A 53,928-nucleotide genomic window follows, 5' to 3' on the forward strand; every position below is an offset into this window, starting at 1 on the left:
GATCAGCGGCCCCACCAGATTGCCGGCCATGATGCCCGAAGATACCATGCCGAGCGCCCAGGCGACGCGATGCTTTGGCGTCTGCGTGGCCACAAGCACCATCGACCCCGAGGCATAGCCGCCGGCAAGCCCGGTGAACAGCCGCAACGCCACCAGCTGCCAGACGCTGTCGACCATGCCCATCAGGCCGATGGCGAGGGTCATGCCGAGGCTGGCGCGCACGAGCATCAGCTTGCGGCCGTAGATATCGCCGAGCCTGCCCCAGATCGGCGCGACGAAGGCTGCGGCAAAGAAGGTGGCGCCATAGGCGATGCCCGACCACTGGACGATTCCGGCCTTGTCGCTGACGCCGAGTTCTTCGACATAGAGCGGCAGAAACGGCAGCAGCAGCGTCATCGCGACGATGGTGGTGAAGGAGCCGACGAGGCAGACGATCATGTTGCGCATCCAGTGCGCCGTGACATCCTCGCTCGCGGTCTTGCTCATGCCCGTCCCGGTCATTCCCTGGCCCTGGCGTTCAATGTATAGCGCAGTTCGGCGGTGCCGCTCGACAGGATATGGCCATCGGCGGCCAGCAGCAGGTCCGCCCGGGTGAACGCGTCCGGCAGGCCGAGGTGCTCCACATCCAGCGCGTAGACGGTGACGCGATAGTGGTGGATGCGCTGATCGTTCCAGGGTGGGCAGGCGCCGTGATAGCCGCCCTGCGGGCCGTTCTTCAGCGACCCCTCGCCAAAGCCGTTCTGTCCTCGCCGGCCGTGGTCGGTGCGTTTCAGCGGCAGTCCCGCCTTGGTCAGGCCGTTGCCGTCGATTGCCTCGGGCAAGTGGCTGAAGTCGGAGGGAATGTCGGCCAGCACCCAATGGACGAATTCCTCGCGCGGCGCGGTCTCGGCAATCACCGTGTCATCCCTGTTGAAGCCGCTGCGATCGACGGGCACGTCGGGATCGACCATGGTGACGGCATAGGATTTCGTGCCCGTCGGGCCCTTCGACCAGGACAGCGACGGGCTCTCGTTTCGTCCCGGCCTGAGCTTGCCCTGATGCACGACGCAGGCAGCATTTGCCGGCGGCAGCATACGTCCGGGCTCGGCCTTGCCGAAGCTGACCGCAAGATCGGCGGCAAAGGCCGGCACTGCCGAGGCGGGGAGAATGAGGCCAGCCACGGCGGCAAGCACAATGGCACTCGGAAATCTGTCACTCGTTCGCATGGAAGCCCCTTTGGTGGATCGCTGGACACTGGCTAACAGATCGCCGGCCGGACCATGAGCACGGAAACGCTCGATTGGAAGTCTGAAACGCTTAAATCGGCTCGGTCGTGCCGTGCTGGATGAGCGCCCGCCGGCGTTCTGCAAAGCGCCTGGGCGAGCGGTAGCCTGTCGCCAGCGCCGCTTCCCGCAGGCTAAGCCCATCCTCCGCCAGCATCGTTTCGGCCAGTGCCATGCGCTCGCCGGCAATCACGGCACGGAGCGAGGTGCCCTCCATCCCCAGCCGCCGGCGCAGCGTCGCATTGCTGGTGCCGAGCTCGGCGGCGATCAGGTCGGCAGTCCAGGCCCGGTCGGGCTGCCAGCGCACCAGCGCCCGGATGGCATCGGTCGTGGTCTCCGCCCGCGCGGGCAGGGCGCCACGCATTGCCAGAACCATCAGGATTTCCAGCACCCGGTGTTCGGCGATCATCGTCGGCAGATTGCCGTCCATGATCCCGTCGCCGGCATGGCGGATCGCCTCGGCAAGCGCCGCATCGAGCCCGATGTGGGCAAGCGCAGGCCGCCGCAGCGGAGAGAGGCCGGACTCTGCCCGGCGCACCAGCGCATCCGGGAAGTCGATGAAGATGGCGCGGTATGCGCCGCTTGCCGGATCCGGATCGTTGACGACCTCGCCGCGCCAACCGGACGGCAGCACCAGAACCGTGCCGGCATCGAGACGCTGATGGCGGCCCATGCTGAGCACTTCCTTGCTGCCCTCGACGATGACAACGATCGACAGGCGCGCAAAGGCGGCACCGGCAATGCGCTCGCGCCTGTGGGTGACGAAGGAGAACAGCGACGGTGCGGCATTCCGGTCGGCGAGCGGCGCCATCGGCCTGCGATCTTCAGCCACCAGACGGCGCAGGCGCTCGAGAATGAGACGGGATTCAGACATGTCATGCTCCAGGCGGGAGCCGATATCTACGCCGACGTTTCGCCGGATGCCAAGGCCGGATACGGCGTAAAACGGCGTCTTTTCCGCATGTAGACGGGAACTAGCGACAGGCTGGCGTCGCCAAAAGATGGAACCGACCGCCGCTGGCAAATGTTATGGTTGTGCCCATCATAAGAGAAGAGGATATCCCCATGACAGACGAAGCCAGGATCTCGCCCGCTGCCCAGTCGCTGAAGCAGGAACAGGCAGACCAGCGCAACACCGCCGCAAAAGGCGACCTCGACACCGGACTCGAGGATAGCTTTCCGGCATCCGACCCGGTCTCCATGACGACAAGCAGCATTTCCGGCGGTCGCACCGACGTCGAGGAAGCTGAAAAGGTCAAGACCCAGGCGGAATAGCCGCCGGTGCCGAACCCGTCAGGCTCCGGGGCCTGAGAGCCCAGACGGCAGGACTGCATCGCGCAATTCGTCCTGTCCGGGCTGTCGGTCGGCAGCCTTGTGCAGCAGTGTCGACGTGTAGCCGCGCGTCCCGTTGCCTTCGATCAGCGTCACGTCGGCATTCCCGGGATTGTCGGATTCTTCGAGCCAGGTGACGGGATGCTGCAGGAAATTCATCTCGAAGGCACGGTTGGTAACGCCGTGGCCGACGATCAATACGCTATCGTGGCCGTGCAGTGCCTCATGCATGACGGTCTGCAGGAACAGCCGCATGCGCTGCGCCACGTCGGCGCGGCTTTCGCCATCCGGTGGCCGGGCGTAAAACTTGGCGCCATTGCTGCGCAGCCGCGCCCACCGCTCGAACTCGTCCGGAAACTTCTGCCTTTGCTCGACATGGTCGTAGATCTCGGTGAAGACTCCGAAATCCTGCTCGCGCAACAGATAGTCTTCCCGCACCTTGCCGACGGTTGCTGCTGGCAACACCGTCAAAAGCGCATCCTTGCTCTGGCGCGTCCTGAGGAACGGCGAGAACCAGACGCGCAGCTTCGGACGCTCGAACTCGGGAAGGCTGTCCAGGTATTTGGCAATCACGCCGCCAGCCTGCGCCACCTGACGATAGCCCCATTGGCTCAAGGGCACGTTGTGGTCGCCGAATTCACGGTAGGCATGGCCATCGAGGTTGCCGAGGGATTCGCCGTGGCGAACGAGAAAGATGCGCATCAGCCGTTCCGCATTGTCAGCATGCCACCGCTGGCGGCGTGTTTCGGGGCAAGGCTCAGAGCCGCCGGGACCAGAGCATTGCCACGACACCGCAGATCGCCGTGATCGCGCCGCGGTAGACCCAGGGGCGCTGGTCGATCATGAAGCTGCTGGCGGGGTAGGGGAAGTAACCGCTGCCCTGTGCGGCCCAGATCACTCCGGCGATGAACAGCAACAGACCCAAAACAAACAACGCTTTTCTTGCCATCGTCCCATCCTCGCTTGAAAGGACGACATAGCAGTTCCTGCGCCCGATGCCTACCGTCACGATGGTGGTGAAGAGGCTACTGACAGAATCTGACAGTGGGAGCGTCTACTCCTGCGACATCGAGCAAGTCTCGCAAACGGCAAGGAGCACCACATGATAACCTGGTTACGCAGCGCGGCCATTGCGCCCGGCAAGGTCCCCGACGCATTCGCCTTCGTCAAAAAGGCAGCAGGGCTGATTGAAGAAAACCACGGCATCCGGATCGCCATCAGCCGGCCGCTCGCCGGAAATCCGACGCGGATATTCTGGTCTGCGCAGCACGAGGATCTTCAGGCCTTCGAGCGTGACCACAAGGCGATCAACACCGATGCCGCGTTTCTGCGATTGCTCGGCGAGGCCAGCAGCTGCTTCATTGCCGGCTCGACTCACGATGAAATTCTGCAGACGATTTAAGGATGCGACGATGACAGATGCCGGCAGCGCCAGCGCTGCTCAAATCAGGCTCCCGACCTCGATCGTCGGGTGGTCGGACGGGATCGCGATGGCTATGTCGGCATCTTCGAGCCCAGCCATGGCTACCGCCTTCGCGTCGGAAATGCCGACGAGCGCAAGGTTGGGGTAGGCGCGGGCTCGAAGCGGTGTCTCGACAATGACCGAACGGCCCTTGAAAAAGAACAACATGGCACTCTCCTGTGGGCGTTGGCGATGCTTGACGAGGGGCTTCTGGCGCATGTCGTAGAGGCCGGCGGCAGTTGGATCAGGATGCCTTCAGGCGATCCGTCCGGAAATGCTGCCGGTCAAGGCCGCCGTTACTCGGCGGCGATATCCGGAGCGATGTCATAGGCTTCGATATCGCGCTCCTGGCTTACACGCTCCTGGGAGACTTCGTCGTTGCGCATCCGGTATTGCGGCGAATTATCCCGCACCGGCAGCAGGGCGATGATGCGGTAGGTATCGGCTGCACGCGGCGACAGGCCTTGGCGGCTCTTGAGGCGTACGGACTGGCCGATCGGGAAACGATGAACTGACATGGGCGCTTTTGCTCTCCGCCACGTCGCCGGTCGCCATCAGGGCGCCGTAGCGTGGTCTTTATCTCAAAGTCGAGTACTGAGGCGAATGCCATCCGCGGCATCCGTCGATCGCAAGGCGCCGGTCAAGGCCAACTCGGGACAACGTGTGATTGCCGCCCGTCCCTGGCTCTCCAGTCCCCAGCGATCGACAAGAGCATAGCATGAAGCGCGCGACAGGCTAGACCTCTTGGCGGTTGCAGTCCTGCCGAAGGCTTTGACACTCGGAACGTGCCCATGAAGGGCTAATCCAGCGTTTCATGACGACCGCGTCGATGCGGCGACAACTGCAGGCTGAATGCGGCCCGTGCTGCCAATACAGGCGGCGGACCCCTCCAGCGGCGAGCGACATGGTAGGCCCTCCGGGCCTCCGCTACCTAGCCTGTTTGTCATGCGCCTGAAATACGGCGGATTTTTTCGGTAGGCGCTCCGATTTTTGGCCCCTGCGCGGTTGCCTCGTGCGGGTTCCGCTCCTATGTTCCGCCTCACCTGCCAACAGGAGAACAAGACCATGGCTTTCGAATTGCCTGAACTTCCCTATGACTACGATGCGCTTTCCCCCTTCATGTCGAAGGAAACCCTCGAGTTTCACCACGACAAGCATCACAAGGCCTATGTCGACAACGGCAACAAGCTCGCCGCCGAAGCCGGCATGAGCGATCTGTCGGTCGAAGAGGTCGTCAAGAAGTCGTTCGGCACCAATGCCGGTCTCTTCAACAACGCTGCCCAGCACTACAACCACATCCATTTCTGGAAGTGGATGAAGAAGGGCGGCGGCGGCAACAAGCTGCCCGGCAAGCTGGAAACAGCCTTCGCCTCCGATCTCGGCGGCTATGACAAGTTCAAGGCCGATTTCGCAGCCGCAGGCACCACGCAGTTCGGCTCCGGCTGGGCCTGGCTCTCCGTCAAGAACGGCAAGCTCGAAATCTCCAAGACACCGAACGGCGAAAACCCGCTAGTCCACGGCGCAAGCCCGATCCTCGGCGTCGACGTCTGGGAACACTCCTATTACATCGACTACCGCAACGCCCGCCCGAAATATCTCGAGGCATTCATCGACAGCCTGATCAACTGGGATCACGTGCTGGAAATGTACGAAACGGCAACCAAGTAAGTCTAGCGCACCACCCAGAAAGCCCGGCCCCGCGCCGGGCTTTTTTCTATTTTGGCCGGCCTCCGCCAATCTCCCCTTGCGGGAGAGATGTCGGCATCGTCGACAGAGGGGCGCGCCGCCCCACGCGCAAGATGGCCTCTTGCCCCATCCAACTCAGCCGCCAATCCACAAAAATCCCCCTCGCGTGGACCGCCATAAATCAGGCGCAGTTCAATTTAACCTTGCAGGCCGGCGGACCGGTTGTGCCAACCGTCTGCCTGGGCGCGAAACGTCGCGGCCAATACACGCACGGGGGATCGCCACCGCATGTCCAGCAAGCCGAGAATCGCAGTCCTTTTTGGGGGACGTTCCTCCGAGCACGAGGTTTCGCTCATGTCCGCCGCCAATGTGGTCGGCGCCATGGATCGCTCCCGCTACGAGATCGTCCCCATCGCCGTCACCCGCAGCGGCGAATGGCTGTTGATCGACTGGGACGGCGCGACGATGCCTTCGGCCGTGCCGGCGACCGGCACCGGCGTCTGCCTGCTGCCGGGCGGCCGCGGACGGATGATGGCGATGCCGCCGGCGGGCGCGGCCTATGAGTTGCCCCCGGTCTCTGTGGTGTTTCCGGTGCTGCATGGCCTGTTCGGCGAGGACGGCTCGGTGCAGGGGCACTGCGAGGTCGCCGATGTCGCCTATGTCGGCTGCGGTATTCTCGGCTCGGTCGCGGCGCTGGACAAGGACATCGCCAAGCGGCTGCTTGCGGATGCCGGGCTTGCGGTTGCCCCCTCGGTGACGCTGCGGCGCGGCGACCCGGCGTCGTTCGAGACGATCTCGACGACGCTCGGGCTACCCGTCTTCGTTAAACCGGCCCGGCAGGGATCGTCGGTCGGCGTCGGCAGGGCACGGACGTCCGACGAGTTCACCGGGGTCCTCAGCGACGCCTTCCGTCATGACGACAAGGTGCTGGTGGAAACCTTCGTCGACGGCCGCGAGATCGAATGCGCGGTGCTGGAGGATGCCGACGGTTCGCTGGTCGTCTCGCTTCCCGGCGAGATCGTGCCGGCCGAAAAGCACGGCTTCTACAGCTACGACGCCAAGTACATCGATGCCGACGGCGCCGTCGTCAAAGTACCCGCCGATCTGCCGGACCAGGTGGCCGCAAGCATCCGCGAAATCGCCCGCCGCGCCTTTCTGGCGCTCGGCTGCGAGGGCATGGCCCGTGTCGACGTCTTCCTGAAGGTCGATGGGACGGTCACCATCAACGAAGTCAACACCATCCCCGGCTTCACCAACATCAGCATGTATCCAAAAGCCTTCGCCGCCAGCGGTATCGACAACACCGAACTCATCGATCGCCTGATCGCCCACGCGCTGCGCCGCGATAGCGCGCGGCGGTCTGACAAAGCAGCCTCGGCCAAAAGCGAGGTGGCTGCGGCCTGAGGCGGCACAGATAGACGTCGGCACTGGAAATCCGTCGCCGACGTCCGGCAGTGTCAGGCGGCGGACCTTTCGCCGGCTACCCGGCGGCGCAGTCTTGCGTCTGTGATCGCAGGCGGATTGTATGCTGCATCGAGGGTTCCGACCTCGGTTCCCGGTGAGACGATCTCGTCGATCCTGTCGAGGACCTCGTCACTGAGCCTGACCTCGGCGCCGGCAAGCAGTCCGTCCAGTTGATCCATTGTCCGTGGTCCGAGGATGGCGGACGTAACGCCGGGATGGGCAATAGCGAAGGCCATTGCCATGTGCATCAGCGACAGGCCTGCGACGTCTGCAACGGTGATGAGTTGCTCGATGACATCGAGCTTGCGCTGGTCGGACATCTGCTTTGGGAAATGGGTGACGCGTAAACTCTCGGGCAGCGGCTGGCCCTTGCGGTAACGGCCGGCCAGCATGCCCATTGCCAGCGGGCTCCAGACCACAGCGCCCATCCCGTATTTTTCACAGGTCGGCAGCACTTCGCGTTCTATGCTGCGGTGGAGAATGGAGTAGGGAGGCTGCTCGGCGCGGAAGCGTGCAGAGCAGCGTCGGTCGGCAACCCATTGCGCTTCGACGATCTCGGAGACGGGGAAGGTCGATGAACCGATGGCGCGCAGCTTGCCGGCTCGCATCAGGTCGGTAAGGACCGCGAGCGTTTCCTCGATGTCGGTATCGGGTGACGGCCGGTGGATGTAGAGCAGGTCTATGTAATCGGTTTGCAGTCGGCGCAATGAGTCGTCCACGGCGCGGGTGATCCACCGCCTGGAGTTGCCTTGGCTGTTCGGGTCCGCCCCCATTGGCAGGTGCGCCTTGGTAGCGAGCACCACAGTGTCGCGGCGTCCCTTCAGGGCTTGGCCGACAATCTCCTCGGATTCGCCATGGCTGTAGTAATCTGCGGTGTCGATGAAATTTATACCGACATCCAGCGCTTTGTGGATCATGCGAACGCCGTCCTCATGGTCCGGGTTGCCCATGGCGCCGAACATCATCGCGCCCAGGCAGTAGGGGCTGACCTTGATGCCGGTTTTTCCGAGATTTCTATATTGCATGATCTTATCCTTTTGTGGTTTTGGAGCGGGACTGCTTGCTCTCGACCCGACCCAGCGGTTCCGCGCTATCGGCCAATGCAGCGCAGGCGGTCGGCCAGGCATCGTCCCCAGGGTAAAGCGCGGTGCGCAGATACGCCCAGCTCATCCGTTGCACCAATGCGACGCGGGCCGGATCTTCGTCGGTCGTTTCGGCCGCATCGTAGCCGGCAATGCCGCCGAGCCCATGTTCGCCGCCAAACAGCGTCAGCAGGCTCTTGGGGCCGGGGCTGAGAGTGTAGGGATCGGCATGCCAGTCGGCGCCCCGCACCGTGAGATGCGGTGAAACGTCCCGGTCACCGGCGATGACCAGTGCCGGTGTTGTCATATGGTCGAAGCGGAATGTCGTGAAGAAGGAGTACCTCTCGGCCGCAGCAGCGCTGAGGTCGGCCCCGCCATTGCCGGGTGCCGCCAGCAGCACGCCGGCGCTGATGCGCGGATCCGCAAGATTGACCGCCGTGCCGTCATGCTCATCCGTCAGCTGCGCGCCCAGCAGCATCGATGCCGTATGCCCGCCCATCGAGTGGCCGGCAACGGCGACCCGGCTGCGATCCAGGCGACCGCGGAGTTCCGGAACGCAGGCTTCGATCAACTCCAGCTGGTCGAGGATAAATATCATGTCCTCGACGCGCGATCTCCAGAACAGCGGGGCGTCGGGATCGCTGCCGACGATATGGCTCAGCGTCTTCGAACTGAGATGGGTGGGTTGGATGACGACGAAGCCGTGCGCCGCCCAGAAATGGACCAGCGGACCATAGCCGTTCATCGAGGAAAGATGGTTCGACCTTCCGTGCCCGTGCGACAGAAGGATGATCGGAAGGGAGGTTCCGGTAACGGGAGCAGAGATACGCATCTGCAGATCAACGGCCCGACCCGGCGCGGGCAGGACAACCGGGCAGATGGAGACAACCGCGCTGGCCTCGTTGATGGGGATCGTCCCTGCTGGATCGTTCATTGGCATGTGCTTCAGTATCCTTTGGTGGCCAATTCTGCCGGTCCGTGCTAACTTAATTAAACGGATCAGTGTTCCGTTTTATACGGAACAACGTTCCGTTTTGCAAGTGGGTATGACTGTGCGCGATGAAACGAATGACAAACCGGCGGGGGCGGACGAAACGGAACGTCCGGATCGCCGTGTGCGCGCCGATGCCCAGCGCAATCTCGACGGCCTGTTGAAGGCAGCAATGGCGGTATTTTCCAGTTCCGGCGTCGATGCTCCGGTCCGCGAAATCGCGACCAGGGCGGGCGTCGGCGTCGGCACGTTGTATCGACACTTTCCACAGCGCGCCGATCTGGTGGCGGCTGTCTTCCGGCATGAGGTGGATGCCTGTGCCGAGGCTGCCGCAACACTTGCCGCAGAACACGCGCCTGGCGAGGCCCTGGCACATTGGATGCAGCGCTATGCGGGCTTCATTGCCACCAAGCGCGGTCTCGCCTCGGCGCTGCACTCCGGCGATCCGACGTTCGAGACCCTCCCGGGCTATTTCCAGCAGAGACTGCAGCCCGCGTTGCGAAACCTTCTGGAGGCCGCGGCAGCTGCCGGTGAAGCGCGCACGGATGTCGACGCAGAGGAATTGCTGGGCGCTGTCGCGCGTCTGTGCATGTCCTCACAGGATAATGATCCGGACCATGCACGCCGGATGGTGGCCCTGCTGTCCGACGGACTGCGCTATGGCGCGCGCCGAAACACGCCCGGATAGTCGCCGACGATGCCGTCGCCATCGACCTCGATTTCGACGCTGAAGCCGGTGGACAGGCCATCGTAGCGGAAACGCTTCTCGCCAAGCCTCGTATAGCGCTGCTCGACCGCTTTCACAGCGAGGTCGGGCACGGAGACATAGGCGACTTTGATCGTTCCGGTCTCACCGACAGCGAGGTCGAGCCTGCGGATGGGCAGGGTGTTGGTAAACGGCGTGGCCGCGATGTCGACGTCGATGCAGCCTGAAAGCCCGGCAAGCTCCATGCCATCGGCACCGCTCCAGCGCCCGTGTCCGTCCGACACCAGGTGCAGCGCCGGACCGTCGACTATCTGCATGCTGACTTCGCGTACGCGCCACCGGGGATCGAGGGTCAGTTGGTAGGAAAGACCGAAGCGGTGACCGTCGCGCTCGCCGATCACCAGGCTCCGGGCCGCAATCCGCGTTTCGTCATCGGCAACGAAGAGATGCTCGAGCCCCTTGCCGTCCCAGTCCGTCCACCGCACCACCCGCAACATCGCCCTATCTCCCATGTAGATTCGCACTATGGCCGACGGGTTCACCGCTTCAAGCCTGCGTCTTGCAGGCGGTCGCACCGCCGGTGGGATGCCTCCCGGACGAGATCGCGAGGATTCCCCAGGCCCATCGCTGATCCCTCAGCCGAGCGCCTGCAGGTAGCGCATGCCGGTGACCGGGCGGGGAGTGAAGTCCAGCTGTTCGTAGAAGCGGTGGGCAGCGACGTTGCCGGTGGCGGCGCTGACCGAGAGGTAGCGGCAACCGGCCTTGCGGGCGGTCTCGCGGGCGCGGTCGACGAGATGCTGGCCGATGCCGTGGCCGCGATGGCCGTCGCGCACGAAGAGATGATGCAGGTCCATGCCGCGCTGGCCTTCCTGCGCCCTGTAGAGCGGCACGAGGATGGCATAGCCGAGGAGGCCTTCGGCTGAATCGGCAACCAGCGCCGTGATCCACGGCAGGGGGCCGAAGAGATCGCGTTCCAGCTGCTCCGGCGTCGTCGCGGCCGCATCGCCGTGATGGGCTGCCAGCAGGGTGATCATCGCGTTGAGGTCTGGCAAGTCCTCGCGCCTGGCGGCACGGATAGTCAGCACCGGAGGTCTCAGCAGAGATATTTCACTGTCTTCGAGCATGGTCTGCGTCCTGTGTGGAGTGCCGTCAGGACGCTGTCGCATACAACAAAGCCGCCTGACGGCGGCTTGTTGACAAAAATGATCTGCCGGCCGCCCTTCTAGAGGTACAGCCAAAAGTACGAGCGGGTGATGAGCGCGTGCGTGATCATGGGAAAAGAGATGATCTGAAATGGGGGGGATGTCAAGGGAGGTGGTGATTAGTGAGCAGTGATTGGTGAGTAGAGGCAGTAGGCGTTAGGCAGTAGGCAGTAGGATTTGATCATTAGGTAGGCGCTTTGAATATAAGTAGCAGAAATTGTGAGATCAGCGGTCATAGGCAATAGCGCATTCAAGTTGCCGTTAGATATTGATGGGGACTTGATTCAACACTCTGTTAGAAATAGCGACTGCCTACTGCCTACTGACTACTGCCTACTGCCTACTGCCTACTCACTACTCACTACTCACTAAACACATGCCCTCCACCAACATGATCCGTCTCGCAAAGACCGTGGTCGGAGAGGGCTCGGATGACGTAGCAGTCTTCTATGCTGTGGCCGTTGCAGTGGGAGACGATGCGTTCCAGTTCGTTTTCCAGCTTCTTCAGGCGGGCGATCTTTTCGCGGACGTCGGCAAGGTGCTCGCGGGCGATCTGGTCGGCATCGCGGCAGGGCCTTTCCGGATGCTGGCTGAGGGTGATCAGCCCGCGGATCGCCTCGACTGTCAGGCCGAGATCGCGGCCGTGGCGGATAAAAGCCAGCCGCTCCACATCGGTCTCGCCGTAGCGCCGCTGGTTGCTGTCGCTGCGCTCGGGCGCGTCGAGCAGCCCGACCTGCTCGTAGTAGCGGATGGTCGGCACCTTGACGCCGGCGCGCTTCGACAATGTCCCGATCGACAGCATGGCGAAATTTCCTCTTGTTCCTCTAGTCGCTAGAGGGATTAGATAGGATGTCACACAGGTTCTGGCAACAAAATCAGCCCGATAAGAAAGGTGACATCATGAGCGCTTCCTGCGGCCACACCCACGGTCCCTTCGACGGCATGTCGGATACCTACAAGACGCGCCTGTGGATCGTCATCGCGCTCAACGGCATCATGTTCTTCGTCGAGATGGTCGCCGGCCAATTGGCCCGGTCCCAGGCGCTGCAGGCGGACGCACTGGATTTCTTTGCCGATTCCGTCACCTACGGCATCTCGCTGGCCGTCATCGGCGCGTCTCCCCGGATCCGCACCATGGCGGCGGCGGGCAAGGGCATCAGCCTGTTCCTGATGGGCCTGTTCGTCTGCGCGGCCACCATCTACCGGGTCTTCGTGGTCGGCGTGCCGGAAGCGCCGGTCATGGGCATCATCGGCTTCCTGGCGCTGCTTGCCAACCTTGCAACCGTCGTGCTGCTGGTCAACTACAAGGATGGCGATGCCAACGTGCGCTCCGTCTGGCTCTGCTCGCGCAACGATGCCATCGGCAATGTCGTGGTCATGGCAGCAGCTCTCGGCGTCTGGGGCACCAACACAGCCTGGCCGGATCTCGCGGTCGCGGCCGTCATGGCAGGCCTGTTCCTGACCTCTTCGGTGCAGATCCTCAGCCACTCCTGGCGCGAATGGAAAGCAGCCGGAACCGGCGGTGTCGCTGACACCCATGATCACGAAGGTCACGACCATGCCGGCCACAATCATGGGGGCTGCTGCTCTCACGACCACGCCGCCGGCGATAGCCACGACCACAAGCCGGCAGCCGCACACAGCCATTGAGGCTGCGGATGTCCCGGATTTAGCCAATTCCCCAAACGAAATCAGCCCATTGCATTTGCGTGCAATGGGCTGATCCGTGTGTGCAGCTTTCGAATAACGTCGACTATTCCTGGCGCAGCTTTGCGTCGACGCTGACAGGGCCTGGGCCCGATGTCACGAAGTAGAGGAACAGGAAGCAGAAGACGACGGCAGCATAGCCGCCGTTTTCGGTCGGGAAGAAGCTCTTCGGGAAATGGGCGATGAAGTAGGCAGCCGCCATTTCGCCGCTGAGCACGAAGGCTACGATCCGTGTCTGGAAGCCGATCAGGAACAGGAAGCCGAGGATAAGCTCGATCAGCCCCGCGACCCATGGCAGCGAGCCCTCCGGCGGCATGAAGACGCCGGCGTGGAAATGGAAGATCTTGGCAGTGCCGAACGAAAAGATGACCAGGCCAAAGACGATGCGCAGGAGGCTGAGCACGTAGGGCTGGGCGGAGGATAGTTGCTGTTTCATAATCTTCTCCGGTGGTTGGGCTTTGTCGGTTGATGAGCAGCGTCCGCCGATACTCTTGAAAAAAACCCCATAGCGCGACACTCTGCCGCCGCCAAGCCGACCGGCGGCGACAGACTGTTCACAGGTTCGGCCCCCAGGATCGTCATCCTCGGGCCCGACCCGAGGACTAGGCCACGGCCTGCAGCTGCGCCTCGCCATTGTGCAGGAAGCATGCCTTGGTGAAGAGGCCGAGGTCGACGAGGTTGGGAAGGCGGATATCGGAGATATCCGGCAGGCGCCGGCTCTCGGCATCGAACGAACGGTCGATCTGCGAGATGAAGCCGAGGACGATGCCTGTCTCCTTCGCAAAACTGCCCAGTGCGGCGATCTGCTCGGAGAGCACGGGTTTTTGGCGGCTCTGGTCGAGGATCTGCAGGTAGTCGATGATCGCGATCGTTCCAGGCCTGGACCCCGCCAGATGCCGGATGACGTAATCCGCGCTGATATCGTCGGACGTGACGACCTCCAGCCTGTCGCAATCGGTGCGATCGTCCTTTTCGAGCACGCCGATATGCTTGCGCACCTGCTGCTCCGTCATTTCGAGCGTGAAAAACACCGCCCTTCTGTCGTCGCTGATGGCATCGACCAGAAGCTGCAGCCCGAGGCTGGTCTTGCCGTGCCCCGGTCGCCCCGCCACCAGCAGCAGGTCGCCGTTCTCGAGCCTCGACAATATCGTTTCCGACAACGACCTGACGGCCATGCGCGAAGACAGCATGCTCCATCGGGCAAACCCCTCGTCGCGGGCGATCTGGTCCAGCGCCTGGTTGAGCGGAACGCCAGAGCTCCGGGCCATCAGCTTTGCCCGCCGTTTCAGTTGGAATATGGGTGCAGAAAGTTTCATGCGTAACCTCCATCACGAGCCGAAAACGCAACCCCTCCGCATGCGATGCCCGAACAGATGGTTCGATGAACGTTTGTCACCCTGCATGTATGATGCTTCCCCGAATGGAGGGGGGAGGCGTGGGCCTAGCCTGATCCAAAGACTAGCCACCGCCGTGAGTCGCGGCAAGCGCAAATGCGGCTGATCTCAGGCTCGGCCAACTCAGCCCGCCCATGGCTCGAACGGGTCGGGAAGATCGCGCCAGCTTTCGGGCGTGAAGGCATCGGCTTGTATCAGGCAGGCATCGAGCTGCTGCCTGATCCAGACTTCGTCCATCGGATCGGCGCCGATGAAGACGATTTCCTGCCGGCGATCGCCCCAGACCGGGTCTATATAGGTTTCCATCAGCCGCACGGTTTCCGCATCCTGCGGCCAGCGCTCGCGTGGCAGCGATGCCCACCAGAGACCCATGTTCGCGGTTCGAACCATGGCACCCGCCTGGCTGAGTTCGCCCACATGGTTCGTACGCGTCGCCAGCCAGAAGAATCCTTTCGAGCGCACGACGCCCGGCCATGGGCGATCCAGAAATGCGCGCAGTCTTGCGGGGTCGAAGGGGCGCTTTTCGCGATAGACGAAGGAGCGGATGCCATATTCCGCAGTTTCCGGAATATGGTCTTTGAAGCCATGAAGCTCCTTGAACCAGAGCGGGTTCGTCTCGGCTTTTTCGATGTTGAACAGGCCGGTTCCAAGAACGTCGCCGGGAGCAACCGCACCGAAATCCGCCTCGATCAGGCGTGCATCCGGATTGAGCCCGACGATGATCTTCCTCGCAGCATCGCGCTGCGCCTCCGTTGCGCTGCCGACCTTGTTGAGGACGACCACGTCGGCAAATTCGATCTGCTCGACCAGCAGGTCGACAATCGTCCGATTATCTTCCTCGCCCGCCGTTTCGCCCCTATCGGCGAGGAAATCGGAAGATCCATAATCCTTGAGCAGGTTGGCAGCGTCGACGACGGTCACCATCGTGTCGAGCCTGGCGATATCGGAGAGGCTTTCGCCGGCTTCGTCGCGGAATTCAAAAGTCGTGGCAACCGGCAGCGGCTCGGCAATGCCGGTGGATTCGATAAGCAGATAGTCAAAGCGACCTTGCTCGGCGAGCTGGCGAACCTCTTTCAGCAGGTCGTCGCGTAGTGTGCAGCAGATGCAGCCGTTGGTCATCTCAACCAGTTGCTCATCGGTACGCGAAAGATTGGCACCTCCATCCCGCACCAGCGCCGCATCGATGTTGACCTCGCTCATGTCGTTGACGATCACCGCAACCCGCATTCCCTCACGGTTTCCGAGGATATGATTGAGCAAAGTGGTCTTGCCGGCACCAAGGAAGCCGGACAGGACGGTAACAGGAAGTCTCGAATTCATTGCTAACCCCAATACACGTTATAACATTACAATAATTTTGCCTGGAATTTTGTCAAGCACGTTCCGGTGGGAGGAGGGGTCGTCTCGCGGTTTGGCGCCAATGACTGTCCGGCGGTAGAGCAATTCGAAGCCCACGACCCGTAGGTCTTTCAGCCCTCGCAGAGATCGACCGTACGATATCATAACAATCGGAAGTGGTATTCAACATGCTGGACTAGGTCACAGACAGTATAACCACGGCTATTCGCTCGTTCGGTCAAATGCCTGCGGGTTTGACTGGCCGCGCGGGTTGATGTGCTGATCTACATGGGCTGACGTTGATACTGCGGAATGCGCGTTGAACTCTGTACTCGTCTCAGGCATCGGGTTGAGGGGCCGCTTTGGCTCGTATTGGAATTCAGGCGCTAATGTGTTTACTCGAGGGTCAAAGAAGCTCTTGTCTGACGCGGACATTCGGCTTCTCTTCAAGCGTGACGTTGATAACGTTGCGCAAAAATTGTAAAGCTTGAGTACCAATAACTGGCGGCGGGAGTATGGATGCGGTTTAATTTCATTGCTGCAGTCATAGTTTGTGCAGTGGCATTGCTCATAGCTTTGGACAGGCGCTGGACTTTGAGAAAGACGCGTCATTGGCGTCCGACGATGGCTACGGTTACCGCGTCTCGCACCCGGCTCATTGGTGACTCAAGCGATGTTTTTGTCGATGTTGCATTTCTTTTCAACGGGTCGAACGCCTACGCCCGGAACCTGGCGACGAAAGGAAACAGCTTGGCAGATTATCCTTGCGGACACCAAATTCGGCTCTTGGTAGACCCGAATAATTCTTCCAAATGTACATTGGAAGAGCTTGTTCAAGCGCCGTAGCCGACTCTCCTTTGCCTCCCCCAAAACCACCCGCACACCTCGCAAGACCTATCGCACCCGCTTACCCCTCCCATCAAAATTCCGTCGCTTGACCCATCGCCATCGGGATGATCTGCCATAGATGGGGAGTTAGCGACTAGGAGCGAAAGGACGGAAAAATGAGTGCTTATGTGGTTTTCGTGCGCGACCGGATTACCGATCCGGAAGAATTCGCGACTTATGGCAAGATGGCGCCGCGGGCGGCTGAGGGGCGTGAGATGAAGCCGCTGGCCTTCTACGGGGCGGTGAAGACGCTGGAGGGCGATGCAGTCGACGGGTCCGTCATCCTCGAGTTTCCGACCATGGAGGCGGCGCAGGACTGGTACGACAGCCCGCTCTACCAGGAAGCCGTCCAGCACCGCTTCAAGGGTGCCGATTATCGCGTCTTCGTCGTCGAAGGCGTCGCCGGTTGATCGGTGACGACGGGCGGGTGTCCCTGATGTTCGCCTTTTGGCAACCGTTGAAATTTGCGTAGCGGGGCGGGTGCTTGGGAAAACTACGTCCACCCGTGCGCCACCTGCGCCAGACCCGCGCCATATTCCCTCGTTAGGTGGGGGAATACGAACCTTTCGGAGTAAAGCATGCCTGCATCCATCACCCGTCGCCTGCTTCTGGGCTCGGCTATTCTCGGCCCCATGGCGGCCCTGCTGCCGCAGCAATTGATGGCGCAAACAACCCCGCCGCCCGTCGTGCCGCAAGACCCGACGCCCCCCGTGCCGGAACAGCCGGCGCCGCCCTCCGACAAGACCGAGGAGGATGCCGGCGCCCAGCTTGCAGCGCTCGAAAAGCGCACCGGCGGCCGGCTTGGCGTCGCCGTTCTCGACACCGAAACCAATATCTCGCTCGGCAACCGCGAGACGGAACGCTTTCCGATGTTCAGCACCTGGAAGGCGCTTGCGGCAGGCTTCGTGCTTGCCCGTGTCGACCAGGGCAAGGAAAAGCTCGATCGCCGCGTCAGCTTCGGCAAGGAGGCGCTCGTTGCCTATTCGCCGGTCGCTGAAAAGCACGCGGGCACCGATGGCATGACCATTGCGGAATTGTGCGAGGCGGCAATCACCGTCAGCGACAACACTGCCGCCAATCTTCTCCTCGACAGCTTCGGCGGCCCGGCGGCGCTCACCGACTGGCTGCGCACGACCGGCGATACCGAAACCCGCCTGGACCGCCGCGAGCCGGAATTGAACGAGGCGAAGAAGGACGATCCGCGCGACACCACGACACCGGATGCGATGCTCGACACGCTCGGCCTCTTGACCCTCGGCAACACGCTGTCGGATGCCTCGAGTACGATGCTGACGGGCTGGCTGGTCGCTGCCACCACGGGCAAGGATCGCCTGCGCGCCGGCCTGCCGGCGGAATGGAAGGTAGGCGACAAGACCGGCACCGGGGCTCAAGGCATGGCCGCAGACATCGCCATCGTCTGGCCGCCCGAGCGCGGCCCCATCCTGGTGGCCGCCTACATCGCTGATGCAACGGCACCGACGGCCGAGATCAACGCCGTGTTTGCGGAGATCGGAAAAATGGTCGCCGGCATGGTGGGCAGTTCGGCCGAAGAGCAGTAAGTACTGTAAATTCAAAGCGCTACGGGAGAGATGCGAATCTCTCCCGTAGCGACTTCACCTGATGAATGCGGCAATCAGCCGAGTGAAACCGCAGCGCTTCCGCCGTCGCTTTCGTCCTCGCCTGCAGCGGACGTGCTGGCGCCTGCCTGCTGCTTTATCTGGCTGGCGATCTGGTCGTTGATGGCCTTCTGCTGGTCGGCCGGCAGTTGCGAGAACTGCTCTTCCGTCATGTTCTGCTGTTCCAGATATTGCGAGCGGATCTTGTCCGCCGGCGTCATGTCCGCCCATCTGGAGAACTGCGACAGGATATCGTCGTCATCGTCAGAACCGGCAGCGCTGCCGCTGTCCGTCGCATCCGTGCCGTCGGCGGTTGCCGCAGTGGTCGCATCGGTGGTCGATCCGCCCGACTGGCTCTGCCAGAAGAAGGATGAAATCGAGTTGGCAACGCCGGCGCTGCTGATTGACGGTGCGGTCTTCTTCTCGCTGCTGTCTTCGTCGTCGGGCAACACGAAGGGCGTGTCGTCGTCGGAGTCCGTATAGGACTGGCTGAGGAGCGGCGCACTGTAACTGCTTTGGCTGCTGTGTACCTTCATGATCGTATCTCCTGAAATCTGATGTCCACCCTGCCACGGCAAACCTGTCCGGGCCTTGTGGCTCAGGGCGTCCCGCCACAAAAAACTCCCCGTCGTTGCCAACGAGGAGTCGATGATTTCTGGCGATAGCGACGCCTGCGTTATGGCAGCGTATAGGCCATGACGTAGTCGCCGGGCTTGGTGCCGATGGATCCATGGCCCCCGGCGACGATCAGCACATACTGCTTGTTGTCGCCTGCCGTGTAGGTCATCGGCGTCGACTGGCCGCCGGCGGGAAGGCGGCCCTTCCAGAGCACCTTGCCGGTGGTCAGGTCGTAGCCGCGGATATAGTTGTCAACCGCTGCTCCCATGAACACGACGCCACCCTTGGTAATCATCGGGCCGCCGATGCCGGGAACGCCGACATTGAAGGCCAGCGGCAGTGGCGTCATGTCGCGCGTCGTGCCGTTCTTGTGCTTGTAGACGGTCTTGCCGGTCTTCAGGTCGACGCCGGCGACATAGCCCCATGGCGGAGCCTGGCAGGGGATCTTCAGCGGGCCGAGGAACGGACCCATGAAGACGCCGTAAGGCGCGCCGTCGTTGCGGTTGAGACCCTGTTCGCTGCCTTTCTGGTCCTGACCCTTCGGCGGGATCTGGCTGGCCGGAACGAGCTGCGAGGTGAAGGCGAGGTAGGTCGGCATGCCGAACATCACCTGGCGTTCCGGATCGACGGCAACGCTGCCCCAGTTAAAGGTACCGAAGTTGCCGGGATAGATCAGCGATCCCTGCAGCGATGGCGGCGTATAGCGGCCTTCATAGCGCAGTTCGTGGAACTTGATGCGGCAGGCGAGCTGGTCGAACAGCGAGACCCCCCACATGTCCTTCTCCTGCAGTGGCGGCGGGCTGAACGTCAGGTCGGAAATCGGCTGCGTCGGCGATGCATGATCCTCGGGGATCGTGCCGCCCGGAGCAGGGATCTCCTTGAACGGGATGACGGGCGCGCCGGTGCGCCGGTCGAGCACGTAGATATCGCCCTGCTTGGTCGCGCCGACGAGCGCCGGAACGGTGGTGCCATCCTTCTGGGTGATATCGATCAGCGACGGTTGAGCCGGCACGTCCATGTCCCAGAGGTCGTGGTGGACGAACTGCTGGACCCATTTGACCTGGCCGGTGGCAAGATCGAGGGCTGCGATCGACGACGAGAACTTCTCGACGCTCGGGCTGCGGCCCATGCCGAGCTGGTCCGGCACCTTGTTGCCGAGCGGCACGTAGATGAGGCCGAGGGCTTCGTCGGCGCTGGAGACCGACCAGCTGTTCGGAGAGTTCGTGGTGTAGGTCTGGCCGGCAGGCAGGGGCGTCGTCACGTCAGGATTGCCGCTGTCGAAATTCCACACCAGGGCGCCGGTGTTGATGTCGAACGCGCGGATGACGCCGGATGGCTCCTGCGTCGAGTAGTTGTCGTTGACGGCACCACCGACGATGATCATGCCCTTGGCGACGACAGGCGGCGAAGTCGAGTAGTAGTAGCCGGCCGGATTGTACTTCATGCCCTGGCCGAGATCGAGCGTACCCTTGTTGGCGAACGTCTCGCAGACCTTGCCGTTGGCGGCATCCAGCGCGATCAGGCGGGCATCCGAGGTCGGCAGGTAGACGCGCTCGGCGCAGGCCGAGCCGGGCTGGGCGGCCACGTCGTGATAATAGCTGACGCCGCGGCAGGTCTGGTGCTGGCGGTTCGGGTTCATGCCGGAATTGGGGTCGTAGCGCCATTTCTCCTTGCCCGAGGCGGCATCCAGCGCGATGGCCAGATTGTGCGGCGTGCAGAGATAGAGGCTGTCGCCGACTTTCAGTGGCGTCACCTGATAGGTGGTTTCGCCGACGTCGTCCGGGCGCTTCACATCGCCGGTCTGGTACTGCCAGGCGAGCTTCAGGTCGGCGACATTGGCCGGCGTGATCTGGGCAAGCGGAGAGTAGCGCTGGCCGTATGGCGTGCGGCCGTACTGGTGCCATTCGCCATCGGGCATGTCGCCACCCGTCGGAGCCGTGGCGGCAACTTCTGTCGGCAGGCTGCCTGCCAGATCATGCGGATCTGTGGTCATCGAATAGCCGGCGACGAGCACGGCGATAATGACCGGAATGGCAAGAGGCCAGGGGTTGGCGCCATAGGTATGGCCGGTTGGGCTGCGGAAGCCAAGCGGCTTCCGGATCCAGGGTGTCAGCAGCCAGAGGCCAAGCACGATGATCAGTCCGCCGCGCGGCCCGAGTTGCCACCAGTCGAAGCCGACTTCCCAGACCGCCCAGCCAAGTGCTGCCAGAACGAGGACGGCATAGACCCAGAGAGCGGACGAACGGCGCATCCACAGCAGGACGCCGGTGACGATGAACATCACACCGGCAAACAGGTAGAAGGGACTGCCGCCAAGGGCAACCAGCCAGCCTCCGCCGCCACCGAGCGCAAGCCCGATCAAAATGAAAAGAAGGGAGGTAATCGTGACCGCCATCGAGCAATCTCCGCTGAGAGGGAGCCGCGCCGCCGGAGAGCGCGCACGGCATGTGGGGCCGAAAGCCGGCCCTGTCAGCGACGCAGATAGCGTGTCATCCGTGCCTTTCAATAGCCACAATCAAAATAAGGTAGCCTGGCTATGTATTTTGCTGTCCACCTGTTTGAAATCGGCACGTCATGTGCCAGAGGTCTTTATGCGAAAACGTGTCGGAAATTGGCGCTTACAGAGAAAGAGAACCCGGAGATGCGATTAAGAACTGTTGGCCTATGGGTGGGTCTCGGGTTTTTGGCCGGTTGCGCTGGGACTCCCGACCCAGCCAAGGTTGCCGCCCAGCAACAGCAAGGATCGGCCCAGATTCTCGCAAAAAAGAAACAAAAGGGCTCTCTCCTTCTCGTCCGATTGATCGATTCCCCGTTGTTGGGCGATGTGAATTGTGGCGGTTACATCACTCTACGGAAGATCAAGGCGGGTAAGCCGGACGAAACGGAGCCGCCTGTGTCCGTCAGTTCTGCGGCCGCGTATCGGTTGCCAAATCCAAACAAACTGTCTCTCGGTCAGTTGTTCGCCGCGACCGCACAAAGATATGAGAGATGGTTCGTGCCCGTGGAGCCTGGTCGCTACGCCATTACGTACGCAAATTGCAGCTATGGAGACATGACCATCGAAGCGGGAGGTGACACCGATGGCGTCTTCGGTCGAGCATTGAGCTATGTCGCTCCTTTTGGAGGTGAGAGCGCAATCACGATTGGCCAGGGTCAGATTGTTGACGCGGGGTATGTTCGGCTGACAGGAACGCGCAGCGATCCCCGTGTGGTGGGAATGGAAGCCACATCCGCCGAGCGCGACCTTATGAGAAGCGCCATGCCGGACGTCTATCCCGCAATTACTTTCACAAAATTCGGTATGTAGGCGCTCAAGCAAGCAGGGGGCCAGTGCGTTTGACGGTCCTCTGCCCCTACCTCAGGTCCCACAGAACGTCTGCATAACCCGCTCTGCCGGCTTCGGTGGCTCGGCGTAGGCTGCGAAGTCAGGCTGGTCCTCGTAGGGCTTCGCGAGCACATCCAGCAGCGCATGAAACAAGGAGAGGTCGCCTTCCTCTACGGCAGCGACGATTGCCTGCTCTATTCGGTGGTTGCGCGGGATGAAGGCGGGATTGACCGAGCGCATGGCCTTGGCACGCTGTGCAGCCGTCTGCGGATCGCGTGAGAGGCGCTCCCGCCAGCGGTGGAGCCAGGGCAGGGCAGCATCCGGGTTCTCGAATGTTGCCGCAAACGCCGCGGTGGCGGCGTCGTCCTCGGCGACAGCAGCAAGCCGGCGAAAGGTGAGCGTGAAGTCGGCTTTCTCCGCCTGCATCAGGGCCAGCAACGCCTGAATGAGATCCAGATCGCCATCTTCCTCGGCGGAGAGGCCGATCTTGCGGCCCATGCCGTCAAGCCAATGGGCCTGGAAACGAGGGCCGAATCCCTTGATGACGTCGTTGGCAAGTTCCACCGCCGTATCCGGGTCGTCATCGAACAGGGGCAGCATCGTCTCGCCGAGCCGCGCCAGGTTCCATTGGCCGATGGCCGACTGGTTGGCATAGGCATACCGGCCATTGCTATCGATCGACGAGAAGACCGTGGCCGGATCGTAGGTATCCATGAAGGCGCAGGGGCCGAAATCGATGGTCTCGCCAGAGATCGTCATGTTGTCGGTATTCATCACCCCATGGATGAACCCAACCCTCAGCCAGCCGGCAATCAGCGCCGCCTGCCGCTCGATGATCGCCTCGAACAGCGCCAGATAGGGCCGTATGCTGTCACGCACAAGGGGATAATGCCGCTCGATGACGTAATCCGCCAGCGCCCGCGTGCCGTCTACATCGCCGCGCGCGGCAAAGAACTGGAACGTGCCGACGCGGACATGACTTCCGGCCACCCGGGTGAAAACAGCGCCTGGCAATGCCGTCTCGCGGTAGACCGGCTGGCCGGTGGATACCAGTGCCAAGGCCCTCGTGGTCGGCAGGCCGAGCGCATGCATGGCCTCGCTGACCACATATTCGCGCAGGGCCGGTCCGAGTGCAGCACGTCCATCGCCACGCCGCGAAAAAGGCGTCTGGCCGGCACCCTTCAACTGTATGTCGCGGCGTCTGCCATTGATGTCGATGACCTCGCCGAGCAGGATCGCCCGCCCGTCGCCGAGCTGCGGCACGAAGCCGCCGAACTGGTGCGCCGCATAGGCCATAGCCAGCGGATCGGCGCCATCAGGCACGATGTTGCCGGAAAAGATCTCGGCACCGTCCCGCTGCAACGCCGCCACATCGAGCCCGAGCTCGATAGCCAGCGGCTCGTTCAGCATCAGCAACAAAGGCGCCGCCGCCGCTGACGGCAGCTGCCGCGCAAAAAAGTGCTCCGGCAGCCTTGCGTAGCTGTTGTCGAACGGAAATGTTGCAGCAGGCGCCGCGCTGTCTTGAATGGATGAGCTCATGAGGGAAAGGTAGGGCGCCGCCCAGGCGGCTGCAAGGCGCTTGTTCGGCCCGCTGTTTGGTCTTACGTTAACGTCTCAATCGGAAGGCGCTCCAGCCATGAACCAGAAACTCAGCATCACGCTTCCCGCCGAGATGGTCGAGGCCATCAATGCGCGGGTCGAGGCCGGGACCTATGGTTCGGCCAGCGACTTGGTCCAAGCGGCGATAAAGGCGCTTGTCGAGCAGGACGAAGATTACGCCGCGCGCATCGCTTCCCTCCGCGCCCGGGTCCAGGCTTCGATCGACGATCCACGACCCGATTTGACGGGGGAGGAAGTCAAGGCGCACATCGAGGCGTTCTTCGAAAGTCCGGTGATTTATGGATCGCCTGATTGTCAGATACCGCCCTCAGGCCGATGAGGATTTGCTCGACATTGCCGCTTACATTCTCGATCGAAGCCAGAATATCGAGACGGCACGCGCATATATCGACCGTCTCTATGCCCGATGCGAACGGATAGGACACGCCCCGAACGCGGGAGTACTGCGCGAAGACCTCGGTGCCGGTATCCGGATGGCAGTCTTCGAACGGCGCGTCGTCATCCTCTACCGCGTCGAGGCAGATATCGTCTGGATCACCAACATCGTCTCCGGGGGGCGCGACTACGAGACCTTGTTCACGGACCGCCGCCCGGACCCCGAGGGTCCCGCCTAATCGTTCACCAGCGCCAGGATCAGCTGCTGCATCTTGCCGCCCTGGCCCATTTCCATCTTGTCGAAATCGCGGTTGCGCTGGCGTTCGCGGGCGGAGATCTCTCCCAGGCGCTTCGTAAGCTCGACGCGGATCTTGCGGCAGTCGGGATCGTTGGCGACGGTAAAGCCGATGCTGGTCGTCTCGATCTCGTGCACCATGTCGCGAATGAAGCCGCCATGCACCTTTTCGTGCGCGGCGACGCCGGCAATGAAGGTCTGCCATTTGGCATTGACGTCGGGCGGCAGAGGCGAAGACGGTTTTGGCAACGTGTAGATGATCGTCAGCTTCGGTACGGCCGAGACCAGCACGCAGGACGACGCCTGTGGCTGGTAGTTGCGTGTCCAGGTCAGCTTGAACGTCGTATGCGCGATCACGCGGCTGCCGCCCAACTCCGGGCCTCGAGCGCCGATCGAGGCGTAAAGCTCGGGCGTCGTCTTGCCGGAGATCGCATAGGGCCTTGTCGTCTCGACGGCCTGCCAGTCCGCCATCGCGGCGATGGGTACCAGCGTCAGGGCCAGGGCCCAGATGCCCGTCAGAATGCCTGCTCTCACCAAACTTGCTCCGTCGCATTTCGAGGTCGGTGCCTACAGGCCGCAAATCCCGGCTTCGATCAAGCGGAATCGTGGATCGGGTCAGCCAGCTGATGCCATCCGCTAGTTTGTCGCCACGACGGTCGGCTGCTCTACCGAGAATATCGGTTTCTGCTTCCACAGTTCGCCGGCGAGCATCTCGGAAGAGCCGAGTTTGAAGATCGACCGCATGTAGGTCGCGTTGAACGGGTCCGACATGCTATAGGCATATTGCCTGTCGATCGAGGCCAGGTGAAAATTGATACCCGTCCGCATGGCGTATTCATAAAAAGCCATCACCGAGGCCCGCGTCTGCGATTTTATCAGCATCGCATAGGCGCGCGCCATGATCGGCAACGTGCTGTCGGCCGTATTTGAAAATTCCGGCATCAGCGCATTGTTGATCAGCACATAGACGTTGAAATCGCGGGGCTTTTTGGGCGGATGGCCGTCGGCTTCGGCAAGCACGGCATCGGGGATCGTCAGCACCTGCGATGCCGAGCCGCCATCCGAGTGCATTTCCTGAAAAGAGCGGTTGCCGACATGGGTCTTGATCATCACGGCGGGATAGACACCCGGCACGCTGGCCGAGGCGATCAGCACATCCTGGAACAGCTTCAGGGCATCCGGCTGGCCACTGGCCGCAATCGCCCCCATGTTCCAGACCACCGGACGCTGCGAATCGAGGTTCGACGTCAGCACCAGCAGTCGCCGGCCGGCCTTATGCTCCGTGGCTACGGCCCGCATGACATCCGCCGTGATGTATTCCTCGACCATGCGTCGCAGCGGCTCCTGCTTCAGCAGGCTTTTGCCGAGTATGGCGTTGGGCAGCCAGCGCCGGTCCACCAGGTCGCTGGCGACACCGCTGGTATAGAGTTTGACCAGCGGCGGGTCGTAGGACGATCCGAGGAAGGCGAAAGGCGCGATCAGGGCGCCGGTGCTGACGCCGCTGACGATGTCGAATTTCGGCCGTGTCCCAAGCTTCGTCCAGGCATCGAGCACGCCGACGCTGAAGGCGCCGCCCGATCCGCCGCCTGAAATAACAAGGTAATTCAGCTTCTTTGCCGTCGCCGGCGGCTCCCAGCCTTTCACGCCGGCAAGCTCGGTCGGACTGGCATCGAGATAGGTGCGGATATTGTTGAACCCCGCCACCTGCGCCTGCACCGCGTCTTGCCTGACATAGGTGACGCGCGCGTTGCCGACGCAGCCGGTGAGCATCGCCAGGCAGGCGAGTGCAAGAATGCACGCCTGTCCGAACCTTATCCGGCGCTGTGCCGATTGCGATGCCAATCCCTGCAATCCCCTGCCTCCGCCGCAATCGACGTCAAGCTTGATGACTAGCGCGGCGAAGCGGCCCCGTTATGTTGGCGCGGTATCTCAACATTTCCGTAATAAACCGGGGATTTCCATAAACCGCCTTGGGAGAGGCGAAAAACGCATTCACCGCGCCGACGACGCAGGTTATGTTCCAGCCCGAAAACATTCACTGGACTGGATCCCATGACCGATACCGTCACCGACCGCTTCCTCCGATACGTCGTCATCGACACCCAGTCGGACGCAAGTTCCTCGACCCAGCCGACCACCGAAAAGCAGAAGACGCTCGGTCGACTGCTGGTGACGGAACTGCTGGCCATGGGCATTGAGGATGCCCATCTCGACGAGCACGGCTATGTCTACGCGACGGTGCCTGCCAACACCGACAAGGATGTGCCGGTCATCTGCTTCTGCTCGCACATGGATACCGCACCGGATTTTACAGGCACCGACGTCAAGCCGCAGCTGATCGAGAACTACCAGGGCGGCGATATCACGCTCGTCGGCGATCCCGCGCGCGTTATCCGCGTCAGCGAGCACAAGGCGCTGGCCGACCAGATCGGCAACGACATCATCACGACAGACGGTACAACGCTGCTCGGCGCCGACGACAAGGCGGGGCTAGCTGAAATCATGACGGCGGCGCAGACGCTGATCGACAACCCCGACATCCGCCACGGCACGATCAAGCTGCTGTTCACGCCCGACGAGGAAGTCGGCCGGGGCGCCGACAAGGTCGATCTCGAAAAGCTCGGAGCCGCCTTCGCCTACACGGTGGATGGCGAGACCGCCGGCCATATCGAGGACGAGACCTTCTCCGCCGATGGCGTCGAGATCACCATTGCCGGCGTTGCCATCCATCCGGGTTTTGCCAAGGGGCGCATGGAAAACGCCATCAAGATCGCCAGCGCCATCGTGGCCGGCCTGCCGAAGGACCAGGCACCGGAGACAACATCGGGCAGGAATGGCTTCGTCCACCCCGTTGCCGTCACCGGTTCGATGGAAAAAGCGACCATCAGCCTGATCGTCCGCGATTTCGACGATGCCGGCCTTGCTGCCAAGGAAGAGATGCTGAAAACCCGGGTTGAAAACGTCATGAGAGACTATCCGGGCTCGACCCACACGTTCACGGTCAAGCAGCAATACCGCAACATGAAGCAGGTGCTCGATCGCCACCCCGAGATCATGGAAAACGCCGTCGAAGCGATCCGCCGGGCCGGCATGGAGCCGGTACGCGGCAGCATCCGCGGCGGCACCGACGGCTCCCGCCTGTCCTTCATGGGCCTCCCATGCCCCAACATCTTCGCCGGCGGCCACGCCTTCCACTCACCCTTGGAATGGGTGAGCCGGCAGGACATGGAAAAAGCGGTGAAGACGTTGGTGGAACTGGCCCGGGTCTGGGAGGAGCGGGCGTAGGGCAATACGGCGTGGGGCCAGAGGCGCGCAAATCTGCTGCCGTCGCTAAGCGAAAATCACCGGCGCCTTTCGCAACCACCGATCCTCCGTCAATTGTGCCACAGCGAACGTCGCCACGCTTTGCCGTGAAATCGATCCGCCGTGGAAACCGGACAGATCGGTCAGTGCCCGCACCGTCTGCGCTTCCTGCTTGTCGTTGAGCACGGCCGGCCGGAGGATCACCCAGTCGAGGCCGCTCTCGCGGATCACGGCTTCCTGCCGGTCCTTGTCCTGATAGACCTTTCTCAGCAGGATCGGCTGGATCAGCCGGTCATAGACGAAGCCGCCGTGACCCTTGCTGTCGCCGGCACCCATGCCGGTGATGCAGACAAGACGCCGCACGCCGCGGCGTTTCATCGCCGCGATCAGCGCTGCTGTCGATTGCGACAGCAGCGTGATTTCCTTGACTGGCCCGATGCCGGTGCCGAGTGCGCTGATCACCCCGTCGCAGCCGTCGAGTGCGGCAAAATGCGCTGCCTCATCGCGGGCATCGCCGTCGAAGAGCACCACTCCTTCAAGCTGCGCTGCCTTCTGTCTTGAGCGCACCAGGGCGACGACGCTGTGGCCCTGCGCTTGTGCGGTACGAACGATGGCCTGGCCGGTTCCCCCGGTGGCGCCGACGACGAGAATTTTCATGGGATCAACTCCTTGATGGGGTGCTGCAGCTTGCTCAGGCCTTTGCCCAGACAGCGGCTGTCTCGGTTGCAAAGGCACGATAGGATGTCAGCGGCCGGCCGAGCATGGCCTCCAACCGTTCGACGTCGCCGGCGTCAGGGATCATGCCGTCGCTTTGAAAGCGGCGGGCCATCAGGGCGAGATCGTAGGCGGCCCAGCTTGGCGAAAATTGCTTCAACATCGCTTCGAACGCTCCGGTATCGTCGCCACCATAGGCAATCGGCTTGCCAAGTACATCCGACCAGATCGCCGCGACCCGCTCGCCCGTCAGGCTGTCCGGGCCGACGACGTTGACTGTCGTGCGCGGTAGCGGATCTGGGGCGCGCTCGCGGCGCAGTAGTTCGATGACCGCCAGATCGGCGATATCGCGGGTCGCCACCATCGACAGGCCACGACTGCCAATCGGCATGCCGTAGACGCCGTGCTCGATCAGCGCCGTCTTCTGTTGCCCGTCATTGTCGATGAAATAGGCCGGACGCAGGATGGTGGCCGCCATGTCGAATTGCTCGATCATTCGCTCGACGGTGAATTTGCCGGTGAAATGCGGCACGTTGGTATAGAGGTCGCTGTGAATAACCGAGAGGTAGACGATCCGCTCGATGCCGGCATCGCGGGCAAGGTTGAGGGTGATCAGTGCCTGCGTGACTTCGTCCGGCGTCACTGCGTTGAGCAGAAACAGCGTCGAGACGCCTGCCAGCGCGGCGCGCATCGTATCGATATCCGTCAGGTCACCCTTGATGACAGTTACGCCGGCCGGGAATTTCGCCTTTGCCGGATCGCGGGCCAGCGCATGCACATCCGCGCCTCTGGCGGCCAATCCAGCCACTACCTGCCTGCCGATGTTTCCGGTGCTTCCAACAACAAAGATCGTCATGCTCATACTCCTTTTCGAGATCATCGCCGGTCGCGTGAGTGCGCCGCCGTGATGTCGACCTGAAGTTAATCGATCCATTGCCATGCAAGTAGTCCGAGAATATAGATGGGGTGTCTCACTGATGGAACGATGCCGATGGACCTGCTTGCGATTGCGGATTTTAATCTCGTCGCCGCCCATGGCGGTTTTGGGCTTGCCAGCCGGGCAAGCGGCCGGCCGAAGGCGACGCTGTCGCGGCGGGTTGCCGAGCTGGAACTGGGCCTTGGCGTGCGGCTGTTCGAACGGGGAGCCAAGACCCTGCGGCTGACCGACGAGGGTCGTCGTCTGCACGAAAAGACCGGTGGGCTGCTTGCGGAAATATCCGAGGCTGCCGACGAGGTCAGCAACGGCTCGGCGCAGCCGCGGGGCCGCCTGCGGGTCAGCGCGCCGGTATTGTTTTCGCATATGGCGATGGGCCGGATCGCTGCCGGCTTTGCCAAAGCCTATCCGGAGGTCCGGCTGGAGGTAACGGCGGAAGACCGCGATGTCGACATGGTCGAAGAGGGGTACGACGTGGCGATCCGGGTCAATCCCGCGCCGGATGAGTTGTTGGTAGGCCGCCGCTTCCTCCACGACGACCTTCTGCTTGCAGCCGTGCCGACGCTGTTGCCACCGATGGCGGACAAGGGCGAGCAGCCGCCACCGCTTGCCGCCGTCGTGCTGGAATCGTTCGGCCTACGAGCGGCCTGGACGACCGTCGATCCGGTCGGCGGCCGGACCTTTGCGCCCGATCCGGTCCTTCGGCTCGGGACTATGATCATGGTGCGCGATGCCGTGCTGGCCGGCGCCGGCGCCGGACTGCTGCCAAAGTCGCTGATTTCAGGCGACCTCGCCAGTGGCCGTCTCGTCTCCTGGGGCAGTGTCAGCCCGTCAGAAACCGCCATCTGGGTACTCTACAGCTCGCGTCGCCTGCTGAGCAGCAAGGTCTCCGCCTTCATCGCCCATCTCCATGCCACCTTCCCGAACGGCACAGCTGAAGAGCTGGGAGCGATGTTTGCGGGCTGACATGCTGGCAATGGCGCCTGTGCCTGACGCGAGTCAGACCTTTTACGACCGCGCCACGTTGCTGTGAGGGTAGCCGCCCCCTCACATCCTCCCCACGACCTTCAGGGCAAACGCATACTCGAATGCGATTTCTTCCAGCCGCTGGAAGCGCCCCGAGGCGCCGCCGTGGCCGGCGTCCATGTTGGTCTTGAGCAGGATCGGGGCGTCGCCGGTGGTCTTTTCGCGCAGGCGCGCGACCCATTTGGCGGGCTCCCAGTAGGTGACGCGGGGGTCGGTGAGGCCGCCCAGCGCCAGGATCGGCGGGTAGGGCTTCTCGCCGACATTGTCATAGGGCGAGTAGCTGGCGATGTGGTCGTAGTCGTCCTTTGAATCGATCGGATTGCCCCATTCCGGCCATTCCGGCGGGGTCAGCGGCAGCGTGTCGTCAAGCATGGTGTTGAGCACGTCGACGAAGGGCACGGCGGCGATGATGCCGGCGAATTTTTCCGGTGCCATGTTGGCGATGGCGCCCATCAGCATGCCGCCAGCAGAGCCACCTTCGGCGATGATCTTCGTGTAGGAGGTGAACTTCTTCTCGCTCAGATAATCCGCCGCCGAGATGAAGTCCTTGAAGGTGTTGGTCTTCTTGTCCATCTTGCCGTCTTCATACCAGGCAAAGCCCTTGTCCTTGCCGCCCCGGACATGGGCGATGGCATAGATGAAGCCCCGGTCGGCGAGCGACAGCGCATTGGTGCTGAAGCTGGCGGGAATGGCCATGCCGTAGGCGCCGTATCCATAGAGCAGGCAGGGGGCGGTGCCGTCGAGCAACGTGTCTGCGCGGTAAAGCAGCGAGACCGGCACCTCGACGCCATCCCAGCCGGGCGCAAAGACGCGGCGCGTGATGTAGTCGTTGGCGTCGTGGCCCGATGGCACTTCCTGCGTCTTCAGGAGCGTGCGCTCGCGCGTCACCATGTTGTAGTCGTAGAGCTGGCTTGGCGTGGTCATCGACGAATAGGAGAAGCGGATGGTGTCGGTGTCGTATTCGGCCGCCCCCTGAAGGCCCAGCGAATAGGCCTCTTCCTCGAAGCCGATGGCATGTTCCTCGCCGGTCTCGCGGTCGCGCACGATGATCTGCGGCAGGCCGTCCTTGCGCTCCAGCCAGATGAGATGGCGGGCATAGGCCATGTGCGACAGGATCAGCGTGCCCGGCTTGTGGGCGACAACCTCGGTCCAGTGTTCCTTTTCCGGCGTTGCTGCCGGTGCCTGCATGATCTTGAAATCGAGCGCGTCGCCGTCATTGGTGAGGATGTAGAACACGTCGCCGCCCTCGGCGATCTCGTATTCGATACCTTCCTCGCGGGCTGCCACCAGCTTCGGCTCGGCCATCAGGTCCTTGGTCGAGAGGATGCGATATTCCGATGTCTCGTGGTCGTGGATGTCGATGAAGATGTAGTCGTCGAGCAGAGATCCGCCGACGCCCATGAAGAAGCCCGGATCCTTCTCCTCATAGACCAGCCGGTCGCTTGCCTGCGGTGTGCCGACGATGTGGTGGAAGACTTTCGACGGGCGGTGGTTCTCGTCGAGTGCCGAATAGAAGAAGCTCTTGCCGTCGGGCGCCCAGACGCCGCCGCCACCGGTGTTCTCGACAACATCGGCCAAGTCCTCGCCGGTTGAAAGGTCGCGGACCTTGAGCGTGAAATACTCCGACCCCTTGTCGTCATAGCCCCAGATGCCGAAACTGTGATCGGAGGAATGGTCGAGCCCAGCCAGTCGGAAGTAACCCTTGCCTGATGCCTCCTTGTCGCCATCCAGCATCAGCTGGCGTTCGCCGCCATCGCGTGCCTCGCGGAAATAGCGCGGTTGCTCGCCGCCGGTGACGAACAGCGTGCCGTAGGCAAAGGGGCCGTCCTTCACCGGCACCGAGGAATCATCCTCCTTGATGCGGCCCTTCATCTCGGCGAACAGTACCTTCTGGATATCCTTGGTGTCTTCCATCGCCGCGTTCATGTAGGCGTTTTCCGCCTCCAGATGCTTGCGAATGTCGGCATCGAGGATGGACGGATCCTTGAACATCGCCTGCCAGTTGTCGGCTCTCAGCCAGGCATAATCGTCCGTCCGGGTGATGCCGTGGCGGGTGTCGGATACCGGACGCTTCGGCGCGACGGGGGCGGTCGGAAGAGGCTTGAATATCGACACGTATGTTCGCTTTCTGGTGATCTGAGGTGACAGAGAGATAGACACCGGCCGGTGTCGGATCAAGCGACTTGTCGCCGATAAGCGCCGCGGCGCGGTGCGAAGATCGGGCAGTTGGCTGCGGATGACGGCAAGGTTCAGCCGCACCCGCCATGATGTCACCACATTATTTCCGAAACTCACGAAGTGTTACAAACATCTGAATCGGCAGTCGACCGTGCGTTTGCGCGAACGATTGTCAGTTCAGTCTGACTTGAACCAAGGAAGTGCTTTTCATGCTGAAATTCATCGGCGTCCTCGTACCCGCCGTTTGCCTCGCCACGACCTCCTACGCCGTCGATGCCGCCATCAAGAAGCAGTTGGAAAAGCTCGATCCTGCCGAGCGCCTGGAACAGAGTTGCGATACCGAGGCGATGAAACGCATCGCCGCCGAGAAGGACTACCATCCCGACAAGGTCATCGCCTACACCTTCGGCGACCCGTCGATGACCGCAGACACGATCAAGGCACCCGGCGCGGTCTTTCGCAGCAAGGGCGAATGGTACCACCTGACATACGACTGCGTGACGGGCCCGGAGCAGATCGACGTGAAATCGCTGAGTTTCCAGATCGGCGAGAAAGTGCCAAGGGACGATTGGCAGAAGCATTATCTCTACGACTGAGGCATTTGACGCCTGTTCGAAGCCGAAAGCTGTTGCTTCTGCCGGGTTTGGCAGTAAAGCAATGCCGTCGCGCCACAGATCGGTCGCCTTGCCATGGGATTGCAGGGACTGGTGCCCCGGCGCCCTTTGAAATCAGATGTCCCTGACACGGTGGCTGCCCCATGATCCGACTGCTCCTGACCTCCGCAGCCCTGCTTGTCGCCATCCCCGCGGCCATGTCCGCCAATTCCGCATTTCCGGCGGCCCCGGTCCAAACCGCGCTGGTCTCCCCGCCGCTCGCCCCGAAGCCGAACCCCTCCACACCGGGCGTCAAACTCGTCGAACCGCATCTGCACGTGGCGCGCGCCGGCAAGCCGGCAACGCGCGTGGCGCTGACTTTCGACGCCTGCATGGGCAAGACCGACATGCGGATTCTGAACACGCTGATCGACCAGAATGTACCGGCGACGATCTTCGTCACTGCCCGCTGGCTGCGCACCAATCCGGATGCGTTGGCGCTGATGATGTCCCATTCGGACCTGTTCGAGCTTGAAAACCACGGCCTCAACCACATCCCGACGGTCGATCGCCCGACGCTGGTCTATGGCATCGCCGCTGCCGGTTCGCCGGCAGCCGTGGCCCAGGAAGTGCAGGGCGGCTCCGATGCCATGCTGGCCCATGGCATCCCGCAGGCCCACTGGTTTCGCGGCGCAACCGCCAAATACGACCTGTCGGCCATCGCCCAGATCCGCGCGCTCGGCTTCGAGGTGGCAGGCTATTCGATCAACGGCGATGCCGGCGCCTCCCTGCCGGCTGCCGTGGTGGAGAAGCAGTATCTCAGCGCCAAAGACGGCGACGTGCTGATCTCGCACATCAACCAGCCGACCCATTCCTCCGGCGAAGGCGTCGTCAAAGGCATCCTCGACCTCAAGGCGCGCGGCGTCCAGTTCGTCCGGCTGGAGGATTTCGCCGTACAGGGCGACGACAACACCACCCAGCAGGCATCGCGCTAAAGCGGCAACCCGCGCTCCGGTATCGGGTTGCCATTTGCAAAGCCCCGATAGGTCGGGCCTTCGCGGTCCAGCGCGAAATCGTCGAACCAGTCGCGCCGTTCGTCTGCGACCAGTGCGCCGATCATCAGCGAGGCCATGAACGAGAAGGTTATGCCGTTGCCGCCGTAACCGTAGGCGGCAATTACGTTCGGCATGTCGGGAACAGGGCCGATCAGCGGCAGACCGTCCACCGTTTCGCCAAACGTGCCGCACCAGCGGTATTCGGCGGTTGTGTCTGCCTGTGGCCAGAGCCGCTTCAGCTTCTCGCTGAGGGTGTCGATCTTGTCGGCCATCTTGGCATCGCGCAGGGCGGGCAGCACCGTCGCATCGTCTTCGCCGCCGATGATGATGCGATTGTCCGCCGAGGTCCGCATGTAGAGGTAGGGGTGGCTGTCCTCCCAGATCAGCGCGCGGTCGCGCCACAGCCTGTTCGGGTCCTGCGGCACTGTCGCCATCGCCCAGCTCGAGGTGGCGCGATGCAGCTTCGGCATCGGAATGCCGGGCATCGCATAGCCGGTTGCGAGCACCACGTTCCGGGCTTCGATCACGTGGCTGCCATCGGTCTCGATGACGGCGGAGCGGCCTTCCGTGCGGATGCGCGTGGCGGATGCTTTGACCAGCTGTGCGCCGCGCTTGACGGCAACTGCGAGCAGTCCCCAGGCCAGCATCAGCGGATCGACTTCCGCAGCGCCGGACGAGAGGATCGCACCGTCGCGTTCAATCTCGAATTCGGTCATCAGGTAGGGATGCGACAGATACTCGCCCGGCAACCCGGCACGCTTGCGGAGCGCCAGTTCCTGCTGCAGTTCACGCGCGCCGCCGATGCTGTTTGTGAGATACAGGCTCGAGCGCTGACGGTAGCCACAGGGGATTTGCAGCCGCTCGATCAGCTTGCCGAGCCCCGAGACAGCAACGACGCTGCGCCGGTATATCGCGGCCGCCTTGTCATAGCCGTAGGAGAGCGACAGATCGGAGAGCGATGTATCGAGCTCCCACATCAGCATCGCGGTGCTTGCCGAAGTGCTGCCGAGCCCCGGCTCTTCGCGGTCGATCACACAGACGGAATAGCCACGCGCTGTCAGGTGTTCGGCAATCAGCGATCCCGTGATCCCGCCGCCGACGATGGCCACGTCGACCGAGAGGTTTTCGCGCAACGGGCTGTACCACGGATGCAAAGCCAGCCGGCCCCAGGGGGCGCGGCCGGTGACGAGGTCGGACTGTTCGGTGGCGTTCATCTGCAGGTCGGTCGGCATTTCGTCTCTGGCTCCAGGAAAAGGCGTGCGCGCAGGACAGTCAGGGAAGCTGCGGCTGCGGCTTTTCCTCGATGAACACTTCGTTGATGACGGTCATGACGATCAGCGACAGGGGAAGGGCGAGCATCGCGCCGACAGCGCCCCACATCCAGGTCCAGAAGATGATGGCGACGAACACGACGAAGGGGTTGAGCTCGAGCTGGCGACCCATCACCGCCGGGAAGACGAGGTTTTCCATAGTCAGGTGGACCGAGAAGAAAATCGCTGCGGGTATAAGGCCGATAAGGATGCTGTCATGGGTGAGGACACCGGCAATGGCGACCGCGACGGTCATGAGCGTAATGCCGAGGAACGGTACGAAGCTCGACAGGAACGCGAACACACCCCACAACGCCGGCATGCTGAGCCCGCCGAAATAGGCGATGGCCGTCATGATCACGCCGAGCCCCATATAGATCAGCGAGGCCGTGGCGAAATAATAGCCCAGCACCTGCTCGACAGCATTAATGACGCGGATTGCCGCCAGCCGTTCAGGCCGGCCCTTGAACGCCATGATGATCGCCTTGCGCAGAGTGACCCGGCCGACCAGAAAAAGCAGCAGCGCCGCAAAGAACACCAGCCCCTGGACGATGGCCGGGGTCAGGTTCGCAGTGACGACATGCAGTATGCTGCCGGTATGCTCGATCAGGGCCCCTGCCGACATCGGCCCGCTCTCGAATGTCTTCGGCGTGATGTGCAGCCAGTGGATTTTCTGCAGGAACGGCATGATGCGGTCGATAGAGTTCTGCACCATGTCGGGCCCCTGGCTTGCCAGTGCTGCCAGCGGCCCGGCGACGCTGTTGATGATCAGGAAGATGATCAGCGCCACGGAGCTCGAGAGAAGGACCGCATTGAGAATGCGCGGGACACCGAGCTTGCTCAGCTTTTCGGCGACCAGACCGAGGATCATGCCGACGACGATTGCCAGCGTCACCGGAATGAGGATGACCGACATGAAGTAGATGCCGGCTCCCGCCATGATCAGGAAAATGCCGATGATGGCCCAGGCGGACGCGACATCGAGCCCGTCTTTCTCGACCCGGCGCATGGGTGCCCCACCATCCATCTGCTCGGTCGCCTGTTTCAGCGAGTTGGCCCAGCTGCTCAATCGCATCTCGCGTTCTATGGCAATCTTGCGTGTCTGCTTACGTATACCGTTGGCAATGCCCATTTTTGTGAACGTTCCGGAAGCCCCAGCGCCTCGCAGCCATAACGCGCAAACGCACTGCGGGTTCCCGAGAGCGGTAAGCTAAAGGTTGTAGCCGCTTCCGCGGCATCGGCAGCGATTTCTACAGCGCCGCCAACTGCCCGCCGGGAGGGCGGAACGCCCTATGCGGTGAGCGTCAGGCCGATACCCCAGGGGTCTCTCAGCGACACCCCGCCGTCGCGTTTTTCGTGGCGGATTTCGAGGCCATCGAGCTTGCTGACGGCTGCGTCCAAAGCGGCGCTGTCGTTGAAGCGAAGCGTGTAGTCGGACAGCCCGGTCATGTTCTCCGTTCGGACGCCGGCGCCACGGCTGTTCCAGATGTTGGCCGCGACATGGTGGTGATAGCCGCCGCTGGCAAAGAAGCTGGCGCCGGGATAGCGCGCCATGATCTTCAGGCCGAGGACGTCGCGATAGAAAGCATCCGCTTCCGGGATATTGCCGACCTGCAGATGGATATGGCCGATGGCCGAGCCGTCCGCCATGCCGTTCCAGCTGTCCTGTGGCGCACTTTCGTAGAGCTTCTGCAGGTCCAGCGCCAGTGTCGCCATTTCGATCATGCCGTCGGTCTGCAACTTCCAAAGGTCGTGGGCGCGGTCGGCATAGATCTCGATACCGTTGCCTTCCGGATCGGCGAGATAGATGGCCTCGCTGACGAGATGGTCGGAAGCGCCCTGCAGCTGGACGTTGTTGTGGGCAGCATGGCGCAGCCAGCGGGCCAGCTCGGTCCTGTTGGGCAGCAGGAAGGCGGTGTGAAACAGGCCAGCGGTATTCTGTGGCGCGCGCCTGGCTGCTTTGTCGGTGGTAAGCGACAGCAGCGGCTTTCCGCCAACGCCGAGCAATTCGCCGCTGGCGCTTTTTTCCATCGATTTCAGGCCGAGCATAGACTGGTAGAAGCCGGAAACCAGTGGCAGGTCGCTGACGACCAGATGCGACTGGCCGACATAGGCTGGGCGCGTCAGCGCATAGGACGGTGCGGTCTCGGTCATGAAATCTCCTGCCCGGTGTCCGGGTATTATATCCGTCGCGCGAGGCGGCATCGATGGGACGGCTGGCAGGACCCGAGGTCCCGCCACCGCCTTCGCCATCTTATATGGCCGATAACCGTCGTTCGCAGAAGATGTGTTTTTGACGATGAAGCGTGCATCCCTTGTTGACGCTGGCCTTGTTGACGCTGGCAGCCTTTGACCTCGATCAAGGGATTGTCGGGTCCGCGCCGTTAGGGTGGTCATGGAAAGCAACGGGGCGTCCAAAGGGGCAGAAGCATGTACAAGAAGATCATCGTGGCCATCGATATCGGAACCCTTGCGAAGGGTGAGCCAGCGCTGCGGCGCGCGATGGAACTGCTCGATGCCGGCGGCGAGATCGTCGCGTTGAATGTCGTGGAGGATATACCGAGCTCTCTCATCCTCGACCTGCCGCAGGATTTCGTCACCGACGCTATCGGCGACGCCGACCTGAAGCTCCAGGATCTCTGCAAGCGCCTCGCTGTTCCGGCTCTCGTCGAAGTCCGCACCGGCTCGCCGGCAGCAGCGATCCTGAAAGCTGCCGAGAAACATGAGGCAGACCTCCTCATCGTCTCATCTCACATACCCGACCTGTCGAACTACTTTCTCGGCGCAACCGCCGACCGCGTCGTCCGCCACGCCAAATGCTCCGTCCTCGTCGAACGTGGATAGGGGAGCGAAGGAGGAAATACGGCTCTCTCTCTCTTTCTCTGTCGGAGTATGCTATCGGCTACCGCCGGAAAGCACCGAGGGTAGGGGAAGGCGGAATGGAGTTTCGTGAGGCTGTAGCAGACGATGCCGCCAATCTGGCAGCGCTGACGACACAGGTTTTTCTCCATACCTATGCCAAGCGCGGCGTCCGGACCGCACTTTCGACCTATGTCCTATCGGAGTTCACGGCAGACAAGTTCCTTCAGGCCCTCGAGGACAAGCAGCAGATATTCGTAGTCTGCTGCGAAGGCGCCCATCTCGTCGGCTATGTGCGCCTCGCCTTCAGCGCGCCGTGTCCGTCCGACGACCGGCTGCAGTCGGAAATTGCCACGCTCTACGTCCAGGAACACTTCCTGCGCCGGGGCATCGGGACGCAACTGCTGAACCGGGCGCTCCAAACGTTGCATCGCCGCGGTGCCGATGCCGCCTGGCTGTCCGTCAACCACGAAAACGCCGATGCCATCGCCTTCTACGAAAGACATGGCTTCCAAAGCGCCGGTTCCACAGACTTCGAACTGGACGGCGAGCGCCACGAAAACTTCATCTTCCGCCGCGCGCTTGACGGGGGTGACGATGGGGAGGGCGTGGCTGAGTGGGGGTGAGTTGGCCTCAGCCCGCGTCTTCGGGCATTTCGTCGCCCTTCTCCGGGGGCTGGCTTTCAAGCCGGTCGAGAATCGCCAGTGCCTGCGCCGGATCGCCACGCGCCGCCCTCCGCTTCAGACTTTTGAAAGCCCGGCGGTTTCCCATGCCCTCGGATATCAGCGACAAAAGCATCTGGTTCACCGAGACATTTTCCTCGGCGGCGGCTTCCTTGGCCTGCTCCATCAGATAGTCTGGCAGCCGCAACGGATATTGGCTCATGTGACTTTCCTTTCTCGTTTGTACAGGCGGACAAAATCTTTTGCCGAAAGAGCTGTCAGGCCGAATACCGAAACTGACGGATGTCGAAAATGGCGATCATCCGTGACGATCAAATTCGCTCCAGCTGCCAAGGCGCATTCGACAATCAGGTCGTCTTTCGGATCATCCAGGAATGGCCGAAAGCGGAACCACGGCCGTATCAAAGTTGCCATGGCACATAGTGCGTCAAGAATGACATCGATCTCTACTGCCGATGTATACAATCCGGCTAGTCCGGGCCTTTTGAGAACATCCTCGTATTCCAACACAACCGCTGGTGACATTGCAAACGGAATGGACCGCAAAAGCATCTCTCTTAGAACGAAGCCGGATGCTCCGTCCCGCGAACGAATTCCGCGTAGAATGACATTGGCATCTGCAACGATCATGGTTCAAGGTAATATCGTATATGATATCACGCAAGCCTGATAACAGCGGATGCAACCCTATTCTCCGCCTCCCAACGCTTGCCCCGAAATCCATGAGATGGCACCATTCGGCATGGCAAATCGCGACGCACATTCACCGGTGGCGGAGTTCAAGGGTATCCGCTGGACTTACGACAAATCCGAAATCATTGCAGACAGCATCGTCAACGGCGTCGGCGTCGTTCTGGCACTGATCGGCGCCACGGTGCTGGTCGTCTATGCGACGCTGTGGCGATCCGGGGGCGAAATCGCCGCTGCCTGGATCTATGGCCTCGGCCTCGTGCTGACGCTCACCATGTCGTTTTCCTACAACATCTGGCCGGTCTCGCCGACCAAGTGGATCCTGCGGCGGTTCGATCATTCGGCAATCTTCGTGCTGATCGCTGCCACCTATACGCCGTTTCTCGAGCGCGGATCCGACGATCCGCTGCTGCTGTCGACTTTGATCGCCCTGTGGGTGTTCGCTGCGATCGGCATCGTGCTGAAATGCGGATTTCCCGGTCGCTACGACAGGCTGGCGATCCTGCTCTATCTCGCCATGGGCTGGAGCGGCGTGCTGGTGGCAGGACCTGTGGCAGCCCGGATCCCGTCCGTCTCGATGCTGCTGATCGTCGTCGGCGGTGTCGTCTATTCGCTGGGCGTGATCTTTCACGTCTGGGAAAAGCTGCGGTTCCAGAACGCCATATGGCACGCTTTCGTGCTGACGGCCGCCGGCATCCACTATGCGGCGGTCATGACCTGCTTCACCCTGTCGCCGCCAGCGAGCCTTTGAACGGCGGCTTCTGGCTGCCGGCATTGCATTTTTCGGTTGCCTTGAGGCTGCGCACCAGCCGCATCAGCACGGCATCGTAGCGCTGCATTTCCGCCTTGGCATAGTCCATCTGGAAAAAGGCCGAAGCCCCGTTGCAGAGCGCAACGCCGCGTCCGTAGACCAGCCTGTCGCGCTTGATGCCGGTGAAGCTGAAGCCTTGCGAGGTCGTTTTCGAAAAAGACACTTGCCAGCCATCCTGCCTCGCCAGCACCAGACGCGTCTTCGCCTCGCTCTGAAAATCGCTGCTGAAGGCGGGGGTGGCAAATACCAGCAAGCGGGCGGATTTGTCGGCCGGCGCCAGGGAAAGTCCGTCGCCGTGATTGGCAAGAAGGGTAAGCCCGAAACCGGGCGGCAGTTCGATGCTGTAGCCGAAACGGCTGTTGTCGTAGGGCCACCATTCGCTTGCATGAGCATGCCCGGTCGAGAGCGCAGACACTGCAGACAGGAGCAGACAGGCGGCAAGGCGCGACAACATGCGTTTTCCGGATGGCGAGAACAAAGGATGTCTATTGTTTAGCCTATTTCGAGCCAAGAATCTCGTAGTCTTGAAAAATTAATATGGCGAATTGCCCAAGGATAAGTCATCGCGGCGGCAGCCATGCAAGAGCGGCAGATTTACTTTGGTCATGGCGCGGCGTATGCCGTCGATCGTCCTAAAACGGAGTGTGCCGTGACCGCCCCCATCCTTTTGCGCGATGCCGTCGACGCCGATCTGGCCTCAATCCGCGACATCTACAACCACGCCGTCGAGCATAGCACGGCGATCTGGAACGAGGTGCTGGTCGATGTCGACAACCGCCGCCAGTGGTGGAACGCACGCGTCGCCAAGGGCTATCCGGTGCTGGTCGCGATTGTCGCCGGCAAGGTCGCCGGCTACGCGTCATACGGTGACTGGCGCGCCTTCGACGGTTACCGCCACACCGTCGAGCATTCGGTCTATGTCGACCCGGAGGCGCGTGGCGCGGGGATCGGCGAGCAACTGATGCGAGCCCTGATCGAGCGAGCCGCTGCCGGCAATGTCCATGTCATGATCGCTGGCATCGAGGCCGAGAATGCAGCGTCCATCCGCCTGCACGAAAAACTCGGATTTCGCGTCGTCGGGACGTTTTCGGAAGTCGGCATCAAGTTCGGTCGTTGGCTCGATCTGACCTGCATGGAGTTGCGGATACTGTCCTGACCGTGGGGCCATGCTCCGGCTTGCTGTCCATGTGCTTGCAGCCAGCCATTGGCCAACAAGCCGGGGCAGGGCGACAAGGTCCCGTCGCTACATCTGCTGTCCCGCGAGTGCAGGGAGAAGTGCACCCTGCAGTATCTGGCAGCTTAACTGCCGGTTGAATACGTCGCGAGACAACACTGGACCCTGCACCGGCGATTTCCGGGGCTCAAGCATTTACAACTTGACGCGGCGTTCTTTCAGGGATCATTTGTTCGTACGCAAATAGGTAGGTTTGCTTTGTTATTTTGGGTGTCTGTTCCTGCATAGAATAACGGATTCGACCGTCTGAAACATTGCAACCGAGATCCTATTTCATAATCTGTTAATTTTCCTTCAAGTTGAAAATTCGAAGTATAATTACATTTACATTTCCCAAGGTGTCTGAATTTAGCACACGAATTGTTCTCTGTGGTGACTGGACTTTCACGCCGACAGTGATAATTCATTGCAAGTCGAATTTGACGTGCTTTTGAACTCTCGATTACGCCATTGATGCTTGAAGCTTATTGCAACGGGTTTTACCCAAGGGGTCGTTGGTCCATCTTTGGGCGTTCAAAGTCGGCACGCCGATTCGTTGGTAGACAATTTGCTGTTTATGCGGGGACAAGACTTGGGGGTGTCTTGAAGTCACATGCAGTTGTGTCGCGAAAGACTATGTCGCCGCGACGCTGACCGGAACTGAGGCGAGCCAGAGCGGCTTGTCTCTGAAAAAATGTGAATAGGAGAATTTGAATGACAGACGCGGTTCTTGGTGCCGGCGCTGACTTGCTGGTTGAACTGACGGCCGACATCGTGGCCGCCTACGTGAGCAATCACGTTGTTCCCGTAAGCGACCTCGCACACCTGATTTCCGACGTGCATTCCGCGCTCAGCGGCACCTCGGCACCGGTCGCCGCCGTGGCTGTTGTTGAAAAGCAGAAGCCTGCCGTCTCCGTACGCAAGTCCGTACAGGACGACCAGATCACTTGCCTGGAATGCGGCGGCAGTTTCAAGTCGCTGAAGCGCCACCTGATGACGCATCATTCCCTGTCGCCGGAAGATTATCGCGAAAAGTGGGACCTGCAGGCGGACTACCCCATGGTCGCGCCAGCCTATGCCGAAGCGCGTTCGCGCCTCGCCAAGGAAATGGGTCTCGGCCAGCGCCGCAAGCGCGCCCGCTGACCATCAAAGATACACAGCAACACTGAACCGGGCCTCGAGCCCGGTTTTTTTGTGGGAAAGTTTCGACATTTAAGGAAAATAATCCCATTAATATTGAGGGTGATTTTCAATTTAATCATTTAATTCAGCAAAATAATGCTGGCGTCTATCAATTGTTGGTTCTTGCTATCTTCGTCGATGTGTGAATAAATTCCTAAAAAGGAGTTTGCGCATGTCCATCGATCCCCTCGTTCCCGTCTCTCTTCCTGCGATCATTCCGCTGCCAACGGTGCTGTCGGGCACGGCGCTCGTGCCCGTTCGCCGCGGCTTTCTCTCGGTCGACGCCACCTGCGGTATCGTCAACCGTATGGCCGGCGAGATGTCGGCGCTGGTCAGCGAGCGCACTCTGCACCGGCGAGACCGGCGCCGGACGATGTGGCATATCCGCCAGATCTCCATGTATGTCTGCCACGTCGCGCTGCAGATCCCCATCGCCGATATCGCCGACGCCTTCGGGCGCGACCGCAGCACAGTGGCCTATTCCCTGAGGATCGTGGAGGGCAGGCGCGACGACCAGGCCTATGACGCTTTCGTCGAGTCCGTCGAACGTCTGGCCGGCTCGGTGTTTGCAGCTTCGGAGGCGGCTGCAGATGAGCACTAGGACACCCCCATCCCGTAAGTCGCTGGTCAGATTGCTGCGTTTCATCGGCGCCGGTGCGGGTATGATACCCGAGCCCGGCGGCGTGGTGCTCCAAAGTGTGGACGGACGCCGGCAGTTCAGCGCCACCGGGCTGATCGACTGGGCTATGGCTGCAGGCCTCGTCACCGACAGCCCCTCGACCCCACCATTATCGGCGGCTGACGCGCCAGCGGGGCCTTTGGAGACGGCCAAGTACCTGATGTTGTTGCCGCCGGCACGTAGCTTCCTGCGTCGCGCAGCCGCCGATACGGAAGAGGAGTTCCTGGCCCAGCACGCCGAAATCGTTTCCACGACTGCAGAGGTCGACGGCGCCAGGCAGAGAGTGCGTTTCGATCAGGCGGAATCGCCGCTTGCCGCGCTTTCCCGGTTAAAAGACCGCAATGGCGCGCCTTTCCTGCCGGAGGCGGCTCTCGCTGCCGGGGAAAAGCTTGCGTCCGATTTCAATCGTGGACAGTTGCAGCCGCGCGTCACTGCCTCGTGGGAGCCGCGCCTTGCGACTTCGGCCAAGGGCGGGCGCGGCGGCATGGCTGACGTCGCAGACAGCGCCATGGCGGCCCGTCTTGCCGTCAACCGCGCCATCGCCGCGATGGGTCCAGAACTCAGCGGTGTCGCGCTCGATATCTGCTGTTTCACGAAAGGCCTGACGACCGTCGAGCGCGAAAGGCAATGGCCTGCGCGCTCTGCCAAGCTGATGCTGCGTACCGCGCTGCTGACGCTTTCGCGACACTATACGCCACCTCGATCTCAGAAGAATTCCACCACGCAGCACTGGGGAGCGGAAGGATATCGACCGGATCTACTCTAGCCGGCCCGCTCGTTGAGCCGGAAATCGAGCTTTCGGCTTCCGCTTTTCTGTCCGGGATTCGCAATGTCATGTCCAGTTTCAGGCGTTCGAGGAGATAGCGACTGTCTCCCGTTGACTTTTCGTTCAGTGAAATGACGTTTTTTTGGGGATGTTTTGAGCTCGAACGAGGGCGATGATGCGTTCGTAACGTTCGCGTCTAGGTTACATATTTATGCGTTTGCGCGTTGGGCTCGCTTGCGATCATTCATCCGTCCGATCTCAATCTATGGTTAAAGGCATGGTTAATCGTTTGAGCGAGGTGAAGCGCAGTGTTTTGCTGAAACGCAAGGGAGTGCCATCACGATTCTGATAGCTGGATAACGCAACCGGAAAGCAATCCCTGCGCGACTCGACGAATCGTCGGGCGAGGGATAGGCCAGATCCCGCAGCCCGCATTTTGCGCTTTGCTGCGGTCTCCATGACAGGTCAAGACATCGATGGATCACGACGAGGCCCGGCTGCGCATCATGGAGGATATCGCCACCGTCGGCGAGCTGACGCGGATGGTGACGCAGCGCTACGATGCGATGTTCGCGGAGTTCTACGCGGTGCTCCTTGAGACGCTCGACAGCGCCTCCGACATGGCCGATGCGGCGTTGACCGCCATGTCGGTGGCGGACGCTGCTGTCGACACCGTTCGGAGCAATTTCGCCGGCCAGCCGCACTTTGCCTGTTCGAAAGGATGCAGCCCCTGCTGTCACCTGTTCGTCGCGGTGCCGCCCGGCGTGGCCGAGGTGATCGCTGCTCATGTCGAGAGTAACTTCACGGTCATCGAGCGCGAAAAGCTGGTTTTGCGGCTGGAGGCGAAAGTTGCAGCCGATGCGGCCTCGCCGACACCGCAGCTGTTGCGGACGCCCTGTGCACTGCTCGACGACGGCGGCAGTTGCACGGTCTATGCGGTTCGCCCGCTTTCCTGTCGAAGCTTCACCTCGACCTCCCTGCCGCGCTGCCAGCAAGTAGTGTTCGGGGACAACCCGGATGGCGGCGGTGTCGATCAAAACCCGGCGCGCTACCGTCTCTATGAATTCGCGACAAGGGCGCTGGAAGAAACGGCCCGGCGCCGCGGATTGCCCGGCCAGCAACAGGGGCTCTCGGCAGCCCTGCTGCAGCAGCTGGCCGGCTGAAAGCGATCAGGCCATGCGATCGTACTATCCGGGACGGAAAACCTAGGCGGCGACCTTGTCGCGCGCTTCCTCGCGGATGCGCTTGACCATCGAGCGCAGGCCGTTGGCGCGTTGCGACGACAGGTGTTCGACCAGCCCGATCTTGCTGAACACCTCGATGGCATCGAGATCGGCGATATCGGAGGCGCGCTTGCCGGAATAGGTGGCGAGCACGATGGCGACCAGCCCCCGGACGATATGCGCGTCGGATTCACCCTCGAAGGTCATGACCGGATCCTTGGCCCCGTCTTCGGTGTGGCTGACGAGCCAGACCTGGCTGGCACAGCCTTGTACCTTGTTGGCAGCCGTGCGTTGTTCTTCCGGCAGGTCCGGCAGCGCCTTGCCGAGCTCGATCACATAGCGATAGCGATCCTCCCAGTCCTCGAGGAAGGTGAAATCGTCCATGATTTTGTCAAGGCTGGTCATCGCATACGTCCACTGTCTCTGAGACTGGCATATAGGCGAAAGCAACGGCGATTTGAACCCGCGCGGAAAAAAGAACGCCGTGCGGAGCAAGTCCACACGGCGCAGCAACATGCTGGGAGTTTAACAGGGCAGGCACGGCACGTCAGGGTAAAGGGGAGGCGCCACCGGAGACTTGCCCGGCGTCGCGGAATTGATGTCGGCTCAGAGGACCGGGCGGCGCATCGGCACCGGAACGTGGATGATGGTGCCGGTGAAAACGCTGTCGTTGGCGTCGCTGCCGAGTTTCGGCGGCATCGGCTGCATATCGGGCTCTGCCTGCGGTGCGGCGACGGCGACCTGCTGGCGGGACGTATCTGTTGTACCGGCGTTGCTGGCAGTCTTATCGGCCGGCTTGCCGGAAAGCTGATGGTCGATCATCTCATAGGCGACCAGTGCGCCTTCGCGGGCTCTATAGCCGAGCGCCGTGAAAGTCTCGCCGCCCTTGACGCAAATCTCGGGCTTCTCGCTGCACAGCGACGTTACATATTGAAAGGCGCCCGTTGCTGCCGTAACGGCGTCGGACATCTGGACCTGCGGGTTGTTCTGGGTCCGGGTCGTGCTCTGCGAGGAGAAAACCGGCAGAAGCACCAGTACCAGCGAGAACCAGAAGGCTGTCTTGATCAGAAACCACATCGTGTTGCCCATCCTGTTTTTCGTTCGGTCTTGGAGCCGAATCGATCCGGTCTTCCCGGTTGAAACAAACCTAGTCCGCAGATGCTGACATCGCTTTTCAAAACTAGAAGGCATTTGAGGCCAATTTAGTTCAAATGCGAGCTATCGGCATTTTATGCACATTTAAGTCAAATTGTCGTGGCCGCCGTTAAGCATGTTGCAGGCCATCTCCAGAGAATGCCGGGGGTTGCGCTCCCATCGCCTGCCACAAACCTTAACGAAAACACGAAAAAGCAGCGAAATCCATCGCTTACCCCCTGTTAACTACAAAAACCGATGCATCCTTTCGATGCGTCAAAACGGGATTTTCCGGCTTTTCAGCGGTGGATTGGGCCTTTCGGCTTATCCTTTCCTTAAGCGCGCAACGCCTATTATCGGGACAGAAATAGACGCCTTTTGTGCGGATTTTGGTGTGCGCGTATTGAGTAAAATGGCTGAAAAGGCGATCGCCCTTGTCGACAGGGCCGGCGGAAGCTGGCTCTCCCGGACGTCGGGCGACGGGCAGGTGCGCGGCGAAGAGCTGGCGATCCTGCGGCGCGTTGCGCTGCTGTCGTCGCTGGCGCTGATTGTGGTGCCGTGCGGCCTGTCTTTCCTCACCACGCCAGCCGTCGCCTTGCCGGTCGGCGTTGCCACCGTCTGCGCCGCCTTCCTGTTTTCCGCAGTCGGCAGCATCGCCCTTTCGCGCCAGAGACCGCTGCCAATCGAAGCACCCGTCATTATCCAGCGCCAGGAGTTGATGCTCGAGGCCGCCGCCGGTCTTGTCCTGCTGCTTGACGCACAGGGTGTCGTCACCACTGTCGGCGGACGCGACCGTGCCGCGTTCCTCGGCTGGATGCGTCCGGTCCTTGGCCGCGGCTTCTTCGAGCAGGTCCACGTTTCCGACCGGATCGTCTTCCTGCAGGCACTTGATGCCATCCGCCAGGGCTCCGACGCCGTTGCCATCCGTCTCCGGCTCGACCGCCCGGCCGGCGCCATCGATGGCGACCAGTTCGCCCATATCAGCATGGACATGACAGCCCGTCGCGATGCCGATGGCCTGTTGACGGACATCGTCGCCCAGGCCCGCGACATCGGCCGCGAACAGCAGCAGCGCGACGCCGAGACCCGCAAGGCGGCAGAGGCGGAATCGGCGAACGACGCCAAGTCGCGCTTCCTTGCCGCCGTCAGCCACGAGTTGCGTACGCCGCTGAACGCCATCCTCGGCTTTTCCGACATGCTGGCCGGCGAATATGTCGGTCGGCTGGAAAACGACCGTCAGCGCGAATATGTCGGCCTGATCCGGGATTCCGGTGCCCACCTGCTCTCCGTCGTCAATGCCATGCTCGACATGAGCAAGATCGAGTCCGGCCGCTACGAGCTGATCGTCGAGCCGTTCCCGATTGCCTCCGCCATCAAGTCCTGCGAGGCGATGCTGTCGCTGCAGGCAAAGAACAAGGGCCTGAAACTGGCAAGCCGTATCCAGCGCGATCTCGGCGAGGTCGTTGCCGACCAGCGGGCCATCCAGCAGGTGCTGATCAACCTCGTTGGCAATGCCATCAAGTTCACCGATGCCGGCGGCGCCGTCACGGTCGACGCGACGCGGGCCGGCGACATGCTGAAGATCTGCGTCAGCGACACCGGCATCGGTATTGCGCCCGAACGGCTCGCCTCGCTCGGCCAGCCTTTCGTGCAGATCGATAGCGAACATTCCCGCCGCTACGAGGGCACGGGCCTTGGCCTGTCGCTGGTCAAGGGACTGGTGGCGTTGCATGGCGGCAGCTTCGGTATCGCCAGTACGCCCGGTCATGGAACTGTGGTCACCGTGCTGGTACCGCTTGACGGCACGCTGGTGCAGACGGCAGAAGATCAGCAGCCGGTGGAATTCCCGCCGCGTCTCCGTTCCGTGGAGCATTTGGAAACACAGAGCAAGGAAGCAGTCTATGGCCACGCGAAAGCGAAAATCGCCTAAGGGAAAGGGCAAACGGCAGCAGTCCGGGCTCGCGTCCCGCAGTGCGGTGGCCGTTGGCAGTCTCGGTCTGCGCGGTGCCGGCCTCGTCGGTGGCGCTACCCTGCGCGGCGCCGGCCACCTCGGCGGCGTCATCGCCCGCTATCCCGCGACCGCAGGCGGCACCATGGCCTTCGCCGTGATCTTCAGCTTTATCGCCACCAACGCGCTCTGGTACCAGCCCGGCAACCACCCGTCGCCGTTCTTCCGCACCCGCGACGCGTCATCGCCCTACCAGCTGGCCGGACGCAAGCCGTTTAGCAGCGCCCGCCACGACCCCGCCGATACCACCACGTTCCGCATCGAACGCCCGGACGACACGGCGACATCCGCGCCGCCGGTACCAGCCGCGGCAGCACCTGTCGCAACGGCGCAGGCTCCCGTCGCCGAGCCGGGCAACGTTGTCTCGCAGGTGCAGGCCGAACTGGTCCGCCGTGGCCTCTACAACGGCGCGGCTGACGGCATCATCGGACCGCGCACCACGGCTGCCATCCTCTCCTTCGAGCAATCCGCCGGGCTGAAACAGACGGGCGAGGCGAGCGAGCAATTGCTGGCCGCGCTGAAGGCGGATGCCAAGCCAGGCGTCGCCGTGCCAGCCGAGAAGCCGCCGGCGGACATCTCATCGAATGCTGCTGCCGCCGATCCGGTTGCCGCCGCCATTATGAGCTCGGAAAAGGACGTCAAGACTGCATCGGTCAGGACCGCCTCCGCGACGCCGGCCAAAAAGCCGGTGCCCGATCCGGTGGCCAATGCGACGATGGTGATGCAGATCCAGAAGGGCCTGAGCAACATCGCCTACAGCAATGTCAGCATCGACGGCGTGGCCGGCGAGAGCACCCGCACTGCCATCCTCCATTTCCAGAAACACTACCGTCTGCCGGAAACCGGCGAACCCGACGGCACCGTCTTGAAAAAACTCCGCGAGATCGGCGCCCTGTGATCGGGTTGCGGTGGTAACGTTGCTGCCGCTGAATGGATCAGCCTTGCAGAACCCCAATGAGTGTCTTTTGGAGGATATGAGGTGGCTGTCGAAATCCGCCTGCTCGAAGCAAACGATCCCGCCGAAGCAGGTCTGGTCGCGCTCATGGAGGAAATGCAGGCGCACTATAAAGTCTTCTGCCCGCCGACGTCGGACATTCTGCAGCAATTGCGCGCCCGGCCGGCAGGCTCAGAAATTCTGGTTGCCGAAGACGGCGGCAAGGTCGTCGGCCTCTGCGCTTTCAGTTCGACCTATCCCGGAGCCGGCCTCAAGCCCGGCATATTCCTGAAGGAACTCTACGTCGGTGCCGCCTGTCGGGGGCAGGGCGTCGGACGCTCGCTGATGCGGACGCTGGCCATGCTCGCAGGCGAGAGGGGCCTCGTCCGCATAGACTGGACGGCAGACGCTGCCAACGAACGGCTTCTCGCCTTCTACGACGAAACAGGCGGCACGCGCAAAACGGACAGGATTTACTACCGTCTGGATGGTGAAGCACTCGCAGCGCTCGGCAGCGATCCCGCTTCGTGACCCTGCCACGCCGGCCACCTGTTCCGCATGGAAGAAACACCGGCCTTACGCATTCAAATTGACGGCGAAGTTCTGGACCTGGCGTATGCCCGAGAAGCCCCTGACCTTCGGAAACTCACCGGCGGCTTCGATGTCGGGAAAGCGCTCGGCGAGCACGGTGAGGGCTTCCTCCAGCTCTGCCCTCGCCAGCGCTTCACCGAGACAACGATGCGCGCCTCCGCCGAAAACCGGATGCCATTTCAGCTGCTCGCGGGTGATGTCGAAGCGCTCCGGTTCCGGATATAGCTTTTCGTCCCTGAGGGCGGACATGGTGACCAGCGAACACGCTTTATGCGCTGGCAGAACCCGCCCGTCGAGTTCAATATCCATCGTGGTGACGCGGGGCACCGAGCCGATTGCCGGCTCGTAGCGAAGGCACTCGAGAACCGCGTTCGGCACCAGATCGCGATTTTTGACGACCGCGTGCCATTGATCCGGATTCTGGAGGAGCAGGGAGAGCTGGATGACCATCGCCGAGCGGGTCGTGTCGCTGCCGCCGACGATCAGGGTCATGATCTGGGTGATGGCTTCCTCGGCCGTCAGCGATCCCTCTTCTTCGACGTTGGACATAAACTCGCTGACGAAATCATTCGCCTTGTCACGGCTGCGCCTGGTCACGATCTCCCCGACATAGCGCCGAAGATCGCCCGCTGCCTGCTGCAATTCGGGCACGTCCTGCGTAAGCCAGGAGCCGCCCAGCAGCGGGCTGAACCGGTAGACGATCTCTGAAAATCTGCCCACGTCATCTCGCGGCAGACCGAGGATCGACGCAATCACCCTCGCCGGAATAACCGTGGAGAAGTCGTCGAGCATGTCCATGCCGCCCTTGGGCGTTGCGGCATCCGCAATCTCGGAAATCGTCTGCCTGATATGCGGGCGCAGCGCGGCAATCATCCGGAATGCGAATGTCTTTGCCATCGGCGAACGCCGCCGCATATGAGCATCGCCATTCGAGGTCAGCATGCCGTTTGTCATGAAATCCCAGATCGGCCCGTCCTTGACGCCCCGCAGAGTGATCAGCTCTGTTTCCACCTGCCGCGTCTTGGCATCGCTGTGGAGGTTGAGAACATCATCGGCGCGCAGGACCAGATACACGCCGGCTTCCGACCGGATGAACGGCAGTTCGCCTCGAAAGTGGCGATAAACCTCGTGTGGATTGCTGGCGAGGGTTTGCATCGACAGCGTCGGGACGTTGCTGGCATCGGATCCGCTGGATGATTTGAAACCGGTCATCGAATTCCTGTCATGTTGACTTCTGGCAGTCCGCATCGGGGCAACGCTTGCGCAAGGCGCGCCAAAACTGTTGCCAGCCGCAGCGGCTGTGCAACAGGCGGATCAGGATCACGCCCCGCAATTCAGCGGGCGGTGAAAAAGCTCATCCCGTCGTCGATCTTGCAGGTGAAACTGCGGGGAGTGCCGACCTGCGTGTAGCCGGGAAGGCTGAACACCGTCATCGTGAATTCGGCATTTTTATCCGGGTGGACCCTGTATCGTAAAAGCTGGACGATGGGCTTTCCCTCGAGATCCAGCGTCATATGCTCATCTGCAAAAGCCAGCGTTCCGTCGTCCATAATCCGGAAGGCTTCGATCTTCAGTCCGCCGCGTGTCTTGCTTGGCTTCTCATCGCCGCTGCTGGAGGTGCAACGACCGAGGTCGAGAGACACAGCGACCGATCTGCCTTTGACCAGCGCATTTTCGACGGCGGGGAGAGACATGGAGTGGCCGCCCGATGGAGCAGCACTTGCTGCCAGTGGCTGGGCAGCCAGAAGAAGTACGGCAAGGAAACGTTTCATAATCAGACCCTTAACTAGCAATAGCGAAGGTCGGCGGTGCGTTGTCGATAAAGAACGCCCGCGTCCTTCAAAACAGGTGCTGCGAAACCGAATTTCGTCGCACCAGGGTCAAATTTAGCACTGCGATATAACAGATCGATGATCGTGCATCGGTTGTATGTTAGGGCTTGCTGAAGCAAGATCTTGGCAACCGCACAAAGTAAAGCCGGCCGCCCGTGATGGGCGGCCGGCAACGGGGAGGGCATAGGGCTTGCGATGCCCAACGAATGCCTGGTTGCTTACCTCAGCCGCCCCAGGGCCTTAGGCGCTTCGGTTTCCGCGTGGATATTGGCGGCGGCTGGGTTACCGATCATTGCCACGTCGATGAGGCAGGCTTCCAGCAGCGGGCCTTCCTTGACGCCAGCCCGTGCACAGGCGTTCTGTGCGTTCTTCGCCGTTTTCGGGTCCAGATCCCGGGAGGAGAAGGGCGCCTTCGGGATATCGGCCATGGTCCGTTCGCCGCAGACATTCAGCATCGATTCCCCCGATTTCAGACGCCAGCTATTGGCGTAGGAACTGTAGAGTTCCTTGAACGAGAACGGATTTTTCAGAACTTCCCCCTCCCGCGTGGCGAGCAGGTTCGGGTCTTCCTTGACGTTGGCAAGCAGGCCGTGAGCCTCCACCGGCCACTGGCCGAGACCGACCTTGACGTTGATGTAGTCGGTGCCATTGGCCGGATTGATGCCGGCCTGCAGCCAGTCGCCGGAGGCACCGCGAACAATGTAGATGTCGCCGCTCCGGGTAACCTGCGTTCCATCGGCCAGCGAAACCGGCGTCTTTTCGCTGACATTGACGAACTTTCCGTCGATGAACACGGCCTGCGGCTTGGTGCAGACAGCAACCTGCGTCTTTCCGAACCGCGCGGCGACGGCCGAGCTGACAGCGGCATTTGGCCAGTTCGGAGCACCCGATACCTGCCTGTTCTGCACGTCGAAACCGGACCCCGTCTGCAGCAGCAGGAAATCGCCGGAAGCCTGGAAATCGTAGAGGAGGCCGCTGAGCGTCGTCAGGTGGGTATCGCCGACTGCAGTCGAGGCGGCACAATTCGACGGACTGCCGCCGGCTGTGCTTTCGTTGAAGGCGATTGCCGGTCCCGGTCCGGAGCTTGCCGGCGCATTCGGCCCGAAACTCAGGTTGTTGGTCTCGGCGGTGAACCCTTGCGCGACGCAGTTCGGGGGCGCAGTGCCGCCATAGGTGATCCGCGTCCTCGTCTGCAGCGATGCTCCTGCATTGAAGGTTGCCTGGCTGCCGACGCCGACAGCGCTGCCGCCATCACCGAGCACATTGAATTCGGCAATCGTCCAGCCGCCGGATGCATTGACGGCGTTGTCGCCAACCCGCAAAAATGCGGTGCCACTGATGGTCATGATCACGCTGTCGCCGCTTGGCCCCGCCATACCCGTGAGCGTTACCTGTCCAAGACTGGTCACCGGCACCGCCGGGGTGGAAACAGCGCCGCTGGAGTTGCTGATGATCACGCAATAGATTTCGGCACCGGCGGCAAACTGCGTCCAGCCGACCGGGCATGTCGTGTTGTAGCTGATCAGCCAGTATTGGATGAAGGCACGGTGCGAAGCATTGTTGTTTTCAAAAACGAACTGCTCCCATCCGCGGCAGTTCGGGTTCGGAGACGGCGCACAGACGCCGGTCTTGAAGAAATCGGTGTTGATCTGCAGCGTGTAGGTGTTGGGGATCATCGGCCCGGCGGCGCCGATCTGGCCGCTTTCGCTGGTGACATTGGTCAACGTATCGAACGATCCCGAGGCGCTGATGATAAAGCCGCCGGGTGCCTGCGCCGCGATGTCGTTGCCGTTGCCCACAGTCTGCGGCACGATGCCGGAGCGCGGTGGCATCGGTTGTTTCGGCGC

General features: G+C 61.8%; 61 protein-coding genes (2 of these 61 running past the window's edge). 27 read left to right on the top strand and 34 right to left on the bottom strand.

Annotated features, from left to right (window positions below; all coding sequences use genetic code 11):
- The 3 genes from J5274_RS09125 to J5274_RS09135 all read right to left on the bottom strand — a co-directional run.
- On the bottom strand, positions 1-486 hold the 5' portion of the coding sequence (locus J5274_RS09125; RefSeq protein ID WP_142824320.1) for an MFS transporter. The gene continues 738 nt to the left of window position 1, outside the view; 486 of the gene's 1,224 nt are visible here — the first part of the coding sequence; its start codon is at positions 484-486; its stop codon lies off the left edge, out of view.
- A gap of 11 nt (positions 487-497) precedes the next feature.
- Complete coding sequence (locus J5274_RS09130; protein WP_142824321.1) at positions 498-1,205, bottom strand: YbhB/YbcL family Raf kinase inhibitor-like protein; 708 nt, start codon at positions 1,203-1,205, stop codon at positions 498-500.
- A 91-nt stretch (positions 1,206-1,296) separates the two neighbouring features.
- Complete coding sequence (locus J5274_RS09135) at positions 1,297-2,136, bottom strand: AraC family transcriptional regulator (protein WP_142824322.1); 840 nt, start codon at positions 2,134-2,136, stop codon at positions 1,297-1,299.
- A gap of 191 nt (positions 2,137-2,327) precedes the next feature.
- On the opposite strand from J5274_RS09135, the gene J5274_RS09140 reads away from it, so the two are divergent.
- Positions 2,328-2,537, top strand: a complete 210-nt coding sequence (locus J5274_RS09140) for a hypothetical protein (RefSeq protein WP_142824323.1) — start codon at positions 2,328-2,330, stop codon at positions 2,535-2,537.
- An 18-nt stretch (positions 2,538-2,555) separates the two neighbouring features.
- On the opposite strand, the gene J5274_RS09145 is transcribed toward J5274_RS09140, so the two are convergent.
- Positions 2,556-3,296 carry a histidine phosphatase family protein gene (locus tag J5274_RS09145; protein ID WP_142824324.1) on the bottom strand — a complete coding sequence of 247 codons (741 nt, stop codon included), beginning with the start codon at positions 3,294-3,296 and terminating at the stop codon, positions 2,556-2,558.
- A gap of 55 nt (positions 3,297-3,351) precedes the next feature.
- Complete coding sequence (locus J5274_RS09150) at positions 3,352-3,543, bottom strand: hypothetical protein (protein ID WP_111220248.1); 192 nt, start codon at positions 3,541-3,543, stop codon at positions 3,352-3,354.
- A gap of 153 nt (positions 3,544-3,696) precedes the next feature.
- On the opposite strand from J5274_RS09150, the gene J5274_RS09155 reads away from it, so the two are divergent.
- Positions 3,697-3,996 (top strand): hypothetical protein, encoded by a 300-nt coding sequence (locus tag J5274_RS09155; protein WP_142824325.1) that lies wholly within the window; start codon positions 3,697-3,699, stop codon positions 3,994-3,996.
- 39 nt (positions 3,997-4,035) lie between these two features.
- Here the strand turns inward: J5274_RS09155 and J5274_RS09160 are convergent, their stop codons facing one another.
- Together J5274_RS09160 and J5274_RS09165 are read right to left on the bottom strand one after the other, a co-directional pair.
- Positions 4,036-4,224: a hypothetical protein gene (locus J5274_RS09160; RefSeq protein ID WP_142824326.1), complete on the bottom strand. Its 189-nt coding sequence runs from the start codon at positions 4,222-4,224 to the stop codon at positions 4,036-4,038.
- Between the two features lie 128 nt (positions 4,225-4,352).
- Complete coding sequence (locus tag J5274_RS09165) at positions 4,353-4,574, bottom strand: hypothetical protein (protein ID WP_142824327.1); 222 nt, start codon at positions 4,572-4,574, stop codon at positions 4,353-4,355.
- 547 nt (positions 4,575-5,121) lie between these two features.
- On the opposite strand from J5274_RS09165, the gene J5274_RS09170 reads away from it, so the two are divergent.
- The gene (locus J5274_RS09170; protein WP_142824328.1) at positions 5,122-5,724 is read left to right on the top strand and encodes a superoxide dismutase; all 603 of its coding nucleotides are present in this window, start codon (positions 5,122-5,124) and stop codon (positions 5,722-5,724) included.
- Positions 5,725-6,030: 306 nt separating this feature from the next.
- The gene (locus tag J5274_RS09175; protein WP_142824329.1) at positions 6,031-7,146 is read left to right on the top strand and encodes a D-alanine--D-alanine ligase family protein; all 1,116 of its coding nucleotides are present in this window, start codon (positions 6,031-6,033) and stop codon (positions 7,144-7,146) included.
- 53 nt (positions 7,147-7,199) lie between these two features.
- On the opposite strand, the gene J5274_RS09180 is transcribed toward J5274_RS09175, so the two are convergent.
- Both J5274_RS09180 and J5274_RS09185 read right to left on the bottom strand, forming a co-directional pair.
- The gene (locus J5274_RS09180) at positions 7,200-8,231 is read right to left on the bottom strand and encodes an aldo/keto reductase (protein ID WP_142824330.1); all 1,032 of its coding nucleotides are present in this window, start codon (positions 8,229-8,231) and stop codon (positions 7,200-7,202) included.
- A gap of 4 nt (positions 8,232-8,235) precedes the next feature.
- Positions 8,236-9,222 (bottom strand): alpha/beta fold hydrolase, encoded by a 987-nt coding sequence (locus J5274_RS09185; protein ID WP_142824331.1) that lies wholly within the window; start codon positions 9,220-9,222, stop codon positions 8,236-8,238.
- 118 nt (positions 9,223-9,340) lie between these two features.
- Here J5274_RS09185 and J5274_RS09190 point away from each other — a divergent pair, with 118 nt between their 5' ends.
- Positions 9,341-9,967, top strand: a complete 627-nt coding sequence (locus tag J5274_RS09190; protein ID WP_224128061.1) for a TetR/AcrR family transcriptional regulator — start codon at positions 9,341-9,343, stop codon at positions 9,965-9,967.
- Here J5274_RS09190 and J5274_RS09195 read toward each other — a convergent pair.
- From J5274_RS09195 to J5274_RS09205, 3 genes are all read right to left on the bottom strand, one after another.
- Entirely contained in the window at positions 9,937-10,482 is a 546-nt protein-coding gene (locus J5274_RS09195; protein WP_224128059.1) for a putative glycolipid-binding domain-containing protein, read from the bottom strand. The two genes, J5274_RS09190 and J5274_RS09195, sit on opposite strands and share 31 nt — an antisense overlap.
- A gap of 138 nt (positions 10,483-10,620) precedes the next feature.
- Positions 10,621-11,109, bottom strand: coding sequence for a GNAT family N-acetyltransferase (locus J5274_RS09200; RefSeq protein WP_142824333.1), 489 nt, complete (start codon positions 11,107-11,109; stop codon positions 10,621-10,623).
- 439 nt (positions 11,110-11,548) lie between these two features.
- The gene (locus J5274_RS09205; RefSeq protein WP_142824334.1) at positions 11,549-11,989 is read right to left on the bottom strand and encodes a helix-turn-helix domain-containing protein; all 441 of its coding nucleotides are present in this window, start codon (positions 11,987-11,989) and stop codon (positions 11,549-11,551) included.
- A 98-nt stretch (positions 11,990-12,087) separates the two neighbouring features.
- On the opposite strand from J5274_RS09205, the gene J5274_RS09210 reads away from it, so the two are divergent.
- The gene (locus tag J5274_RS09210) at positions 12,088-12,837 is read left to right on the top strand and encodes a cation transporter (protein WP_142824335.1); all 750 of its coding nucleotides are present in this window, start codon (positions 12,088-12,090) and stop codon (positions 12,835-12,837) included.
- Between the two features lie 103 nt (positions 12,838-12,940).
- Here the strand turns inward: J5274_RS09210 and J5274_RS09215 are convergent, their stop codons facing one another.
- From J5274_RS09215 to J5274_RS09225, 3 genes are all read right to left on the bottom strand, one after another.
- On the bottom strand, positions 12,941-13,330 hold the full coding sequence (locus tag J5274_RS09215) for a DoxX family protein (protein WP_142824336.1): 390 nt from the start codon (positions 13,328-13,330) through the stop codon (positions 12,941-12,943).
- A 166-nt stretch (positions 13,331-13,496) separates the two neighbouring features.
- Complete coding sequence (locus J5274_RS09220; RefSeq protein WP_142824337.1) at positions 13,497-14,210, bottom strand: DNA helicase; 714 nt, start codon at positions 14,208-14,210, stop codon at positions 13,497-13,499.
- A 201-nt stretch (positions 14,211-14,411) separates the two neighbouring features.
- A complete protein-coding gene (locus tag J5274_RS09225; protein ID WP_142824338.1) occupies positions 14,412-15,608 on the bottom strand; it encodes a GTP-binding protein in 1,197 nt (398 codons plus the stop codon).
- A gap of 537 nt (positions 15,609-16,145) precedes the next feature.
- Here J5274_RS09225 and J5274_RS29340 point away from each other — a divergent pair.
- From J5274_RS29340 to bla, 3 genes are all read left to right on the top strand, one after another.
- A complete protein-coding gene (locus J5274_RS29340) occupies positions 16,146-16,472 on the top strand; it encodes a DUF3592 domain-containing protein (protein WP_374113718.1) in 327 nt (108 codons plus the stop codon).
- Between the two features lie 158 nt (positions 16,473-16,630).
- On the top strand, positions 16,631-16,924 hold the full coding sequence (locus tag J5274_RS09230; protein ID WP_142824339.1) for a DUF1330 domain-containing protein: 294 nt from the start codon (positions 16,631-16,633) through the stop codon (positions 16,922-16,924).
- Between the two features lie 168 nt (positions 16,925-17,092).
- Complete coding sequence (gene bla, locus J5274_RS09235; protein WP_142824340.1) at positions 17,093-18,073, top strand: class A beta-lactamase; 981 nt, start codon at positions 17,093-17,095, stop codon at positions 18,071-18,073.
- Positions 18,074-18,147: 74 nt separating this feature from the next.
- Here bla and J5274_RS09240 read toward each other — a convergent pair whose 3' ends face one another.
- Both J5274_RS09240 and J5274_RS09245 read right to left on the bottom strand, forming a co-directional pair.
- On the bottom strand, positions 18,148-18,666 hold the full coding sequence (locus J5274_RS09240; protein WP_142824341.1) for a hypothetical protein: 519 nt from the start codon (positions 18,664-18,666) through the stop codon (positions 18,148-18,150).
- 140 nt (positions 18,667-18,806) lie between these two features.
- Positions 18,807-21,143: a glucose/quinate/shikimate family membrane-bound PQQ-dependent dehydrogenase gene (locus J5274_RS09245; RefSeq protein WP_142824342.1), complete on the bottom strand. Its 2,337-nt coding sequence runs from the start codon at positions 21,141-21,143 to the stop codon at positions 18,807-18,809.
- Positions 21,144-21,284: 141 nt separating this feature from the next.
- On the opposite strand from J5274_RS09245, the gene J5274_RS09250 reads away from it, so the two are divergent.
- Entirely contained in the window at positions 21,285-22,055 is a 771-nt protein-coding gene (locus J5274_RS09250) for a hypothetical protein (RefSeq protein ID WP_224128055.1), read from the top strand.
- A 51-nt stretch (positions 22,056-22,106) separates the two neighbouring features.
- Here J5274_RS09250 and J5274_RS09255 read toward each other — a convergent pair whose 3' ends face one another.
- The gene (locus tag J5274_RS09255; protein ID WP_142824343.1) at positions 22,107-23,612 is read right to left on the bottom strand and encodes a YdiU family protein; all 1,506 of its coding nucleotides are present in this window, start codon (positions 23,610-23,612) and stop codon (positions 22,107-22,109) included.
- Positions 23,613-23,709: 97 nt separating this feature from the next.
- On the opposite strand from J5274_RS09255, the gene J5274_RS09260 reads away from it, so the two are divergent.
- On the top strand, positions 23,710-24,012 hold the full coding sequence (locus J5274_RS09260; protein WP_142824344.1) for a type II toxin-antitoxin system ParD family antitoxin: 303 nt from the start codon (positions 23,710-23,712) through the stop codon (positions 24,010-24,012).
- Complete coding sequence (locus J5274_RS09265; RefSeq protein WP_142824345.1) at positions 23,972-24,307, top strand: type II toxin-antitoxin system RelE/ParE family toxin; 336 nt, start codon at positions 23,972-23,974, stop codon at positions 24,305-24,307. The genes J5274_RS09260 and J5274_RS09265 overlap by 41 nt, the downstream gene beginning before the upstream one ends.
- Here the strand turns inward: J5274_RS09265 and J5274_RS09270 are convergent.
- Positions 24,304-24,834, bottom strand: a complete 531-nt coding sequence (locus J5274_RS09270) for a DUF922 domain-containing Zn-dependent protease (RefSeq protein ID WP_219274947.1) — start codon at positions 24,832-24,834, stop codon at positions 24,304-24,306. The two genes, J5274_RS09265 and J5274_RS09270, sit on opposite strands and share 4 nt — an antisense overlap.
- A gap of 165 nt (positions 24,835-24,999) precedes the next feature.
- Entirely contained in the window at positions 25,000-26,214 is a 1,215-nt protein-coding gene (locus J5274_RS09275; protein ID WP_224128053.1) for a patatin-like phospholipase family protein, read from the bottom strand.
- 201 nt (positions 26,215-26,415) lie between these two features.
- Between J5274_RS09275 and pepT the strand changes: the two genes are divergently transcribed.
- On the top strand, positions 26,416-27,648 hold the full coding sequence (pepT, locus tag J5274_RS09280) for a peptidase T (protein WP_142824346.1): 1,233 nt from the start codon (positions 26,416-26,418) through the stop codon (positions 27,646-27,648).
- Positions 27,649-27,693: 45 nt separating this feature from the next.
- Here the strand turns inward: pepT and J5274_RS09285 are convergent, their stop codons facing one another.
- The gene (locus J5274_RS09285; protein WP_142829897.1) at positions 27,694-28,323 is read right to left on the bottom strand and encodes an NAD(P)-dependent oxidoreductase; all 630 of its coding nucleotides are present in this window, start codon (positions 28,321-28,323) and stop codon (positions 27,694-27,696) included.
- A 34-nt stretch (positions 28,324-28,357) separates the two neighbouring features.
- Positions 28,358-29,236, bottom strand: a complete 879-nt coding sequence (locus tag J5274_RS09290) for an NmrA/HSCARG family protein (RefSeq protein WP_142824348.1) — start codon at positions 29,234-29,236, stop codon at positions 28,358-28,360.
- Positions 29,237-29,371: 135 nt separating this feature from the next.
- Between J5274_RS09290 and J5274_RS09295 the strand changes: the two genes are divergently transcribed.
- The gene (locus J5274_RS09295; RefSeq protein ID WP_142824489.1) at positions 29,372-30,280 is read left to right on the top strand and encodes a LysR family transcriptional regulator; all 909 of its coding nucleotides are present in this window, start codon (positions 29,372-29,374) and stop codon (positions 30,278-30,280) included.
- 81 nt (positions 30,281-30,361) lie between these two features.
- Here the strand turns inward: J5274_RS09295 and J5274_RS09300 are convergent, their stop codons facing one another.
- On the bottom strand, positions 30,362-32,455 hold the full coding sequence (locus J5274_RS09300) for a S9 family peptidase (RefSeq protein WP_142824349.1): 2,094 nt from the start codon (positions 32,453-32,455) through the stop codon (positions 30,362-30,364).
- 272 nt (positions 32,456-32,727) lie between these two features.
- On the opposite strand from J5274_RS09300, the gene J5274_RS09305 reads away from it, so the two are divergent.
- Together J5274_RS09305 and J5274_RS09310 are read left to right on the top strand one after the other, a co-directional pair.
- Positions 32,728-33,114, top strand: a complete 387-nt coding sequence (locus tag J5274_RS09305) for a DUF930 domain-containing protein (RefSeq protein WP_142824350.1) — start codon at positions 32,728-32,730, stop codon at positions 33,112-33,114.
- Positions 33,115-33,275: 161 nt separating this feature from the next.
- Positions 33,276-34,106: a polysaccharide deacetylase family protein gene (locus tag J5274_RS09310; RefSeq protein ID WP_142824351.1), complete on the top strand. Its 831-nt coding sequence runs from the start codon at positions 33,276-33,278 to the stop codon at positions 34,104-34,106.
- On the opposite strand, the gene J5274_RS09315 is transcribed toward J5274_RS09310, so the two are convergent.
- The 3 genes from J5274_RS09315 to J5274_RS09325 form a co-directional block, all read right to left on the bottom strand.
- A complete protein-coding gene (locus tag J5274_RS09315; RefSeq protein WP_142824352.1) occupies positions 34,103-35,398 on the bottom strand; it encodes an FAD-binding oxidoreductase in 1,296 nt (431 codons plus the stop codon). The two genes, J5274_RS09310 and J5274_RS09315, sit on opposite strands and share 4 nt — an antisense overlap.
- 40 nt (positions 35,399-35,438) lie before the next feature.
- Positions 35,439-36,608: an AI-2E family transporter gene (locus tag J5274_RS09320; RefSeq protein ID WP_142824353.1), complete on the bottom strand. Its 1,170-nt coding sequence runs from the start codon at positions 36,606-36,608 to the stop codon at positions 35,439-35,441.
- A gap of 158 nt (positions 36,609-36,766) precedes the next feature.
- Positions 36,767-37,630 (bottom strand): VOC family protein, encoded by an 864-nt coding sequence (locus J5274_RS09325; protein WP_142824354.1) that lies wholly within the window; start codon positions 37,628-37,630, stop codon positions 36,767-36,769.
- 276 nt (positions 37,631-37,906) lie between these two features.
- Here J5274_RS09325 and J5274_RS09330 point away from each other — a divergent pair, with 276 nt between their 5' ends.
- Entirely contained in the window at positions 37,907-38,320 is a 414-nt protein-coding gene (locus J5274_RS09330) for a universal stress protein (RefSeq protein ID WP_142824355.1), read from the top strand.
- A gap of 95 nt (positions 38,321-38,415) precedes the next feature.
- Positions 38,416-38,961 (top strand): GNAT family N-acetyltransferase, encoded by a 546-nt coding sequence (locus J5274_RS09335; RefSeq protein ID WP_161990957.1) that lies wholly within the window; start codon positions 38,416-38,418, stop codon positions 38,959-38,961.
- Between the two features lie 7 nt (positions 38,962-38,968).
- Here the strand turns inward: J5274_RS09335 and J5274_RS09340 are convergent, their stop codons facing one another.
- Both J5274_RS09340 and J5274_RS09345 read right to left on the bottom strand, forming a co-directional pair.
- On the bottom strand, positions 38,969-39,220 hold the full coding sequence (locus J5274_RS09340; RefSeq protein ID WP_142829893.1) for a hypothetical protein: 252 nt from the start codon (positions 39,218-39,220) through the stop codon (positions 38,969-38,971).
- The gene (locus tag J5274_RS09345) at positions 39,217-39,648 is read right to left on the bottom strand and encodes a putative toxin-antitoxin system toxin component, PIN family (RefSeq protein ID WP_219274566.1); all 432 of its coding nucleotides are present in this window, start codon (positions 39,646-39,648) and stop codon (positions 39,217-39,219) included. The genes J5274_RS09340 and J5274_RS09345 overlap by 4 nt, the downstream gene beginning before the upstream one ends.
- A 139-nt stretch (positions 39,649-39,787) precedes the next feature.
- Here J5274_RS09345 and J5274_RS09350 point away from each other — a divergent pair, with 139 nt between their 5' ends.
- Complete coding sequence (locus J5274_RS09350; protein WP_142824490.1) at positions 39,788-40,459, top strand: hemolysin III family protein; 672 nt, start codon at positions 39,788-39,790, stop codon at positions 40,457-40,459.
- Here the strand turns inward: J5274_RS09350 and J5274_RS09355 are convergent.
- On the bottom strand, positions 40,431-40,973 hold the full coding sequence (locus J5274_RS09355) for a hypothetical protein (protein WP_219274567.1): 543 nt from the start codon (positions 40,971-40,973) through the stop codon (positions 40,431-40,433). The genes J5274_RS09350 and J5274_RS09355 overlap by 29 nt on opposite strands.
- A gap of 195 nt (positions 40,974-41,168) precedes the next feature.
- Here J5274_RS09355 and J5274_RS09360 point away from each other — a divergent pair, with 195 nt between their 5' ends.
- The 5 genes from J5274_RS09360 (at position 41,169) to J5274_RS09380 (ending at position 45,522) form a co-directional block, all read left to right on the top strand.
- Entirely contained in the window at positions 41,169-41,675 is a 507-nt protein-coding gene (locus J5274_RS09360; RefSeq protein WP_307877633.1) for an N-acetyltransferase family protein, read from the top strand.
- Positions 41,676-42,446: 771 nt separating this feature from the next.
- Entirely contained in the window at positions 42,447-42,875 is a 429-nt protein-coding gene (locus tag J5274_RS09365) for a MucR family transcriptional regulator (RefSeq protein ID WP_142824361.1), read from the top strand.
- A 211-nt stretch (positions 42,876-43,086) separates the two neighbouring features.
- Positions 43,087-43,515: a helix-turn-helix domain-containing protein gene (locus tag J5274_RS09370; RefSeq protein ID WP_224128051.1), complete on the top strand. Its 429-nt coding sequence runs from the start codon at positions 43,087-43,089 to the stop codon at positions 43,513-43,515.
- Positions 43,505-44,359, top strand: coding sequence for a DUF6456 domain-containing protein (locus J5274_RS09375; RefSeq protein WP_224128049.1), 855 nt, complete (start codon positions 43,505-43,507; stop codon positions 44,357-44,359). Before J5274_RS09370 ends, J5274_RS09375 begins: the two co-directional genes overlap by 11 nt.
- 476 nt (positions 44,360-44,835) lie before the next feature.
- Positions 44,836-45,522 carry a YkgJ family cysteine cluster protein gene (locus J5274_RS09380; RefSeq protein WP_142824362.1) on the top strand — a complete coding sequence of 229 codons (687 nt, stop codon included), beginning with the start codon at positions 44,836-44,838 and terminating at the stop codon, positions 45,520-45,522.
- Positions 45,523-45,564: 42 nt separating this feature from the next.
- Here the strand turns inward: J5274_RS09380 and J5274_RS09385 are convergent, their stop codons facing one another.
- Together J5274_RS09385 and J5274_RS09390 are read right to left on the bottom strand one after the other, a co-directional pair.
- Complete coding sequence (locus tag J5274_RS09385) at positions 45,565-45,987, bottom strand: SufE family protein (protein WP_142824363.1); 423 nt, start codon at positions 45,985-45,987, stop codon at positions 45,565-45,567.
- Between the two features lie 201 nt (positions 45,988-46,188).
- Complete coding sequence (locus J5274_RS09390) at positions 46,189-46,659, bottom strand: DUF5330 domain-containing protein (RefSeq protein ID WP_142824364.1); 471 nt, start codon at positions 46,657-46,659, stop codon at positions 46,189-46,191.
- Between the two features lie 469 nt (positions 46,660-47,128).
- On the opposite strand from J5274_RS09390, the gene J5274_RS09395 reads away from it, so the two are divergent.
- The 3 genes from J5274_RS09395 (at position 47,129) to J5274_RS09405 (ending at position 50,189) form a co-directional block, all read left to right on the top strand.
- Positions 47,129-48,646, top strand: a complete 1,518-nt coding sequence (locus J5274_RS09395) for a HAMP domain-containing sensor histidine kinase (RefSeq protein ID WP_205470415.1) — start codon at positions 47,129-47,131, stop codon at positions 48,644-48,646.
- Entirely contained in the window at positions 48,618-49,622 is a 1,005-nt protein-coding gene (locus J5274_RS09400; protein WP_142824366.1) for a peptidoglycan-binding domain-containing protein, read from the top strand. Before J5274_RS09395 ends, J5274_RS09400 begins: the two co-directional genes overlap by 29 nt.
- A gap of 144 nt (positions 49,623-49,766) precedes the next feature.
- Positions 49,767-50,189, top strand: coding sequence for a GNAT family N-acetyltransferase (locus tag J5274_RS09405; protein WP_142824492.1), 423 nt, complete (start codon positions 49,767-49,769; stop codon positions 50,187-50,189).
- A gap of 45 nt (positions 50,190-50,234) precedes the next feature.
- Here J5274_RS09405 and J5274_RS09410 read toward each other — a convergent pair whose 3' ends face one another.
- The 3 genes from J5274_RS09410 to J5274_RS09420 all read right to left on the bottom strand — a co-directional run.
- A complete protein-coding gene (locus J5274_RS09410; protein WP_161990956.1) occupies positions 50,235-51,461 on the bottom strand; it encodes a cytochrome P450 in 1,227 nt (408 codons plus the stop codon).
- Positions 51,462-51,583: 122 nt separating this feature from the next.
- Positions 51,584-52,021 carry a VirK family protein gene (locus tag J5274_RS09415; RefSeq protein WP_219274569.1) on the bottom strand — a complete coding sequence of 146 codons (438 nt, stop codon included), beginning with the start codon at positions 52,019-52,021 and terminating at the stop codon, positions 51,584-51,586.
- A gap of 278 nt (positions 52,022-52,299) precedes the next feature.
- On the bottom strand, positions 52,300-53,928 hold the 3' portion of the coding sequence (locus J5274_RS09420; protein WP_142829887.1) for a hypothetical protein. 279 nt of this gene lie beyond the right edge of the window; only the last 1,629 of its 1,908 coding nucleotides appear in the window; its start codon lies off the right edge, out of view; it ends in the stop codon at positions 52,300-52,302.

It is taken from the genome of Rhizobium sp. L51/94, assembly GCF_019355555.1.
Lineage (GTDB): Bacteria > Pseudomonadota > Alphaproteobacteria > Rhizobiales > Rhizobiaceae > Rhizobium > Rhizobium rhododendri.

Coding starts and splice junctions, on each gene's coding strand:
- J5274_RS09130 (WP_142824321.1), bottom strand. CDS start 1,205: ATGCGAACGAGTGACAGATTTCCGAGTGCCATTGTGCTTGCCGCCGTG.
- J5274_RS09135 (WP_142824322.1), bottom strand. CDS start 2,136: ATGTCTGAATCCCGTCTCATTCTCGAGCGCCTGCGCCGTCTGGTGGCT.
- J5274_RS09140 (WP_142824323.1), top strand. CDS start 2,328: ATGACAGACGAAGCCAGGATCTCGCCCGCTGCCCAGTCGCTGAAGCAG.
- J5274_RS09145 (WP_142824324.1), bottom strand. CDS start 3,296: ATGCGCATCTTTCTCGTTCGCCACGGCGAATCCCTCGGCAACCTCGAT.
- J5274_RS09150 (WP_111220248.1), bottom strand. CDS start 3,543: ATGGCAAGAAAAGCGTTGTTTGTTTTGGGTCTGTTGCTGTTCATCGCC.
- J5274_RS09155 (WP_142824325.1), top strand. CDS start 3,697: ATGATAACCTGGTTACGCAGCGCGGCCATTGCGCCCGGCAAGGTCCCC.
- J5274_RS09160 (WP_142824326.1), bottom strand. CDS start 4,224: ATGTTGTTCTTTTTCAAGGGCCGTTCGGTCATTGTCGAGACACCGCTT.
- J5274_RS09165 (WP_142824327.1), bottom strand. CDS start 4,574: ATGTCAGTTCATCGTTTCCCGATCGGCCAGTCCGTACGCCTCAAGAGC.
- J5274_RS09170 (WP_142824328.1), top strand. CDS start 5,122: ATGGCTTTCGAATTGCCTGAACTTCCCTATGACTACGATGCGCTTTCC.
- J5274_RS09175 (WP_142824329.1), top strand. CDS start 6,031: ATGTCCAGCAAGCCGAGAATCGCAGTCCTTTTTGGGGGACGTTCCTCC.
- J5274_RS09180 (WP_142824330.1), bottom strand. CDS start 8,231: ATGCAATATAGAAATCTCGGAAAAACCGGCATCAAGGTCAGCCCCTAC.
- J5274_RS09185 (WP_142824331.1), bottom strand. CDS start 9,222: ATGAACGATCCAGCAGGGACGATCCCCATCAACGAGGCCAGCGCGGTT.
- J5274_RS09195 (WP_224128059.1), bottom strand. CDS start 10,482: ATGTTGCGGGTGGTGCGGTGGACGGACTGGGACGGCAAGGGGCTCGAG.
- J5274_RS09200 (WP_142824333.1), bottom strand. CDS start 11,109: ATGCTCGAAGACAGTGAAATATCTCTGCTGAGACCTCCGGTGCTGACT.
- J5274_RS09205 (WP_142824334.1), bottom strand. CDS start 11,989: ATGCTGTCGATCGGGACATTGTCGAAGCGCGCCGGCGTCAAGGTGCCG.
- J5274_RS09210 (WP_142824335.1), top strand. CDS start 12,088: ATGAGCGCTTCCTGCGGCCACACCCACGGTCCCTTCGACGGCATGTCG.
- J5274_RS09215 (WP_142824336.1), bottom strand. CDS start 13,330: ATGAAACAGCAACTATCCTCCGCCCAGCCCTACGTGCTCAGCCTCCTG.
- J5274_RS09220 (WP_142824337.1), bottom strand. CDS start 14,210: ATGAAACTTTCTGCACCCATATTCCAACTGAAACGGCGGGCAAAGCTG.
- J5274_RS09225 (WP_142824338.1), bottom strand. CDS start 15,608: ATGAATTCGAGACTTCCTGTTACCGTCCTGTCCGGCTTCCTTGGTGCC.
- J5274_RS29340 (WP_374113718.1), top strand. CDS start 16,146: ATGCGGTTTAATTTCATTGCTGCAGTCATAGTTTGTGCAGTGGCATTG.
- J5274_RS09230 (WP_142824339.1), top strand. CDS start 16,631: ATGAGTGCTTATGTGGTTTTCGTGCGCGACCGGATTACCGATCCGGAA.
- bla (WP_142824340.1), top strand. CDS start 17,093: ATGCCTGCATCCATCACCCGTCGCCTGCTTCTGGGCTCGGCTATTCTC.
- J5274_RS09240 (WP_142824341.1), bottom strand. CDS start 18,666: ATGAAGGTACACAGCAGCCAAAGCAGTTACAGTGCGCCGCTCCTCAGC.
- J5274_RS09245 (WP_142824342.1), bottom strand. CDS start 21,143: ATGGCGGTCACGATTACCTCCCTTCTTTTCATTTTGATCGGGCTTGCG.
- J5274_RS09250 (WP_224128055.1), top strand. CDS start 21,285: ATGTATTTTGCTGTCCACCTGTTTGAAATCGGCACGTCATGTGCCAGA.
- J5274_RS09255 (WP_142824343.1), bottom strand. CDS start 23,612: ATGAGCTCATCCATTCAAGACAGCGCGGCGCCTGCTGCAACATTTCCG.
- J5274_RS09260 (WP_142824344.1), top strand. CDS start 23,710: ATGAACCAGAAACTCAGCATCACGCTTCCCGCCGAGATGGTCGAGGCC.
- J5274_RS09265 (WP_142824345.1), top strand. CDS start 23,972: ATGGATCGCCTGATTGTCAGATACCGCCCTCAGGCCGATGAGGATTTG.
- J5274_RS09270 (WP_219274947.1), bottom strand. CDS start 24,834: ATGGCGGACTGGCAGGCCGTCGAGACGACAAGGCCCTATGCGATCTCC.
- pepT (WP_142824346.1), top strand. CDS start 26,416: ATGACCGATACCGTCACCGACCGCTTCCTCCGATACGTCGTCATCGAC.
- J5274_RS09285 (WP_142829897.1), bottom strand. CDS start 28,323: ATGAAAATTCTCGTCGTCGGCGCCACCGGGGGAACCGGCCAGGCCATC.
- J5274_RS09290 (WP_142824348.1), bottom strand. CDS start 29,236: ATGACGATCTTTGTTGTTGGAAGCACCGGAAACATCGGCAGGCAGGTA.
- J5274_RS09295 (WP_142824489.1), top strand. CDS start 29,372: ATGGACCTGCTTGCGATTGCGGATTTTAATCTCGTCGCCGCCCATGGC.
- J5274_RS09305 (WP_142824350.1), top strand. CDS start 32,728: ATGCTGAAATTCATCGGCGTCCTCGTACCCGCCGTTTGCCTCGCCACG.
- J5274_RS09310 (WP_142824351.1), top strand. CDS start 33,276: ATGATCCGACTGCTCCTGACCTCCGCAGCCCTGCTTGTCGCCATCCCC.
- J5274_RS09315 (WP_142824352.1), bottom strand. CDS start 35,398: ATGCCGACCGACCTGCAGATGAACGCCACCGAACAGTCCGACCTCGTC.
- J5274_RS09320 (WP_142824353.1), bottom strand. CDS start 36,608: ATGGGCATTGCCAACGGTATACGTAAGCAGACACGCAAGATTGCCATA.
- J5274_RS09325 (WP_142824354.1), bottom strand. CDS start 37,630: ATGACCGAGACCGCACCGTCCTATGCGCTGACGCGCCCAGCCTATGTC.
- J5274_RS09330 (WP_142824355.1), top strand. CDS start 37,907: ATGTACAAGAAGATCATCGTGGCCATCGATATCGGAACCCTTGCGAAG.
- J5274_RS09335 (WP_161990957.1), top strand. CDS start 38,416: ATGGAGTTTCGTGAGGCTGTAGCAGACGATGCCGCCAATCTGGCAGCG.
- J5274_RS09340 (WP_142829893.1), bottom strand. CDS start 39,220: ATGAGCCAATATCCGTTGCGGCTGCCAGACTATCTGATGGAGCAGGCC.
- J5274_RS09345 (WP_219274566.1), bottom strand. CDS start 39,648: ATGATCGTTGCAGATGCCAATGTCATTCTACGCGGAATTCGTTCGCGG.
- J5274_RS09355 (WP_219274567.1), bottom strand. CDS start 40,973: ATGTTGTCGCGCCTTGCCGCCTGTCTGCTCCTGTCTGCAGTGTCTGCG.
- J5274_RS09365 (WP_142824361.1), top strand. CDS start 42,447: ATGACAGACGCGGTTCTTGGTGCCGGCGCTGACTTGCTGGTTGAACTG.
- J5274_RS09370 (WP_224128051.1), top strand. CDS start 43,087: ATGTCCATCGATCCCCTCGTTCCCGTCTCTCTTCCTGCGATCATTCCG.
- J5274_RS09375 (WP_224128049.1), top strand. CDS start 43,505: ATGAGCACTAGGACACCCCCATCCCGTAAGTCGCTGGTCAGATTGCTG.
- J5274_RS09380 (WP_142824362.1), top strand. CDS start 44,836: ATGGATCACGACGAGGCCCGGCTGCGCATCATGGAGGATATCGCCACC.
- J5274_RS09385 (WP_142824363.1), bottom strand. CDS start 45,987: ATGACCAGCCTTGACAAAATCATGGACGATTTCACCTTCCTCGAGGAC.
- J5274_RS09390 (WP_142824364.1), bottom strand. CDS start 46,659: ATGTGGTTTCTGATCAAGACAGCCTTCTGGTTCTCGCTGGTACTGGTG.
- J5274_RS09395 (WP_205470415.1), top strand. CDS start 47,129: ATGGCTGAAAAGGCGATCGCCCTTGTCGACAGGGCCGGCGGAAGCTGG.
- J5274_RS09400 (WP_142824366.1), top strand. CDS start 48,618: ATGGCCACGCGAAAGCGAAAATCGCCTAAGGGAAAGGGCAAACGGCAG.
- J5274_RS09405 (WP_142824492.1), top strand. CDS start 49,767: ATGGAGGAAATGCAGGCGCACTATAAAGTCTTCTGCCCGCCGACGTCG.
- J5274_RS09410 (WP_161990956.1), bottom strand. CDS start 51,461: ATGACCGGTTTCAAATCATCCAGCGGATCCGATGCCAGCAACGTCCCG.
- J5274_RS09415 (WP_219274569.1), bottom strand. CDS start 52,021: ATGAAACGTTTCCTTGCCGTACTTCTTCTGGCTGCCCAGCCACTGGCA.